At 63.2% G+C, this 57,671-nt stretch carries 46 protein-coding genes and 1 tRNA gene (1 of these 47 cut by a window edge); 26 read left to right on the top strand and 21 right to left on the bottom strand.

All coding sequences use genetic code 11. The features are described from left to right. Nucleotides 1-1,643, bottom strand: partial view of a putative bifunctional diguanylate cyclase/phosphodiesterase gene (locus tag ACODSZ_RS09190; RefSeq protein WP_488927436.1) — the 5' portion only. It extends 460 nt beyond the left edge of the window; the window shows 1,643 of its 2,103 coding nt (coding positions 1-1,643); its start codon is at nt 1,641-1,643; the stop codon falls past the left edge of the window. Between the two features lie 1,000 nt (nt 1,644-2,643). On the opposite strand from ACODSZ_RS09190, the gene ACODSZ_RS09185 reads away from it, so the two are divergent. After that, entirely contained in the window at nt 2,644-3,096 is a 453-nt protein-coding gene (locus ACODSZ_RS09185) for an XRE family transcriptional regulator (RefSeq protein ID WP_175342696.1), read from the top strand. A gap of 234 nt (nt 3,097-3,330) precedes the next feature. On the opposite strand, the gene ybiB is transcribed toward ACODSZ_RS09185, so the two are convergent. Then, on the bottom strand, nt 3,331-4,365 hold the full coding sequence (gene ybiB / locus ACODSZ_RS09180) for a DNA-binding protein YbiB (RefSeq protein ID WP_175342695.1): 1,035 nt from the start codon (nt 4,363-4,365) through the stop codon (nt 3,331-3,333). 128 nt (nt 4,366-4,493) lie between these two features. Here ybiB and tsaD point away from each other — a divergent pair, with 128 nt between their 5' ends. After that, nucleotides 4,494-5,549, top strand: coding sequence for a tRNA (adenosine(37)-N6)-threonylcarbamoyltransferase complex transferase subunit TsaD (tsaD, locus tag ACODSZ_RS09175; protein ID WP_008325771.1), 1,056 nt, complete (start codon nt 4,494-4,496; stop codon nt 5,547-5,549). A 112-nt stretch (nt 5,550-5,661) separates the two neighbouring features. Here tsaD and plsY read toward each other — a convergent pair whose 3' ends face one another. The 4 genes from plsY to ACODSZ_RS09155 form a co-directional block, all read right to left on the bottom strand. Further along, the gene (plsY, locus tag ACODSZ_RS09170) at nt 5,662-6,279 is read right to left on the bottom strand and encodes a glycerol-3-phosphate 1-O-acyltransferase PlsY (protein WP_008325770.1); all 618 of its coding nucleotides are present in this window, start codon (nt 6,277-6,279) and stop codon (nt 5,662-5,664) included. 57 nt (nt 6,280-6,336) lie between these two features. Then, a complete protein-coding gene (locus ACODSZ_RS09165) occupies nt 6,337-6,837 on the bottom strand; it encodes an aminoacyl-tRNA deacylase (protein ID WP_175342694.1) in 501 nt (166 codons plus the stop codon). Nucleotides 6,838-6,912: 75 nt separating this feature from the next. Next, a complete protein-coding gene (gene xerD / locus ACODSZ_RS09160) occupies nt 6,913-7,836 on the bottom strand; it encodes a site-specific tyrosine recombinase XerD (RefSeq protein ID WP_175342693.1) in 924 nt (307 codons plus the stop codon). A 9-nt stretch (nt 7,837-7,845) separates the two neighbouring features. After that, nucleotides 7,846-8,349, bottom strand: a complete 504-nt coding sequence (locus tag ACODSZ_RS09155) for a methylated-DNA--[protein]-cysteine S-methyltransferase (protein ID WP_488927435.1) — start codon at nt 8,347-8,349, stop codon at nt 7,846-7,848. 97 nt (nt 8,350-8,446) lie between these two features. On the opposite strand from ACODSZ_RS09155, the gene ACODSZ_RS09150 reads away from it, so the two are divergent. Next, a complete protein-coding gene (locus ACODSZ_RS09150) occupies nt 8,447-9,097 on the top strand; it encodes a VOC family protein (protein ID WP_488927434.1) in 651 nt (216 codons plus the stop codon). A 509-nt stretch (nt 9,098-9,606) separates the two neighbouring features. On the opposite strand, the gene ACODSZ_RS09145 is transcribed toward ACODSZ_RS09150, so the two are convergent. The 3 genes from ACODSZ_RS09145 to ACODSZ_RS09135 all read right to left on the bottom strand — a co-directional run bounded on the left by ACODSZ_RS09145 (nt 9,607) and on the right by ACODSZ_RS09135 (nt 12,591). Beyond that, nucleotides 9,607-10,887, bottom strand: coding sequence for a TRAP transporter large permease (locus tag ACODSZ_RS09145; RefSeq protein ID WP_175342690.1), 1,281 nt, complete (start codon nt 10,885-10,887; stop codon nt 9,607-9,609). Then, nucleotides 10,884-11,444 carry a TRAP transporter small permease gene (locus tag ACODSZ_RS09140; protein ID WP_008325756.1) on the bottom strand — a complete coding sequence of 187 codons (561 nt, stop codon included), beginning with the start codon at nt 11,442-11,444 and terminating at the stop codon, nt 10,884-10,886. The genes ACODSZ_RS09145 and ACODSZ_RS09140 overlap by 4 nt, the downstream gene beginning before the upstream one ends. Before the next feature lie 130 nt (nt 11,445-11,574). Next, nucleotides 11,575-12,591, bottom strand: a complete 1,017-nt coding sequence (locus ACODSZ_RS09135; protein ID WP_175342688.1) for a TRAP transporter substrate-binding protein — start codon at nt 12,589-12,591, stop codon at nt 11,575-11,577. Between the two features lie 203 nt (nt 12,592-12,794). On the opposite strand from ACODSZ_RS09135, the gene ACODSZ_RS09130 reads away from it, so the two are divergent. The 3 genes from ACODSZ_RS09130 to ACODSZ_RS09120 are packed head-to-tail and all read left to right on the top strand — an operon-like array spanning nt 12,795 to nt 16,350. Beyond that, nucleotides 12,795-14,822 carry a two-component system sensor histidine kinase NtrB gene (locus tag ACODSZ_RS09130; RefSeq protein ID WP_488927463.1) on the top strand — a complete coding sequence of 676 codons (2,028 nt, stop codon included), beginning with the start codon at nt 12,795-12,797 and terminating at the stop codon, nt 14,820-14,822. Between the two features lie 41 nt (nt 14,823-14,863). Further along, nucleotides 14,864-15,454, top strand: a complete 591-nt coding sequence (locus ACODSZ_RS09125; RefSeq protein ID WP_008325747.1) for a response regulator transcription factor — start codon at nt 14,864-14,866, stop codon at nt 15,452-15,454. Nucleotides 15,455-15,459: 5 nt separating this feature from the next. Beyond that, on the top strand, nt 15,460-16,350 hold the full coding sequence (locus ACODSZ_RS09120) for an AEC family transporter (protein ID WP_008325746.1): 891 nt from the start codon (nt 15,460-15,462) through the stop codon (nt 16,348-16,350). A 14-nt stretch (nt 16,351-16,364) separates the two neighbouring features. Here ACODSZ_RS09120 and queG read toward each other — a convergent pair whose 3' ends face one another. After that, complete coding sequence (gene queG, locus ACODSZ_RS09115) at nt 16,365-17,504, bottom strand: tRNA epoxyqueuosine(34) reductase QueG (protein ID WP_488927433.1); 1,140 nt, start codon at nt 17,502-17,504, stop codon at nt 16,365-16,367. Between the two features lie 67 nt (nt 17,505-17,571). On the opposite strand from queG, the gene tsaE reads away from it, so the two are divergent. Continuing rightward, nucleotides 17,572-18,057 (top strand): tRNA (adenosine(37)-N6)-threonylcarbamoyltransferase complex ATPase subunit type 1 TsaE, encoded by a 486-nt coding sequence (tsaE, locus tag ACODSZ_RS09110; protein WP_034349755.1) that lies wholly within the window; start codon nt 17,572-17,574, stop codon nt 18,055-18,057. Then, nucleotides 18,021-19,382 carry an N-acetylmuramoyl-L-alanine amidase gene (locus ACODSZ_RS09105; protein ID WP_175342686.1) on the top strand — a complete coding sequence of 454 codons (1,362 nt, stop codon included), beginning with the start codon at nt 18,021-18,023 and terminating at the stop codon, nt 19,380-19,382. Before tsaE ends, ACODSZ_RS09105 begins: the two co-directional genes overlap by 37 nt. A gap of 109 nt (nt 19,383-19,491) precedes the next feature. Here the strand turns inward: ACODSZ_RS09105 and ACODSZ_RS09100 are convergent, their stop codons facing one another. Next, a complete protein-coding gene (locus ACODSZ_RS09100; RefSeq protein WP_488927432.1) occupies nt 19,492-20,154 on the bottom strand; it encodes a VTT domain-containing protein in 663 nt (220 codons plus the stop codon). 525 nt (nt 20,155-20,679) lie between these two features. On the opposite strand from ACODSZ_RS09100, the gene ACODSZ_RS09095 reads away from it, so the two are divergent. From ACODSZ_RS09095 to ACODSZ_RS09070, 6 genes are all read left to right on the top strand, one after another. Next, nucleotides 20,680-23,703, top strand: a complete 3,024-nt coding sequence (locus ACODSZ_RS09095) for a sensor domain-containing protein (protein WP_175342684.1) — start codon at nt 20,680-20,682, stop codon at nt 23,701-23,703. A gap of 447 nt (nt 23,704-24,150) precedes the next feature. Then, nucleotides 24,151-26,124: a methyl-accepting chemotaxis protein gene (locus ACODSZ_RS09090; protein ID WP_488927431.1), complete on the top strand. Its 1,974-nt coding sequence runs from the start codon at nt 24,151-24,153 to the stop codon at nt 26,122-26,124. A 135-nt stretch (nt 26,125-26,259) separates the two neighbouring features. Beyond that, nucleotides 26,260-28,188 (top strand): DNA mismatch repair endonuclease MutL, encoded by a 1,929-nt coding sequence (gene mutL, locus ACODSZ_RS09085; RefSeq protein WP_488927430.1) that lies wholly within the window; start codon nt 26,260-26,262, stop codon nt 28,186-28,188. A 10-nt stretch (nt 28,189-28,198) separates the two neighbouring features. Next, complete coding sequence (miaA, locus tag ACODSZ_RS09080; protein ID WP_488927429.1) at nt 28,199-29,155, top strand: tRNA (adenosine(37)-N6)-dimethylallyltransferase MiaA; 957 nt, start codon at nt 28,199-28,201, stop codon at nt 29,153-29,155. Between the two features lie 92 nt (nt 29,156-29,247). Further along, nucleotides 29,248-29,324, top strand: a tRNA-Met gene (locus ACODSZ_RS09075). Between the two features lie 200 nt (nt 29,325-29,524). Then, complete coding sequence (locus ACODSZ_RS09070; protein WP_488927428.1) at nt 29,525-30,454, top strand: HNH endonuclease; 930 nt, start codon at nt 29,525-29,527, stop codon at nt 30,452-30,454. Nucleotides 30,455-30,489: 35 nt separating this feature from the next. On the opposite strand, the gene ACODSZ_RS09065 is transcribed toward ACODSZ_RS09070, so the two are convergent. The 6 genes from ACODSZ_RS09065 to ACODSZ_RS09040 form a co-directional block, all read right to left on the bottom strand. Further along, a complete protein-coding gene (locus ACODSZ_RS09065; RefSeq protein ID WP_488927427.1) occupies nt 30,490-31,680 on the bottom strand; it encodes an AGE family epimerase/isomerase in 1,191 nt (396 codons plus the stop codon). A 26-nt stretch (nt 31,681-31,706) separates the two neighbouring features. Continuing rightward, nucleotides 31,707-32,723 (bottom strand): ABC transporter permease subunit, encoded by a 1,017-nt coding sequence (locus tag ACODSZ_RS09060; RefSeq protein WP_034349684.1) that lies wholly within the window; start codon nt 32,721-32,723, stop codon nt 31,707-31,709. 2 nt (nt 32,724-32,725) lie between these two features. Beyond that, nucleotides 32,726-34,318: a sugar ABC transporter ATP-binding protein gene (locus ACODSZ_RS09055; RefSeq protein ID WP_488927426.1), complete on the bottom strand. Its 1,593-nt coding sequence runs from the start codon at nt 34,316-34,318 to the stop codon at nt 32,726-32,728. A 120-nt stretch (nt 34,319-34,438) separates the two neighbouring features. Next, on the bottom strand, nt 34,439-35,389 hold the full coding sequence (locus tag ACODSZ_RS09050; RefSeq protein ID WP_175342672.1) for an ABC transporter substrate-binding protein: 951 nt from the start codon (nt 35,387-35,389) through the stop codon (nt 34,439-34,441). A gap of 99 nt (nt 35,390-35,488) precedes the next feature. Further along, the gene (locus ACODSZ_RS09045; protein ID WP_488927425.1) at nt 35,489-36,118 is read right to left on the bottom strand and encodes a nucleoside/nucleotide kinase family protein; all 630 of its coding nucleotides are present in this window, start codon (nt 36,116-36,118) and stop codon (nt 35,489-35,491) included. A 414-nt stretch (nt 36,119-36,532) separates the two neighbouring features. Beyond that, nucleotides 36,533-37,141: a cysteine hydrolase family protein gene (locus tag ACODSZ_RS09040; RefSeq protein ID WP_488927424.1), complete on the bottom strand. Its 609-nt coding sequence runs from the start codon at nt 37,139-37,141 to the stop codon at nt 36,533-36,535. A 195-nt stretch (nt 37,142-37,336) separates the two neighbouring features. Between ACODSZ_RS09040 and ACODSZ_RS09035 the strand changes: the two genes are divergently transcribed. From ACODSZ_RS09035 to ACODSZ_RS08980, 12 genes are all read left to right on the top strand, one after another. Further along, a complete protein-coding gene (locus tag ACODSZ_RS09035; RefSeq protein WP_157174179.1) occupies nt 37,337-38,188 on the top strand; it encodes a LysR family transcriptional regulator in 852 nt (283 codons plus the stop codon). A 193-nt stretch (nt 38,189-38,381) separates the two neighbouring features. Further along, entirely contained in the window at nt 38,382-39,722 is a 1,341-nt protein-coding gene (gene miaB, locus ACODSZ_RS09030) for a tRNA (N6-isopentenyl adenosine(37)-C2)-methylthiotransferase MiaB (protein WP_488927423.1), read from the top strand. 30 nt (nt 39,723-39,752) lie between these two features. Then, nucleotides 39,753-40,880, top strand: a complete 1,128-nt coding sequence (locus ACODSZ_RS09025; protein ID WP_488927422.1) for a PhoH family protein — start codon at nt 39,753-39,755, stop codon at nt 40,878-40,880. After that, the gene (ybeY, locus tag ACODSZ_RS09020) at nt 40,867-41,322 is read left to right on the top strand and encodes an rRNA maturation RNase YbeY (protein WP_008325707.1); all 456 of its coding nucleotides are present in this window, start codon (nt 40,867-40,869) and stop codon (nt 41,320-41,322) included. The genes ACODSZ_RS09025 and ybeY overlap by 14 nt, the downstream gene beginning before the upstream one ends. A gap of 319 nt (nt 41,323-41,641) precedes the next feature. Further along, a complete protein-coding gene (locus ACODSZ_RS09015; RefSeq protein ID WP_488927421.1) occupies nt 41,642-43,285 on the top strand; it encodes a methyl-accepting chemotaxis protein in 1,644 nt (547 codons plus the stop codon). 210 nt (nt 43,286-43,495) lie between these two features. Beyond that, a complete protein-coding gene (locus tag ACODSZ_RS09010; RefSeq protein WP_488927420.1) occupies nt 43,496-44,374 on the top strand; it encodes a CorC family transporter in 879 nt (292 codons plus the stop codon). A 27-nt stretch (nt 44,375-44,401) separates the two neighbouring features. Continuing rightward, the gene (gene lnt / locus ACODSZ_RS09005) at nt 44,402-46,027 is read left to right on the top strand and encodes an apolipoprotein N-acyltransferase (RefSeq protein WP_175342666.1); all 1,626 of its coding nucleotides are present in this window, start codon (nt 44,402-44,404) and stop codon (nt 46,025-46,027) included. Between the two features lie 120 nt (nt 46,028-46,147). After that, nucleotides 46,148-47,065, top strand: coding sequence for a glycine--tRNA ligase subunit alpha (glyQ, locus tag ACODSZ_RS09000; protein ID WP_175342665.1), 918 nt, complete (start codon nt 46,148-46,150; stop codon nt 47,063-47,065). A gap of 81 nt (nt 47,066-47,146) precedes the next feature. Next, nucleotides 47,147-49,267, top strand: coding sequence for a glycine--tRNA ligase subunit beta (glyS, locus tag ACODSZ_RS08995; protein ID WP_488927419.1), 2,121 nt, complete (start codon nt 47,147-47,149; stop codon nt 49,265-49,267). 91 nt (nt 49,268-49,358) lie between these two features. Further along, on the top strand, nt 49,359-49,916 hold the full coding sequence (gene gmhB, locus ACODSZ_RS08990) for a D-glycero-beta-D-manno-heptose 1,7-bisphosphate 7-phosphatase (protein ID WP_175342663.1): 558 nt from the start codon (nt 49,359-49,361) through the stop codon (nt 49,914-49,916). Nucleotides 49,917-49,971: 55 nt separating this feature from the next. Continuing rightward, entirely contained in the window at nt 49,972-50,757 is a 786-nt protein-coding gene (locus ACODSZ_RS08985) for a lysophospholipid acyltransferase family protein (RefSeq protein ID WP_175342662.1), read from the top strand. Nucleotides 50,758-50,809: 52 nt separating this feature from the next. Then, a complete protein-coding gene (locus tag ACODSZ_RS08980; protein WP_175342661.1) occupies nt 50,810-51,793 on the top strand; it encodes a M48 family metallopeptidase in 984 nt (327 codons plus the stop codon). Nucleotides 51,794-51,818: 25 nt separating this feature from the next. On the opposite strand, the gene ACODSZ_RS08975 is transcribed toward ACODSZ_RS08980, so the two are convergent. From ACODSZ_RS08975 to ACODSZ_RS08960, 4 genes are all read right to left on the bottom strand, one after another. Next, nucleotides 51,819-53,942, bottom strand: coding sequence for a TonB-dependent receptor (locus ACODSZ_RS08975; RefSeq protein ID WP_488927418.1), 2,124 nt, complete (start codon nt 53,940-53,942; stop codon nt 51,819-51,821). Nucleotides 53,943-54,144: 202 nt separating this feature from the next. Beyond that, a complete protein-coding gene (locus tag ACODSZ_RS08970) occupies nt 54,145-55,428 on the bottom strand; it encodes a chloride channel protein (protein ID WP_175342659.1) in 1,284 nt (427 codons plus the stop codon). A 144-nt stretch (nt 55,429-55,572) separates the two neighbouring features. Beyond that, on the bottom strand, nt 55,573-55,977 hold the full coding sequence (gloA, locus tag ACODSZ_RS08965) for a lactoylglutathione lyase (RefSeq protein WP_034349675.1): 405 nt from the start codon (nt 55,975-55,977) through the stop codon (nt 55,573-55,575). 85 nt (nt 55,978-56,062) lie between these two features. Then, the gene (locus tag ACODSZ_RS08960) at nt 56,063-57,658 is read right to left on the bottom strand and encodes a sensor domain-containing phosphodiesterase (RefSeq protein ID WP_175342658.1); all 1,596 of its coding nucleotides are present in this window, start codon (nt 57,656-57,658) and stop codon (nt 56,063-56,065) included. Between the last annotated feature and the right edge of the window lie 13 nt (nt 57,659-57,671).

Raw genomic sequence — 57,671 nt, 5'->3', positions numbered from 1 at the left:
GCGCTGACCACCTCGACGATGCTGTCCACCAGATCGCTGCGCATCTGCAGCGGCGACAGGTTCATGGCCACCTTGACCGGCTTCATCCCGGCCGCATCCCAGCAGGCGATCTGCCTGCACACCGCCTGCAGCACCCAGTCACCGATGCTGAGGATCTGGCCCGAACGCTCGGCGATGGGAATGAATTCGGACGGCGCCATCTCGCCCAGTTCAGGATGATGCCAGCGCAGCAGGGCTTCCAGCCCGGTCAGTTCCTTGCCGGCGCCACGATATTTGGGCTGGAAATGCAGGCGGAACTGCTGGCCGTCGATGGCCTGCTGCAGTGCCTGCCGCACCTGCAGATGGCGCATGGCACTGGCGTGCATGGCTGGTTCGAAGAAGCGATAGGTATTGCGACCGCTCTGCTTGGCCTCGTACATGGCGGCGTCAGCGTTCTTCATCAGGGCATCGACCGACTCCCCACTGTTGGGATAGACGGCAATGCCGATGCTGGAGGTCACGCGCAGGGTCGCGTCCTCGATCTGGAAATCCTGGCGCAATACGGCCAGGATGTTTTCCGACAATTGCTCCACCACCTCGGGCGTGGAGAGATTGCTCATCACCACCACGAACTCGTCGCCACCAATGCGCGCCACCATGTCCTCGCCCCGGATGCAGGCGCGGATACGTTGCGCCACGGCCACCAGCAGGCCATCCCCGACGGCATGGCCGAGCGAATCGTTGATGGCCTTGAAGCCATCGAGATCCATGAACAGCACCGCGAACGGCCTGCCATTGCGGCGCGCCACCTCTACCGCATGCTGGATGCGGTCCGCCAGCAAAGCCCGGTTGGGCAGGCCGGTGAGTACATCATGGGTGGCAAAGTGCAGCAGCTTGTCATTGGTGCGACCGACGATCTTCTTCAAGACCTGGTTGCGCTGCACGCCGCTGACCACCAGCGCCAGCGCCATGGCCAGGAAGGCCAGGAACACCAGGCCATTGACCAGATGCTCACGCGTGATGCCTTCTCCGGCCAGGCCCTGCGTCTGCGGGTCGATGTGCAGAGCACGCAGCCCGGCCACCGCCGCCGACACCACTCCGGCACCCACCAGCAAGGCGGCCAGCACGCGACGAGCCTGCTGCGAGTTGAGCGAACCGGTCATGGGCTTGCGTCCGTTGCTGGCCGAAAAGAGCGTGACGATGAACACCGCCAGCACCTCCGATACCACCAGCGCCAGGATCAGCAGGTGCGTGTCGTACAGCACGGGCGGCACCAGCGTCATGGAGCGCAGCGCAATGTGGAAGGCGGCATTGAAGGCTGCGCCGATGGCCAACCCGCCGATCACCAGCCGGGTGGAATGGGGGCGCCGCATGCCCGTCAGGTGCATCAGGTAAAAGGCGCTGGCCAGGCACAGCAACAGGGCCAGCACCACCATGCGCGCATCGAAACCAATGCGCACGGGGGTGTCCAGCGAGGCCACGGTCAGCAGCATGGCGCCCCACACGCCCATGCCGAACACGACCGCCCCTACCGAGAGCCATAGCCGGCGACGCTGGGCTTCCTGCAGCACGATGCGCTCGGAGACCTCCAAGGCCGCATAGGACGACAGGCTGGCGACCAGCAAGGCGAAGGCCAACAGCAGGAAATGAAAGGAAGCTGACATCGTCGGACCTGGCTCGGGTGCGCACCTTCCACGCGGGCGATCGCTGGGAGCCCGCAGGACAGCACGCCTGCTCGGTATCGCGGCCGTTCCGTCCCGGTGCACCCACGCTGCCGACATGGCGTAGCGGGCTGCAGGACGTCAGTCGATCGCCGTGGCATCTCCACGGGTCGCCGCGTTCCATCCCGCAATGGAGCTGGCCGCATCGCGTGCGGCAGGAAACCATGCCACTGACGCGACGCCACAGGCGTCATTGCGGGAACATCAAAAAGTTACGTAACAAAAACGTACCACAAGGATGCTGCTGACTTCTTTGATTTGTTCGATTAGTTGCAACCAGCCTGCTGCTCGTGTGACTGTCCGGAAAGTTTTCGGACCTTGCTGCCCCCCAAAAGGGTGGACCGAATTATCTAACAAAATTCCATCCCCGTGGAATGGGAAAGATATCGGCTATTCATTCACCGGATGCCCGGTTCCCCTTTTCTCTGTCCCGCTATTCTAGCGCGCTTCGGGCGCGAAATGCCGCGCCGCGCCAGATCGTAAAGCCCGCATCGCGTACCACGGCGCGTGTCTCGCGACGGACACAAACCTTAAAAATTTGCGCCTGCCCGATGCACACGCAAGACATCTGGACCGACAATGCAGACATCACAAGACCGGCATCGTCCCTCCTGCGCCAAGCATGCGATGCACCCGGCCGGCCCTGCAACAAACTCTCCACGACGTACTTGCAGTGGCCTGATGACCTGACATCTGTGCACGGCGCACCGTGCCAAATGCGGCTGCACACTGCACCAAAGATCGCTGTGGAGACTTGCACATGGACGCTTTCCCATCGGCCGGAAATGCTTGCCGGAACTGCTTCGGCGGGGTGGCGTGCGACCCGTTGCCGGAGCGATGGCGCAGACGTTCAAGGCAGTGAGTATAAATCACGTTTGCGGCGTAACTCACCTCGGAAGCAAACGTACCCCGGAAAGCGCTACCTCAAAGTACCTTCGAAATCATGGAAACCGCCAATCAAAAATTCGCCAAGCGCCTGCGCGCAGCGATGGAAAAAGCTGGATACGAACCCAAGCCCGCCGTTCTGGAAAGGGAATTCAATCTGCGTTACTGGGGCAAGCCGATGACCCTGCATGGGGTACGCCGCTGGCTGCTGGGGGAGTCAATGCCCAAGCAGGACAAGCTGGAAACGCTGGCCGAGTGGCTCATTGTCACGCCACAGCATCTGCGCTTCGGCGAAGAACTCAGCAAGCGCATCGACAAGCGTCGCGCCCGCTGGGAAGAAGCCATCGGCTACCGCGAACGCGAAGCCTTCGAGGCGTTCATCAATCTGCCCGCGCCCCAGCGCAAGATCGTCAAGGAAGTGATCTTCGCCTTCTCCCAGCTTGCTATCCAGGCGGCCGAGAAGATCATTCCGGCCACCAAGACCACCCCGCGTCGTCGATCACGCACCTGAAGACGATCTCACGCTTTCACGCTCGTGCGTAGCGTCGGTCGCATGATTTCCTGACGTTTTCTCCCAGTTTCCCACCTCTCCGAATCACGATCCCGCCCCCCCTGGGATCCTGCTTCTTCGCGTTGTTTTCTTATCGCCGGCCTGTGCAGGATCGGTCGCAGGCCACTGTGCTTGCGCGCACACCCTGTCAACATGTCAGCTTCCCGCCTCACGGGATCCTCTGTGGCACATCGTTCACGTGGCAGGCAGGTTGCCTCCCACGCGCGCGGCCACGTCGACACAGTGATCGACCTGCTCGGCGATGGCCTGCGGGACCGGACGGCGGTCTTCCAGCACCTCCATGATCCAGGCTGCGGTCGCAGCGGCGTCCTGTCCATCGGGCAGATCCGGCAGATCCTCGGCCACGCTCTGTTTCTCCACCAGCACGGTGCGCATGCCGCGACTGAACCAGTCGATGCGCTGGGCCCGCCGCGCATTGGCCACGGTCTCGCCTTCGGTACCGCGCATCAGGAAGGCATCACCGCGATCATGCGGGGCGGCATGACTGAAGTAGTCGGTCAGCATCTCCAGATATTCCGGATGGGTGTACGACGTCAGACGCAATGCGGGCTGCGCGAACGGCTGCATGATCTTGACCAGTGTGTGGGTGGAATTGCGTACCCCCAGGATGCGACGCAGGTTCAGCAGGCGGGCCACTGCGGGTGCCAGGGCGGCGATCGGGATGAAGGCCGGCAGCCTGGCGGCCATGCGGGCTTCTACCTCGGCCGCCGACGCCGCATGAGGCACGCCCAGGGCGGTAAAGATCTCGGCGCTGGTCACGCGCTGCGGGTCCTGCGTGACGCCGTGCATCAGCACCGGCACGCCGCGACGCACCAGCAGCAGGCACAGCAACGGGGTCAGGTTGGCCATCTTGCGCGAGCCGTTGTAGCTGGGCAGCACCACCGGTGCATAGGGCCCTGCGGGCGCACGCAAGGGTGTGAACGAAGCCTCGGCGGCGGCCAGGAAGCCGGCGATCTCGTCGACAGACTCGCCCTTGATGCGCATGGACAAGAGGATGCCGCCGAGTTCGAGATCGCTGACGCGGCCCTCGAGCATGGCGGCGTACAGCAATTGCGCATCCTCGCGCGAAAGACTGCGGGCACCGTCCTTGCCGCGTCCGATTTCCTTGATGAAACGGGCGGCGGCGAAGGGGGCCGCTGACGGCAGCGCAGTGCCGGAGGCAGGCTCGACGGCCGCAGCCGGAGCAGGAATGTGGGCATCGTTTGACATGGGCGAAGGGTACACCAAAAGCGCCGGATGCCCCAGCTGCAGCGCTGGTGCGGCGGCTTTCCTTTACAATAGCGCCTTTGCCGCACGGTGCTCCTGCGCTGGTGCGGCGGCTTCATTGAGTGCATCCCATGTTAGTTCTCGGCGTCGAATCTTCCTGTGACGAAACCGGCCTCGCTCTGTACGACACCGAGCGCGGTCTGCTGGCGCATGCCCTGCATTCGCAGATTGCCATGCACCAGGAATACGGCGGTGTCGTCCCCGAGCTGGCCTCGCGCGACCACATCCGCCGCGCCATTCCGCTGCTCACGCAAACTCTGGCCGATGCCGGAGTGCCCGCCACTGACATCGATGCCATCGCCTACACCCAGGGGCCGGGTCTGGCCGGAGCGCTGCTGGTGGGTGCGTCGGTGGCCTGCGCGCTGGGTCTGGCGCTGGACAAGCCGGTGCTGGGCATCCATCACCTGGAGGGTCATCTGCTCTCGCCCCTGCTGGCGAGCAAGCCGCCGCGCTTTCCCTTCATCGCCTTGCTCGTCTCGGGCGGGCATACGCAGTTGATGCGCGTGGATGGCGTGGGGCGTTATGAACTTCTGGGCGAAACTCTGGATGACGCGGCTGGCGAAGCCTTCGACAAGTCGGCCAAGCTGCTGGGACTGGGCTATCCGGGCGGGCCGGCGATTTCGCGCCTGGCCGAGTTCGGCGATCCGAATGCTTATCAATTGCCGCGTCCGATGCTGCACTCCAAGAATCTCGATTTCAGTTTCTCGGGCTTGAAGACGGCGGTACTCACCGTGGTCAAGCAGCACAGCGCAAACATCTGCGAACAGGACAAGGCCAACATCGCGCGCGGTTTCGTCGATGCCATCGTGGACGTGCTGGTGGCCAAGTGCATGACGGCCCTGAAACAGACCAACCTGAAGCGTCTGGTCATCGCCGGCGGCGTGGGTGCCAATGCGCAGCTGCGCGCGGCCCTCGATGCGGCGGCGGCCAAGCGGCGTTATGAAGTCTTCTATCCGGAACTGCAATTCTGCACCGACAACGGTGCCATGATCGCCTTCGCCGGTGCCATGCGCCTGCGTGAGGAGCCGGGTGCGGCGCGCAAGGAATACGGTTTTGGCGTACGCCCGCGCTGGCCGCTGGATGAGTTGCGGCCGCCGCAGCGACAGGAAGACACCACTACTGCCTGAATCACGTAAATTATTTAAACGATATAAGCAAAAAGGGCCGCAATGCAAATTGCGGCCCTTCTTTCCAATCCAATCGGCAGGCTTGCCTGGCCTTAACTGGCCTTACCTGGCCTTACTTGGCAGCCTTCTTCTTGTCGCCAATGCGGCTTTCCTTGCCCGCCAGCAGGTTGCCGATGTTCTTGCGATGGCGATAGATCAGCAGGGCCGCCATGGCCACCACCGCCAGCAGAATGCCATCGGTAGTACCGAACAACAGGCCGTAGTAGAACGGCGCAAACAGCGCTGCCACCAGCGCCGCCAGCGACGAATAGCGGAAGGCGAAGGCCACCGCCAGCCAGGTCGCCAGCGTCGCCAGGCCCAGCCACGGATCCAGCGCCAGCAGGATGCCCAGCGCAGTGGCCACGCCCTTGCCGCCGACAAAGCGGAAGAACACCGGCCACAGATGGCCCAGGAAGACGGCCAGAGTCACCAGCGCAATGCCGGTATCGTCCACGCCAAACTGCGGGCCGAACTTCTGTGCCAGCCACACTGCCAGCCAACCCTTGAAACCGTCACCCAGCAGGGTCAGCGCAGCCGCCTTCTTGTTGCCGCTGCGCAGAACATTGGTCGCGCCCGGATTCTTCGAACCATAGGTGCGCGGGTCGGACAGGCCAAACAGCTTGGAGACCAGCACCGCAAAGGACAGCGAACCGATCAGGTAGGCCGCGAGGGCAAAGAGGATGTTGTACATGAGGAGGGGCTTTCTGTTGTCTCTGTCATTCGGGGGTGGCGGGCAGGTCGCACAGGCTCAGGCTGCGTCGGCCAGTGCACACTGCACCGCCTTGGCCGGCAGCACCTTCAGGATCACGGCCGGATCGATGCCGACCAGAAATCCCCGGCGTCCGCCGTTGATGTAGATCTTGTCGAGTTCGAGGATGGTCGACTCCACATAAACCGGCATGGTCTTGCGCGTGCCGAAGGGCGAGGTGCCGCCGATCAGGAAACCCGAGTGGCGGTTGGCCACTTCCGGCTTGCACGGCTCGACCGACTTGCAGCCAATCTGGCGCGCCAGGTTCTTGGTGGAGACCTTGCAGTCGCCGTGCATGAGCACCAGCAGCGGCTTGGCGGCCTCGTCCTGCATCACCAGGGTCTTGATGACCGCATGCTCGTCCACGCCCAGTTCGCGCGAAGACACCGAGGTGCCGCCGTGCTCCTCGTAATCGTAGGGATGCTCGGTGAAGACCACGCCCTGCTTGCGCAGGAATTGCGTGGCGGGGGTTTCGGAGATGTGTTCTTTCTTGGCGCTCATCGGTGTCTTCCTGACGGCAGGCTGACCGGCGCACAGGCCGGTCGGGCCGTCATGGGCGCACATTATGCCGCAAGATCAGCCGCGGGGGTGATGTGCGGCATGCAGTTGCTTCAAGCGTTCGCGCGCCACATGCGTGTAGATCTGGGTGGTCGAGATGTCGGCATGGCCCAGCAGCAGCTGCACCACGCGCAGGTCGGCGCCATGGTTGAGCAGGTGCGTGGCAAAGGCATGGCGCAAGGTGTGCGGCGACAGACGGACGGTGATGCCGGCCTGGAGCGCGTATTTCTTGATGAGCGTCCAGAACATCTGGCGCGTCATCGGCCCGCCGCGGGCGGTAACGAAGAGCGCATCATCGATCTGCCCCTGCAGGATCTGGCTGCGCGCCTCGGCCAGATAACGCGCCATCCACGCTCCCGCTTCCTCACCGAACGGCACCAGGCGCGTCTTGCTGCCCTTGCCGGTGACGCGCAAGACGCCCTCATTCATGCCGACCTCGATGCTCTTCAAGCTCACCAGTTCCGACACCCGCAAACCGCTGGCATACATCAGTTCGATCATGGCGCGATCGCGCAGACCCAGCGGCGTGGAGACATCGGGCGCTGCCAGCAGCGCCTCCACCTGAGCTTCCGACATGGTCTTGGGCAGGCGCTGCGGCTGGCGTGCCGAGCGCAGCTTCAGGCAAGGATCGGCGGCCACATGGTGCTGCCGCAAGGCCAGCTGGAAAAAGCGCTTCAGGACGGCGAGGCGGCGATTGGACGAGCTGGGCTTGGTGGCATCATGGCGCGCGGCGAAGTAGGCGTTGAGGTCTTCGGCCTGCGTGTCGTAGAGCGCCTTGGCGCGCTCCTGATAGAGCCAGTGGGCGTACAGGGTCATGTCGCGGCGGTAGGCTTCCAGCGTGTTCTTGGACAGGCCATCTTCCAGCCACAGGGTGTCGCAGAATTCGTCGATGGCCTCGCGGCTCACGGACGGGGCTTCGATCTTTGGTGTGGTGCGTCCCATGCCCGTGCGTCAGTATCCGGTCACGCCTTCGTGGCGCAGCAGCCAGCGCTTGACCTCGAGGTGGAAGCCATCTTCGTCGTCATGATGCGAGAAACCGCCCAGGCCACCTGCGGCCGTCACGCGATGACAGGGAATCACCAGCGGATACCAGTTGGCGCCACAGGCCTGCCCTACCGCGCGCGGCGCGGACTGGATACGCCTGGCAACCTGCCCATAGGTCAGCACCTGACCGCAGGGGATCTCGGCAATGGCTTGCCAGACACGCTGCTGGAACGCACTGCCGACGGTCTGTAGCGGCAATGCGAAACGATAGCCAGGATCGGCCAGATAATGCGTGATCTGCTGCACCGCCTGCGCGGCCACGGCATCGCTGGCGTCCTGCTCGGCGTAGTGCGGCGGCAGATACACCATCTCCACCAGCGCTCCCGCCCGGGTGCGGATGCCCATGCCGCCGAAGGGGGTGTGCACCACGGCAGAGAACAGAGCGGTCAACGGGGAGTCGGCAGGGGTCATGGGAAAACCGGGCAATCGCGGCAAGGGCCTGGGGCGCCTATTGTAAGCAATTCAGGCACGGGCTTGATACCATCGGGCAAAACTTCCTGGAGACCGCATGACCGCTACCCCCTTGTACACCGCCCCCGACCATCTGGTCGTGACCGCATCCACGCTGGAGGCCGGCATGGCCTGGGTGGAGCAGCGCCTGGGCGTTTCCATGGCGCCGCGCATCGGCGGACAGCATGTGCGGCTGGGTACGCACAATGCCCTGCTGTCGCTGGGCGAAGGGTTCTATCTGGAAGTGATCGCCATCGATCCGCAAGCGCAAACGCCGGACCGCCCACGCTGGTTCGGCATGGATGACTTGCCCGCCGATGCCGCACCGCGTCTGGCGCACTGGGTGGCGCGCACCAGCGATATCACCGCCGCGGTAGCTGCCAGCCCCATCGCACCCGGTGTCATCGAACCCATGCAGCGGGGCACACTGGACTGGCTCATCACCATTGCTGCCGATGGCGCCCCGGCCTGCGCGGGCGTGATGCCCTCCCTGATCCAGTGGCTCAGCGCAGCGCACCCGGCCAGCGCCCTGCCCGAGCGCGGATGCCGCTTGCAGCAACTGGTCCTGGAACATCCCGCCGCGCAGCAATTGCAGGTGGCCTGGCAGAGCATCGGACTGGCCGATGCACGTATCGTCTTGAAGCAAGCAAAGCACGCCAGCCTGCGTGCTGTGGTATCCACGCCACAGGGAGCGCGCATATTGGACTGATGTGCCGTCGCCCGATGCAAAAAATATAAACCGTATAAACGATTTATACGATCCATCACGACCGCGCCATACCAAGAAAAAAGGCGCATCCGCGGATGCGCCTTCAAAATACTCCTGATGCATTCCCGACCGTTTGAACGGTTTCAATCGAATGCACGTCTCCTCAGTTTCCCGGTATCGATACCGTTTGTTATGCACCACCCGCTTTGTATTCGGTGCTGCCTCGCTGCGCCCGTTCCAATGTGTCGGAGGGGTCACCGGTGAGGCAAGTACATCAACAACTCACTAGAAAAACTTGTTTGCAAAAACTCGATTGCCGGGACGGCAAACACCATCTGCCGATTCAGCAAAGCCCGCACTTTAGCAGCACTTCGTGCCGTTTCAAAGCACTTTTTCAGGGCAAAACCAACATACTTTTCAGCAACTTGACAGACATCTGACGAAATCGGCACCGACCTGGTGCGCACCCTCGCGGTGCCGATTTCATCGTCTCATGACGTCATCGCCGATCAGTTGTAGATCAGGTTGGGCAGCCACAGCGACAGGGCCGGCCAGTACGTCACCAGCGCCAGGAAACCGAGCATGGTCAGCAGCCACGGCATGACCGCGACGGTCAGTTCGGTGATGCCCATCTTGGTGATGCCCGAGGCCACGTACAGGTTCAGGCCCACCGGCGGATGGCACATGCCCACTTCCATGTTGACCACGATGAGGATGCCGAAGTGCACCGGGTCGATACCCAGCTTCATCGCCACCGGGAACAGGATCGGCGCCAGGATCAGCACGATGGACGAAGGCTCCATGACGTTACCGGCCAGCAGCAGCAGCACGTTGACCACCAGCAGGAAGGTGATCGGTCCCAGGCCGGAATCGGTGATCCAGGCTGCCATCGTCTGCGGGATGTTCTCGCTGGTCACCAGGAAGGAGAACAGCACCGCGTTGGTGATGATGTAGAGCAGCATGGCCGACATCGACGCCGAATCGAGCAGCACCTTGGGGACCTGCTTGAGGCTCATGTCCTTGTAGACGAACACGGCGATGAAGAAGGCGTACACCGCCGCCATGGCTGCCGCTTCGGTGGGCGTGAATACGCCGCTGTAGATGCCGCCCATGACGATGACCACCAGGAACAGGCCCCAGCCACTCTTGCGGAAGGCGGCGCCGCGCTCGGCCCAGGTCGCCTTCTTCAGGCGCGGGTAGTTGTTCTTGCGCGCCAGGAACCAGGTAGTCAGCCCCAGCAGGAAGGCCAGCAGCAGACCCGGTACCACGCCCGCCATGAACAGCTTGCCCACCGAGGTATTGGTGGAGACCGAATACATCACCATCACGATGGAAGGTGGGATCAGGATGCCCAGTGCGCCGGAGGTGGTGATGACACCCGCGCCGAAGCGTTTGGGGAAGCCCTGATTGACCATCGCCGGCAGGATGATGGAACCGATGGCCACCACGGTCGCCGGCGAGGAACCCGAGACCGCCGCGAACAGCGCGCAGGCCAGCACGCCGGCCAGGGCCAGGCCGCCATGCCAGTGGCCGACCATGGACGTGGCGAAGTTGATCATGCGCCGCGCCACCCCCCCATGGGTGAGGAAGTTGCCGGCCAGGATGAAGAACGGGATCGCCATGATCTCGAACTTCTCGATCCCGGTAAACAGCTTCAGAGCCACCGACTGGATAGGCACGTCGGTCATCGTGAAGAGGAAGGTCAGGACAGTCAGGCCCAGCGAGATCGAGATGGGCATCCCGGTCAGCATCAGGGCAAACAGCAAGACGAAAATGATCAGTGCATTCATGCTTTACCTCCGCTGCTTTCTTCGTCCAGACCTTCCACGTGGGCATGGTCATGCTTGGGCAAGTCGCCGGTGCGGTAGAAATTCCACGCGACCTGGAGGAAGCGGAAACACATCAGGTAGGAACCCAGCGGAACGGCCAGATAGACGATCCACATCGGCACCTCCATCACTTCGGAGGTGCTGTCGTGCTGGGCGATGTCGTAGACGAATTCGGCGCCGAAGGTGCCGACGATACCGGTGAAGAGCGCGCCGGCAAACAGGCCGAAGAGCACGAACTTGTTGCGCCACGGCGTGTTCATGCGGTTGATCAGCACGTCGACGCCGACGTGGATGCCGGTGCGCACGCCATAGGCGGCACCGAACTTGGCCATCCACACGAACATGAAGATGCACAGCTCCTGGGCCCAGCTCATGTTGATCTGGATGAGCCGGTCCTGCAGCCAGGGAATATCCAGGCCGGAGGCGTAGCGGTGTACCACCGCCACGAAAATGATGAAGGTGGCCGCGGCCATGAGGAACGCGATCAGCCACTCTTCCAGATGGTCGAGTAACTTCATTGAAGTCTCCTTGCGCCAGCAGGCCGATACCGTAGTGGTATCAGCCCATGACATTGCTTGTTCGGATTGGTCTTTACAGGGAGGCGCCCGCCTGGCTACGCAGGCGGGCGGCCAATGCAGCCGATGATGCTTACTTCTGACCCAGAGCTGCCGCTTCCTTGTTGACGGCGTCGATCAGGTCCTTGCCGATGCGACCGGCCATCTGCTGCTGTACCGGCAGCAGGGCCTTGCGCCATTCAGCCTTCTCGGCGTCGGTGAGACGATAGACGGTGGTCTTGCCGGACTTTTCGACGGCGGCCAGAGCCGCATCATTTTCCTGCTGGGCGATGGCGTTGGCGTACTTGGTGGCATCCTTCATGGCGCCTTCAAGCTCGGTGCGCACGTCCGAGGGCAGGCCGTCCCAGAACTTCTTGTTGACGATGACCGCATAGCCCAGGTAACCGTGGTTGGAGACGGTGACGTCCTTTTGCACTTCGTGCATCTTCTGGGTGTACAGGTTCGAGGGCGGGTTCTCGGTACCGTCGACCACGCCGGTCTGCAGGGCCTGGTAGACCTCGGAGAAGGCCAGCACCTGCGGGTTGGCGCCCAGTGCACGCATCTGTGCATCAAGTACCTTGGAGGACTGGATGCGCATCTTCAGGCCACGGAAATCGGACGGATGATGCAGCGGCTTGTTGGCCGACATCACCTTGAAACCATTGTCCCAGTAAGCCAGACCGGTGATGCCCTTGGGCTCCAGCTTCTTGAAGAGGGACTTGCCGATGGGGCCTTCGGTGACGCGATAGAGCACGTCCTTGCTGGGGAAGATGTAGGGCAGGTCGAAGACCTCGAACTCCTTGACGCCCAGCGGACCGAACTTGGCCAGCGACGGCGCCAGCATCTGTACCGCGCCCAGTTGCAGGGCTTCCAGTTCTTCCTTGTCCTTGTACAGGGTGCTGTTGGGATAGACCTCGACCTTCACGCGGCCATGGGTGGCCTTCTCGGCCAGTTCCTTGAAACGCTCGGCAGCCTTGCCCTTGGGCGTGTCGTTGGCCACCACGTGGCTGAACTTGATGATGATGGGCTGCTGCGCGAAGGCGCTGGCAGCCAGGCCGACATTGACGACGGTGGCCGCAGCCAGCGCAAAGACGATGGACTTCAGTTTCATGCTTGTCTCCCCAGTGAGGTTTGAATGATTGTTCGTTCTTCTCGGATATGGCCGGTCTTGATGAGAACCGGATTGTGCCCGCGAATTTTCGCGGCCTCACCAAAGCAGGGCAACTGTGGAAAACCACAATGTCCCGCTGCCTGACCTTCCCGCTGCGCAGGAGGCTGGCGCCGGGCCTGGGGGGCGGCTACACTGGCGGCGTCATGAAAACCGTCCCGCCACCGCCGATCGCTCACCAGCCCGATGCCGCCTCGCAGTTGCAGGCCTCAGGCCGCAAGACGACCATGCGCTGGCTGATCCCCTTCCTGCTGATGTGCCTGTTTCTGGTCACGCTGATCTGGCTGCCGCGCCAGGCCCAGCAGATGGAAGCCAGCGAACGGCTGGAACAGTTGATCGCCGATTCGCTGTGGGTGGAACAGGCGATCCGCTTCCAGTTGAGTCGCGATGACGAGAGCATGCGCATCATTGGCCGCGAGATCATCAATGGCCGCCTGCACCGGGATCATTTCCGCAGCCGCTTGAATGCCCTGCTGCGCAACAACCGCGAGTTCTATCGCGTCACCTGGTTCAATGCCGAGGGGAGAGCGGTGGCCTCCACCGACGATTTCCCTATCGGTCGCAACGATCTCTCGCCCCCTTCGCTGATGACGTCCGACCGCGCGCAGCAGATGCACCGCCCGCTCTACAGCCCGCCGGCCGTGCCGCCCGGCATCGCCGAGCCGATGCTCATGGATTATCATGTGCCGCTGTTTCGCGACAACCATTACATCGGCAGCCTCGTGGCCAGCTACGCAGTGGCGCGCATCCTCAACGAGATGGTGCCGTGGTGGTTCGCGCAGGACAATGAAATCTCGCTCACCGATACCGACGACAATGTCGTGGCCCGCCGCACCTCGGGCGGACCGGGCCTGAACGTCTATACCCACCGACGTGAATTGGAGCTGCCGGGCCTTACCCTGGTGCTGCATACCAACAGCACCAAGAGCGCCCCCAAGCTCCTGCCCAATCTGCTGGTGGGCTCGGTGATGGTGCTTTCGCTGGGCCTGCTGTGGAGCCTGTGGGCCTTGTGGCGCGACATCAACCGGCGCACCAAGGCCGAGAAGGCCCTGCTCAATGAAGCCGTATTTCGCGCGGCGATGGAAAATTCACTGGTCACCGGCATGCGCGCACGCGACCTGGAGGGCCGCATCACCTACGTCAATCCGGCCTTCTGCAAGATGGTCGGCTTCGCTCCCGAGGAGCTGGTAGGCAAGATCCCGCCCATGCCCTACTGGGCTCCGGAGGCCATGGATGAATACCAGGAGCGCTTCTCCAACGTGCTGGCCGGGCGCGCCACGCCGCAGTTCGAGACCATCTTCCAGCGTCGCGACGGCGAGCGCTTTCCGGTGCTGATCTTCGAGTCGCCGCTGGTGGACCAGGATGGCCGGCAGACCGGCTGGATGGGCTCCATCCTCGACATCTCCGAACGCAAGCGCGCCGAAGACCTCAACCGCACCCAGGAAGAAAAGCTGCAGGCCAGCGCCCGCCTGGCCAGCATGGGCGAGATCGCCTCGACCCTGGCCCACGAGCTGAACCAGCCGCTGGCGGCCATCTCCAGCTATACCACCGGGGCGCTGAACATGATGCAGCAGGGCCAGGCCGATCCCAAGGCGCTGCAGCCCGCGCTGGAGAAGATCCATGCCCAGGCCCAGCGGGCCGGCCATGTGATCCGCAGCGTGCACCAGTTCGTCAAGAAGCGCGAACCGGCGCGCCAGCGACTGCAGATCCGGCAACTGGTGGAGAACGTGGCGCCGCTGGTCGAACTGCAGGCGCAACAGTTCTTCGTGGTGCTGCAGTGGCAGGTCCCCAAATCGTTGCCGCCCGTGCTGGGCGACCAGGTGCTGCTGGAACAGGTGCTCCTGAACCTGACCCGCAACGGCATCCAGGCCATGGCCGCCGTGCCGTCGGCGCGCCGCATCCTGCGCGTGAGCGCCGAGCTGACTCGCAATGACGATGGTGCAGAATCGGTCACGGTGTCGGTGATCGACCAGGGGCACGGGATTGCCGAGGACGTAGCGGCGCGCCTGTTCTCGCCCTTCTTCTCGACCAAGGCCGAGGGCATGGGCATGGGTCTGAACATCTGCCGCACCACCATCGAATTCCACGGCGGCACGCTCACTTACACCGATAACCCGGCAGGCGGTACAATCTTCCGGTTTTCGCTGCCTGCCCAGCACACGCAGCCACAATAACGAAACGCCTTGCCCACTCTGGAATCCCCGCCCGCATACCGATGCTGCACATAGTCGACGACGAAGAAATCATCCGCGATTCGCTGACCTGGCTGGCGCGCTCGCGCAACATCGCTGCCGTCGGCTACGAGAGCGGCACTGCCGTATTGGCCGCGCTGACCCATGCCACCGGGATCGATGCCGAGGGCGAATGCCTGCTGCTGGACGTGCGCATGCCCGGCACCAGCGGCGTGGCGCTGTTCAACGAACTCAAGACCAAGGGGCTGCTGCACCGGCGCCCGGTGATCTTCCTGACCGGTCATGGCGATGTGCCCATGGCGGTCGATATGCTCAAGAACGGCGCCTTCGATTTCTTCGAGAAGCCCTTCAATGACAACCAGCTGATGGATCGCGTGCTGGAAGCCCTGGAAAGCTCGCGCGCCGGTGGTGCCGAAGATGCCGTGCAGAGCCGCCTGGCGGCGCTTTCGGCGCGTGAACGCGAAGTGCTGGACCTGATCCTGGCCGGCAAGATGAACAAGGTCATTGCCGATGAACTGGGCATCAGCATGCGTACCGTGGAAGTCCATCGCGCCCACATCTTCGACAAGATGAACGTCAAGACCGCCGTCGAACTGGCGCGGCTGCTGAAGTAAGCGCTGTGGAAATCCTCAACCTCCTGCTGCCCGACTTCAGCCTCATCGTGCTGGGCGTACTGGTCTATCGTCTCTCCAACTGGGGCGACGAATTCTGGGCAGGCATGGAAAAGCTGGTCTACTTCATCCTCTTCCCTGCCCTGCTGTTCTATTCCACGGCGCGCCTGAAGGTCGACCTCTCGGTCACCGGCGGCATGGTGCAGACCGGCGTGAGCTCGCTGCTGGTGGGCATCGCGCTGACCTGGCTGGGCAAACCCCTGTTGCGTGCCACGCCCATGACCTACGAGTCGGGCATGCAGTGCGCCTATCGCTTCAACTCCTATATCGCCCTGGCACTGGCCACCCGCATGGCCGGCGAGGAAGGTGCGGGCCTGATGGCCATCCTGCTGGGCTTTGGCGTGCCCCTGTGCAATATCGCCGCAGTGCATGCGCTGGCCGCGAAAAACAGCAACCTGCTGCGCGAGCTGGCCCGCAATCCCTTGCTGGTGGCGACCGCTGGCGGCCTGACGTTTTCTGCACTGGGCCTGCATCTGCCGGAAGCGGCCAGCGTGGTGCTCTCGCGCCTGGGTGCCGCCTCCATCGCCCTGGGTCTGCTGATGGTCGGAGCCGGGCTGCGCCTGTCGGGATTGAAGGAGAGCAAACCGGTGGTGGCCTGGTTCATCGTGATCAAGCTCTTCGCCGTGCCGTTGACCGCCTATGTGGTCGGCATGCTGTTGCACCTGCCGCCGTTGCAGTGGCGCATCGTGGTGCTGTTCTGCAGCCTGCCCACCGCCTCCAGCGCCTACATCCTGGCTGCGCGCATGGGCGGCAACGGTCCCTTCACGGCCTTCCTCATTTCACTCGGAACCATGCTCTCGGCGCTGACCATCCCGATCTGGCTGGCGCTGGTGCACTGATCGGCCGACGCGCGCTAGGTGATACCGTGGCGTGCCAACGCCCAGGCCACATGCTCGGCCACCAGCGCCGAGGGATGCCCCTGGCGGGCACGCAAGGCCGCCACGATGGCGGCATCCCCCCGATGCGAAGCGACCGCGGCGGCATTGCCCAGGCCCACGGCCAGGTTGCGCAGCCAGCGTTCGTGACCAATGCGGCGAATGGCGCTGCCTTCGGTATTTTTCAGGAATTCTGCTTCGCTCCAGCCGAACAGGTCGATCAGGCTGGCGCTATCGAGTCCGTGGCGCGGGTCGAAGTCTGGCAGGCTGGCGCGCTGGGCGAACTTGTTCCAGGGACAGTAGAGCTGGCAGTCGTCGCAGCCGTAGATGCGATTGCCGATCAGCGGGCGCAGCGCTTCCGGGATGCTGCCCTTGAGTTCGATGGTGAGGTAGGAAATGCAGCGTCGCGCATCCAGTTCGTAAGGGGCGACGATGGCGCCCGTCGGACAGGCCGTGATGCAGGCGCTGCATTGGCCGCAATGTGACGTGACCGGATCATCCACCGGCAGCGGCAGGTCGGTCAGCATCTCGCCCAGGAAGAACATCGAACCAGCCTCCCGGTGCAGCAAGAGCGTGTGCTTGCCGCGCCAGCCCAGCCCGGCCTTCTCGGCCAGGGCCACTTCCATGACCGGGGCCGAATCGGTGAAGACACGATACCCGAAGGCACCGATGCGCCCCTCGATGCGGGTCGCCAACTGCTGCAGGCGCGCGCGCAGGACCTTGTGGTAGTCGCGTCCGCGCGCATAGATCGAGACCTGGGCCGCCGCAGGATCGGCACTGCGCGCCTCTTCGCGGGCGCGCCAGTCGGGCTGTTCGGACCGGGCGGGGTCGACGGCGGGCGGCAGATAGGGCATGCGCACGCTGACCACGCGCACCGTACCGGGCACCAGTTCGGCCGGCCGCGCGCGTTTCATGCCGTGGCTTGCCATATAATCCATCTCGCCGTGATACCCCTTGTCCAGCCAGGCTTGGAAGCCCGCTTCGCGGTGTGACAGATCGACGTCGGCAATGCGCACGTCGGCAAACCCCAGCTCGCGGCCCCAGCGCTTGATGGTCGCGGCCAGCGCCGCCAGGAAGGCGGGATCAGCAAGATCGACGGGTGTAGAGTCGGACGACATGCGGCATTGAACCTTGAAACCAGTATCTTGTAACGAACCATCCCGGATGACCCAGAACAGCATGACGATGCAGCGACTCCATCTCCACCTGCCCGACGAAACCGCCACCGCACGGCTGGGCGCCGACCTGGCGCAGGTGCTGGTGCCGGGCCTGGCCATCTACCTGCACGGCGACCTGGGGGCGGGCAAGACCGCGCTCACGCGGGCCCTGCTGCATGCAGCAGGCTATCAGGGACGCGTCAAGAGCCCGACCTACACGCTGGCGGAGCCCTATGAAGTTTCCTTCGCAGGCCGCATGGTAACAGTCATCCACTTCGATCTGTACCGCATGGCCAGCCCGGAGGAATTTCTCGATGCCGGTTTTCGTGAACATTTCAGCGAAAACTCCGTCTGTATCGTCGAATGGCCTGAAAAGGGCGATCCGGTGTTGCCGCCACCGGACATACACGTCAACCTGTCGCTTGCAGGGGACGGTCGTGATGTAGAATTGCGTGCGTTGTCCGACAAGGGTCATCAATGCCTCGCTCGACTGAAATTCGCTCCCAACCTGTGAAGTCCAAAACCCGCCGCACCATCATCAAAGCCGGCGGCGCCCTGTTCGTCTCCGTCGTCACTCCCCTGCCCGCCCTGGCCTCGCAGATTCTGGCCGTGCGCGTCTGGCCGTCCGAGGATTACACCCGGGTCACGCTGGAAAACGACAGCAATCTCAAGGTCACCCACTTCGTGGTCAAGAACCCGGAACGCCTGGTGGTGGACATCGAGGGCATCGACTTGAACAGCACCCTGAAGGACCTGGTTGCCAAGATCCAGCCCAACGATCCTTACATCAGGCAGGTACGCGTCGGCCAGAACCGCCCCAGCGTGGTACGGCTGGTGTTCGACCTGAAGGACGAGATCAAGCCGCAGGTCTTCACCCTGGCCCCGGTGGGCGAGTACAAATATCGTTTCGTCATCGACCTGTATCCGGCCAACCCGCCCGACCCGATTGCCGCCCTGATCCAGAAGGGCGACTGGAACAAGGAAACCCCGGCCACTCCGCCCCTGGCACAAGGCCCGGCGACGCCGGCCAAACCCGATCCGGCCCCGCTGGCCGAGCTCAAGCCGCCGCCGGAAGACAAGAACGAGCGCAACCCCAAGGTGGTGCAGGACGAGCCGCGCATGCAGCTTACCCGCATGATCACCATCGCACTGGACCCCGGCCACGGCGGCGAAGACCCCGGCGCCACTGGCGCGCGCGGCAACCGCGAGAAGGATGTGGTGCTCTCCATCGCCAAGCGCTTGAAGCGCAAGATCGAGCAATATCCCAACATGCGCGTCATGCTCACCCGCGACGCCGACTTCTTCGTGCCGCTGGGTCAGCGCGTGGTCAAGGCCCGCAAGGTACAGGCCGACCTGTTCGTCTCCATCCATGCGGATGCCTTCGTGCAACCGACCGCGCGCGGCTCCTCGGTGTTCGCCCTGTCGGAAAAGGGCGCCAGCTCCACGGCGGCGCGCTGGCTGGCCAACAAGGAAAACTCCGCCGACCTCATTGGCGGCGTCAACATCAAGACCCACGACCGCCAGCTGGCCAGCGTGCTGCTGGACCTGTCGACCACCGCCCAGATCAACGACAGCCTGCGTGTGGGCAATGCGGTGTTGAAGGAAATCGGCGGCATCAACAAGCTGCACAAGGGAATGGTGGAACAGGCCGGCTTTGCCGTGCTCAAGGCACCGGACATCCCCAGCATCCTGATCGAGACCGCCTTCATCTCCAATCCGGAAGAAGAAGCCAAGCTCACCGACGAGCACTACCAGGACAAGATGGCCGACGCCATCCTGACCGGTATCCGCAACTACTTCGCCAGGAACCCGCCGCTGGCCAAGAACCGGATGACCTGAGTCTTGGCCCTTGCCGGCAGACCATGAAAAAACCCGGCGCTGCCAGCAGGCCGGGTTTTTCTTTGGGTGTCGCAGGCTCTGCGGACTAGCGTAACAGTCCCTCGGGACATCAGGCGTTGCTGACCTTGCGCTTGCCGCGCAGCTTGCGCCAGAGCTGCCACAACGCCCCCAGCACGATGGGGAAAATCGCAGCGACCATGCCGATGAGGACCAGCGTATTGAGGTTCTCCTGCACCAGCGGGATATTGCCGAACAGGTAGCCCAGCACCACCAGACTGACCACCCAGAGGAAGGCGCCAAGTACGTTGAAGAGCTGGAAGCGGCCAAAGTGCATGGCCGACACGCCGGCGATGAAGGGCGCGAAAGTACGCACGATGGGGGTGAACCGGGCGATCACGATGGTCTTGCCACCGTGCTTTTCGTAGAAGGCGTGGGTCTTGCGCAGGGCGTCGGGATTGAGCCAGCGGTAGTTGTGGGTATAGACGCGTTGTCCGACCCAGCCGCCGATCCAGTAATTGAGCGTATTGCCGGACACCGCCGCGACCACCAGCAGCCCCATGAGCAGCCAGATATCCATGGCCCCCAGGGCACAGAAGGTGCCGGCGATGAACAGCAGCGAATCACCCGGCAGGAAAGGCAGCACCACCAAACCGGTCTCACAGAACACGATCAGGAACAACACGGCATAAATGAGCGGGCCGTACTGCTCGATCAGGACGCCCAGATATTTGTCCACGTGCAACAGCACGTCCAGCCACTGCAGATAATCCATAAAGCCCAATCGTTGGTGATTCATCAAGGCCGGGACTCCCCATCGCCACGCGGCCGGATATTCCCCGCAAGCAGTGTCCGCCGGGGCTCTATCGCGCAGGCGAAGCGATCATCCACGCCTGCGCAGGCATCATACAGCACTCGCCCCGGCCAGACTCAAGAAGCTGGCCGCGCTGTCGATAAAATCCTTGAAGGAAACTTCTCCCGCACCAATCCTCACGCAAGATCGCAGGCCTGTTGCACTGCGCCGGCGGTGGATGCACGAGAACGCACAAGGGGAAGGATTTGGCATATGATCAAGTCAGATTCCTTCAGATTTCATATGCACTATATGCACCAGGAAACATAACTTGCCTGTTCCGGAGCCGGGGTTCCCGGCTGCGCGGCAGACAGGACGGGGCTGACGGACGAGGTCCATCGCGCCCGCCGGGGGCAGGCGAAAAGCCGGAGGAACCGGGACAATGCAACTCCGCACTGCATGAGGCAAGACGCACCAGGCGTCATTACCGGCCAGAGGGGGCGCTGTATGGGGAGCCAGAGGTCATTGGTGGGCCAGTTCGAGCAGCCGTCGCAGTCGCTGGGAGACCACCAGCGCCTGCGCGAGGATGAACGCGAAGCGCTGCTGGGCGCCTTGTGGCGTTGCATGGCCATTCTCGAATTTGCGGCTGATGGCACCATCCTGGATGCCAACGACAATTTTCTGTCCATGCTGGGCTACCAGCGTCATGAAGTCATCGGCCAGCCGCACCGCATGCTGTGCGATCCCGCCTATGCCGACAGCGACGGATACCAGCATTTCTGGCAGCACCTGCGCCAGGGTGAAGTGATTGCCGGCACCCTGCAACGCCGCCGCATCGACGGTACCCTGGTCTGGCTGGAAGCCTTGTGCAGTCCCATCCTGGACGGCAGCGGCCAGTTGCTGAAGGTGATCTCGGCGGCCTCCGACATCAGTTCCCACATCGATGACTCGCACCACAGCAACAACGTCCTCAGCGCCCTGAACCGCTCGCTGGGCGTCATCGAGCTCTCCCCCGAAGGCAGGATCCTGGCGGCCAATCGCAACTATCTCAAGACCATGGAATACCTGGCCGAGGATCTCATCGGCCAGCCGCACAGCCTGCTCTGCCCGTCCGATTACGCCGCCGGCGAGCAATATACCGCCTTCTGGCACGATGTCAGCAACGGCCGCTTCTTCTCGGGCCGCTTCCCGCGCCGAACCCGCAGCGGACGCACGATCTGGTGGGAAGCCACCTATTCACCCCTGCTCGATCCGCAAGGGCAGCTCGAACGGGTGATCTGCATCGGCAACGACGTGACCTATCGCGTCACCCGCGAAAAGAGCGACCGCGAACACCTGCACCTGCTCTCGCTGGGCATCAACGAGACCGACAACGCGGTGCTCATCACCGACGAGCAGAACCGCATCGTCTTCCACAACACCGGCTTTACCCGCATGCTGGGCTTCCAGAGCCAGCAGACCATCGGCAAGCTGCCGCGCGAGCTGTTTGCCGACCATCCGACCTTCGTCAAGTCGATCGAACGCTGTCACGGCGAACTGCTGCAGGGACACAGCTTCCACACCGAGGAACTGATCCACGATTTCCACGAACAGCCGGTATGGATCTCGGCCGTGGTCAATCCCATCCTGGATGGAGAGGGCAAGCTCATCAATGCCGTCTGCGTGATGACCGACATCACCAATACCAAGGTCCACGAAGTCCTGCAGTACCGGGTGCTCAACGCCATGGCGCGGGATTGCTCCTTGCCCGAGCAGATGAACCTGCTGTGCGAGGAAGTGGAGCGGGTCGCGCCCGAGGTGATCGCCTCGGTGCTGCGCGTGGACGAACAGGGCCGCCTGCACACCCTGGCCGCCCCCAGCCTGCCGGAGGGCTACACGCGCGCCATCGAAGGCATCCAGATCGGTCCGCTGGTGGGGTCCTGCGGCAGCGCCGCCTATACCGGTGAGAGCGTGGTCTCGGAAGACATCGCCACCGATGCGCACTGGGCCGACTACAAGGAGCTGGCACTGGGCCATGGCCTGCATGCCTGCTGGTCGACCCCGATCAAGTCGGCCGATGGCAAGGTCATCGGCACCTTCGGCTTCTACTATCGTCAGCCACGCCAGCCCACGGCCTTCCATCACCTGCTGGTCGATGCCGGCCTGCACCTGTGCGCGCTGGCCATCGAGCGCGAAGCCTCGCGCGCGCGCATTCATCAACTGGCTTTCTACGATTCGCTGACCAGTCTGCCCAATCGCAGTCTGCTGCTGGTGCAAGCCGGCCAGGCAATTGCGGCAGCCGAACGCAACCGCAGCACGGTGGCGGTGATGTTCATCGATCTGGACCGCTTCAAGCAGGTCAATGATTCACTGGGCCACCAGGCCGGCGACGAACTGCTGCGCACGGTAGCGACCCGCCTGCAGTCGCAGGCACGGCGCTCGGACATCGTGGGCCGGCTCTCGGGCGACGAGTTCGTGGTGGTACTGACCCAATACGACACCGACCACCTCACCGAAGTGGTCAAGCGCATCCAGGAACGCCTGGCCATGCCCTGCCATATCAACGGCACCCCCTTGAATCCTTCGGCCAGCATCGGCGTGGCGATCTACCCCGACAACGGCCACGACATCGAGACCCTGCTGCATCGCGCCGACATCGCCATGTACCAGGCCAAGGCCGTCAACCGGGGGCGCTTCAGTTTCTTCAGCGAGGAGATGAACAGCCTCGCCCAGGAACGCCTGGCCCTGGAAAGCGCACTGCGGGACGCCTTGCGCGGCGGTCGCTTCGAACTGCACTTCCAGCCCCAGATCAAGCTGCACGACCTGAGCCTGCATGGCGTGGAAGCCCTGGCGCGCTGGCACGATCCGCAACTGGGGCAGATTTCCCCGGGGCGTTTCATCCCGATTGCCGAGGAATGCGGGCTCATCGGCGAACTGGGCAAGTGGGCGCTCGAAGAAGCCTGCTTCCAGCTCTCCGACTGGCGGCGGCGCGGCATCCAGGTGCCGTCGGTCTCGGTAAACCTCTCGGCCACCAATTTCCACGACCTCGACCTGCCGCAATTTCTCACCGGCCTGCTGCGCCGCTACAGCCTGGCGCCTACCGACCTGACCCTGGAAATCACCGAAACCGTGCTCATGGATACCAACCCCAGCACCAACCAGACCATCGCCGCCGTGCATGCGCTGGGTATTCCGCTGGCCATGGATGACTTCGGCACCGGCTATTCCAGCCTGGGCTACCTGCGCAAGCTGCCGGTCTGCGAACTCAAGCTGGACCAGAGCTTCGTGCGCGACATGGCCAAGGACGAAGCGGTCAGTGCCCTGACCAATGCCGTCATCCGCATCGGCGAAAGCCTCAAGCTCATCGTGGTGGCCGAAGGTGTGGAAGACGCCGAGCAGTACCGCCTGCTGGTCAGCCAGGGATGCGACGTGGCGCAGGGCTATTATTTTTCGCGGCCGATGTCGGCCGATCAACTGGAGCACTGGGTGCGCGACTACCGCAGCAGCCCGGTGCCGACGGAACATGGAAGCACACCTGTGAAGGGAATCTGAGCGCCAGGGAAAGCGGCAAGGGCAAGGGAGACCGGAAATCTCATGCCAAAAAATCACTTTCCCGCTGGAAAAACAACAGCACAGTTACATGTGGGCGCAAACATTCGAAGTATTTTGATCTGCCGCAAAAAGCTGACGATATACTGACGGCCTCCCCCGCAAGTACCGTGATTTCAGCATGAACGTTGGACCTCCACCAAGGTGGCTCATGACGTTTTCGACCCAGTGGCATTGCCGTTTCGGCAATCCGATACAGCAAGTCAGCCCGTTGGCCTGACTCTCATCGGTTCGCAGGCACAGTGCTGCAGGACGTTCCGTACGACGGAAACAAGGAGGGCTGACGCTGGCGAGATGAACACGCAGGCAGTCGTCGTCATCGCTCCCCGGATGGTTTCTGGTTCGGTATTTGTTTTTCCATATTCTTTGACTTCAAGAACAACAACACCCATGGCCAATGCAATGTCTGGTGCGCGCGGCGCATCCCTTTTCCACCGTTCGGTCGGTGCAAAACTGACTGCCATGACGGTGGCCCTGGTGGGCATCGTCTTCGTGATCGCCCTGATACTGATCACCTATTCCGCCTCGCGCATGGTGGAAAGTCGCTCCATCGAACAGATGGGCAACGATGCGCGTGGCGTGGCCAACATGGTCGGCATCTTCGACCGCTCCGTGAACAGCCAGGTGGACCGCTTCTCCACCATGTTCGACAAGGAATTCGGCAAGCTGACGCTGGACGAAAGTCGCACCGTACAGATTGGCGACCGTGCCACGCCGGTGCTGTCCAACGATGGTCGTGATCTGAACCTGGACTTCTCCATCCCCGACCGCTTCACCGCCAACACCGGCGTCACCGCCACCATCTTCGCCAAGACCGGTGACGACTTCGTGCGCATCTCCACCTCGGTGAAGAAGGAAAACGGCGACCGCGCCGTCGGCACCCTGCTCGACCGCGCCCATCCCGGCTATGCGGCGCTGAAGGCCGACAAGACCTACAGCGGTCTGGCCACGTTGTTCGGCAAGCAGTACATCACCAAGTACGTGCCCATCAAGAACGAGGCCGGCCAGATCATCGGCGTGCTCTACGTGGGCATCGACATCTCGGCCGACGTGAAGGCTCTGAAGGATCAGATCAAGTCCCTCAAGATCGGCGCGACCGGCAACTTCTACGCCCTCAATGGCCACCAGGGCAAGGATCAGGGCGTGATGATTGCCGGTGCCCCGCGCGAGGGCAAGGAAGAAGGCGGCAACCTGATCGAGGCCAAGGATGCCGGCGGCGATACCTACATCAAGACCATGGTGCAGCAGAAGGAAGGGCAGCTGCGCTATACCGGCAGCGATGGCCGCAAGAAGATCGCCGTCTTCACCCACTATGCGCCGTGGAACTGGGTCATCGTCGGTGAAGCGGCGGTCGATGAGATCACCCACGAAGTCAACTCCATGCGCAATCTCTATATCGGCCTGGGTCTGCTGTTCCTGGCGGTGCTGGGAGCGATCCTGACGGTGGTGATCAACCGCATGATCACGCGCCCGCTGGATGCGGTGTGCGATGCCGCTGATCGCATCGCCGGTGGCGACCTGACCACCCGCCTGCACGTGCACAGCAGCGACGAGATCGGTCGACTGATGGGCGCCTTCAACGGCATCAGCATGGGCCTGTCGGAAGTGGTTTCCAGCGTGCGCGCCGGTACCGAAGAGATCAATACCGCCGCCAGCGAGATCGCCGCCGGCAATCTCAATCTGTCCTCGCGCACCGAGCAGCAGGCCGGCGCCCTGGAAGAAACCGCCTCGGCCATGGAAGAACTGACCTCGACCGTGAAGCAGAATGCGGCCAACGCGGTTCAGGCTGATGAGCTGGCCGGTTCCGCCTCGGACGTGGCCAGCCACGGTGGCGAAGTGGTCGGCCAGGTGGTGCAGACCATGGATGCCATCAACAGCTCTTCGCAACGCATCGTCGACATCATCAGCGTGATCGATGGCATCGCCTTCCAGACCAATATCCTGGCCTTGAATGCCGCCGTGGAAGCGGCGCGCGCCGGTGAACAGGGCCGCGGCTTCGCCGTCGTGGCCACCGAAGTGCGTACGCTGGCCCAACGCAGCGCATCGGCCGCCAAGGAAATCAAGGAACTGATCGACGCCTCGGTACAGACCGTGGCCGGTGGCGGACAGCTGGTGGCCCAGGCCGGCAACACCATGAACGACGTGGTGGCCAGCGTGCAACGCGTCTCCACCGTCATCAGCGAGATCACCACGGCCAGCCGCGAGCAGAGCGAAGGCATTGACCAGATCAACCGCGCCATCGCCCAGATGGATGAGAGCACCCAGCAGAACGCGGCCCTGGTGGAACAGGCTGCGGCCGCAGCCCAATCGCTGCAGCAGCAGGCTGAACGCCTGGCCGCAGCGGTGAGCACCTTCCGCGTGTAAATCATTTATATCGTTTTCAGCATGGTGACTGACTGATTGCCGCGCAGAAAAAACGCATGGCACAACCACCCTCGAAGCCGCCTCCGGGCGGCTTCGTCACATCCGGCCTGCGGCGTCGGCAGGTATAATCGCGCCATGAACGTACCGCACTCCTCCCCTGCCTCCGAACCGGCTGCCGCCCCGTCCCATCGCCCCATCCAGGCGCTGCCCGATCAGCTGATCTCGCAGATTGCCGCCGGCGAGGTGATCGAACGTCCCTCTGCGGTCGTCAAGGAATTGCTGGAGAACGCGCTCGATGCCGGCTCCACGCAGATTACCGTGCGCCTGGAGCAAGGCGGTGTCAAACGCATCGCCATCACCGACAACGGACGCGGCATACCACCGGAGCAATTACCGCTGGCACTGGCGCGCCACGCAACCTCCAAGATCGCTTCACTGACTGATCTGGAGAACGTCTCCACGCTCGGCTTCCGTGGCGAGGCGCTGGCCTCGATCGCCTCGGTCGCCCAACTGACCGTGACCAGCCGCACTGCCGATGCCCCCCATGCGTGGGAAATCACCGGCTCCCAGTTTGGTACCGTGGCCCCGGCGTCAGGCGCACAGGGCACCACCATCGATGTGCAGGATCTGTATTTCAACACCCCGGCGCGACGCAAATTCCTCAAGTCCGAGCAGACCGAATACGGCCATTGCGCCGAGGTCGTGCGGCGCATTGCGCTGGCGCGTCCGGATGTGAGTTTTTCACTGTCGCACAACGGCAAGACAGTCGATCACTGGAACGTCGGTGAATTCGCCAAACGTAGTGCCCACATCCTTGGCGACGAATTCGCCAATGCCCGCCTGCCGCTCGACGAAAGCGCCGGCCCCTTGCGCCTGCATGGTTTCGTCGGTCTGCCGACGGCCTCGAAGGCGCGCGCCGATGGTCAATATTTCTACGTCAATGGCCGCTTCGTGCGTGACAAGCTGCTCACCCACGCCGTGCGCGCGGCTTATCAGGATGTGCTGCATGGCGACCGTTATCCGGCCTATGCACTCTCGCTCACGCTGGACCCGGCGCTGGTGGATGTGAACGTGCACCCCTCCAAGATCGAAGTGCGCTTTCGCGACAGCCGCGCGGTGCACCAGTTCGTCTTTCATGCGGTCGCGCGCGCGTTGGCGCAGACCTCGGCAGTCTCCTTCGGCAATCTGCCGCAACAGCAGCCGGACAGTAGCGACGGCAGCGCCGCGCCCGCGAGCGGACCGAATGCCCCGCTGCCCTGGATGCGCGAACAGAAACAGCAGAGCTTCTCCGCCCAGTTCGCCGAACAGCCGCGCCCCTTCTCCTTTGCCGGCAACGGTGCGCAGGGGAGCGGCGGCTTTGGCGTGCGCCAGGATCGCGCCGCTTACGGCAACATGTTCCGCAGCGAGCCTGCTGCCCAGGGCGGCGACGGCAGCGCTTTCCAGACCGCTGCAGAGCCCGCTGCACCGCTGCCCGAGGGCGACTTCCCGCTCGGTTTCGCGCTGGCGCAACTGCATGGCATCTACGTGCTGGCGCAGAACCGGGCCGGTCTGGTGGTGGTCGACATGCACGCGGCGCATGAACGCATCCTCTACGAACAACTGAAGACGGCGCTGGATGGCAACGAGATGTTCGTGCAGCCCTTGCTGATCCCTGTCACCTTTTATGCGGACCCGGTGGAAGTCGGCACGGTGGAAGAACACCATGAGACGCTGTCGGCCCTGGGCTTCGACATCGCAGTGATGTCACCGACGACACTGGCCGTGCGTGCCGTCCCGGCGCTGCTGAAGAATGCCGATGCCCAGACCCTGGCGCGCGATGTGCTGCGCGATGTCCGTGAATATGGCGGCTCGCGTGTCCTGCTGGAACGTCGCAACGAACTGCTCGGCACCTTGGCCTGCCACACGGCGGTGCGCGCCAATCGCAGCCTGACGTTGCCGGAGATGAATGCGCTGCTGCGCCAGATGGAGGCCACCGAGCGTTCCGACCAGTGCAACCATGGCCGTCCCACCTGGACGCAGATGGGCCTGTCGGATCTGGACAAGCTCTTCCTGCGTGGCCAGTAAGGACGGTGCGATGACCCAGCGCCTCCCACTGGCCGTGGCCATCATGGGCCCCACCGCGTCCGGCAAGACGGCGGCCGCGCTGGAGATTGCCCGGCACCTGCCCTGCGAAATCATTTCCGTCGATTCGGCCCTGGTCTATCGCGAGATGGACATCGGCACCGCCAAGCCCAGCCCGGAAGAACTGGCTGCCGTGCCGCACCACCTCATCGACATCCTCGACCCCACCGAGGCTTACTCGGCCATGCAGTTCCGCCAGGATGCGCTGCGCCTGACGCAGGAGATTGCCGGGCGCGGCAAGCTGCCCTTGCTGGTGGGTGGCACGATGCTGTATTTCAAGGTATTGCGGGATGGTCTGGATGAGCTGCCGCAGGCTGATCCTGTGCTGCGTGCGCAACTGGATGAAGAAGCGGCGCGCATCGGCATGCCGGCCATGCACGCGCGCCTGGCCACGCTGGACCCGGTGACGGCCGCGCGTCTGAAGCCCACCGACAGCCAGCGCATTCAGCGCGCGCTGGAGATCAGCTTGCTGACGGGGCAGCCGATGTCGTCGTTGCTGTCGCAGAAGCCACCTGAGCCCTTGCCTTTCGCGCTATTGCCGCTGGCGTTGGAGCCTGCTGATCGTGCGGTGCTGCATGAGCGGATTGCACTGCGCTTTGACCTGATGCTGCGCGGTGGCGCATTGGAGCGCGAAGTCGCCGCCCTGCGCGCGCGCGGCGACCTGCGCCTGGGCCTGCCCTCGATGCGTTGCGTGGGATACCGGCAGATGTGGGAATACCTGGATGGCAGCATCGATGCGGCCGAGCTGCGCGAGAAGGGCATTGCGGCCACGCGCCAACTGGCCAAGCGTCAGTTGACCTGGCTGCGTTCCATGCCAGAGCGCATCAGCATCGACTGCAACCGGCCACACGCCACGGCCGAGGTACTGGCGCGAGTGCAACAGGCGGTGGCGGAACATCACGGCGGATGAACTGCTGCGGCTGTGGATAAAAATAATCAGGAAATACGGAAAAAGTATTGACAGACAGCGACGAGACCTCTATAGTCTCGGGCTTGCCTCCTGGTGATATAGCTCAGCTGGTTAGAGCACAGCACTCATAATGCTGGGGTCGGTGGTTCAAGTCCACCTATCACCACCAGATACCCGTCGCTGCATGTGCAATCATGCGTATGCGGCGCCGTCCGAAAAACCCGCCTCTTCGAAAGAAGGGCGGGTTTTTTGTTTTGTCTTCAACACCCATTTCTTCACCTACCGTTCTATTCAAAAATAGGAATCTCTCCCCCTAAAGCCCTAAAACTCGAATATTCTCGAGAAAAACGGGAAAACACGAGGGAAGAATTGAATTTTTTCTGGGTCAATATCGGTAAATCGCACAAAGAGGCGATTGAAGGGCATTTTCTCTGGGCGCCGCTGCATAGCGAGAAACCTAAGGCCAGCGGTGGAGTACGCACGACTTACTTTAGCCACTGGAATTCGGTCGCTACCGTGCGCGCTGGGGACATCATCTTTTGCAATGTAGATCGCAAGATTGCGTATATCGCTGTCGCAAAATTAAACGCCTACGAGGCCGCTCCACCGACCACCCGGATCTTCAATGAATGGGATCCGAATGGGCGACGCGTCGATGTTGATTTTTTCGAGCTCGAACCACCCGTCAGTATCGAAGGCTACATTCTCGATTCGTTTAAAGAGCGGTATAACGAACGTTGCACGCCGCGTGTTGTGACAAAGACTGGAAGCATATTCCAGGGATACATGGCATCGCTCCCAATGGATGCAGGGATCGATTTGTTACGCTTAGCAGGAGATCAGGAAGAAGCCATCGCCACAACCTCGCTCAACCTAAGTGCACCGATGGTCACGCCCAAAAGAGTCTCTTCCTCAACCACCAAACAAGCTTTGCGAGAAGCCCGTATCGGCCAAGGCCGCTTCCGGAGAGACTTACTCAATTTTTGGCAGCGCTGCCCGATCACCGGCATTACAAATCCTGATCTGCTGATCGCGAGCCATGCCAAACCATGGGCTATTTCTTCGGATGAAGAAAAGCTCGATCCTTATAACGGCTTCCTCTTTGCCGTTCATATCGATCGACTTTTCGATAAGGGTTTAATCAGTTTTAATCAAGACGGGAAAATTCTGATCAGCAAACACCTCTCCGAGCGCGATGCGCGTGTATTGAATATTCATCGCGAAATCGCTCTTCCAATCCAGCAAAATCATAAGAAGTATCTTGAAGCCCATAGGAACATTTTTGGTCTAAGCGAATGACGTAAGAGAATTAAGGCCGCCCCTGAGCACCATCCTCACTCACCCAACCCACCCGCCTCCATCACATCCCAACAAGCCCCCATGGTGTGATAGTCCACCTTCCCAGCCGGCGACTTGGTGTCTTCCAGCTTGCTGCCATCGGCCGCCAGGATGCGGAACCAGGCACCATGATGATGATCGACTAGGTGCGCCCAGCTCCACGCCCAGATGGCCTGATACTGCTGGAGGAAACGTGCTTCACCGGTCACGCGCCATAGCCGCCACGCGCTGGCGAAGGACTCGGCCTGGACCCAGAAATATTTATCCGTGTCATAGGGACGCAGGTCCGGATCGAAGCCGTAGATCAAGCCACCGTGGAGCGCATCCCAGCCGTGCTGCCACGCTGCATCCTGCAATTGCACGGCACGCGTCACATAGGCCGGACGCGGCTGCTGTGCATGGGCGATCAGCAGCAGCTTGGCCCACTCGGTCTGGTGCCCGGTCTGGAAACCCCAGGGCTTGAAAATGTTCTCGCGGTTACCCCGGTTGTAGTCATGATCCAGGGACCAATCCTGCCGGTAATGCTCCCACACCAGATCCTGCGATTGCCGCGCCAGACCGAAAACGAAGCGTTCGATCAGCAATTGCGCGCGCTCCAGATAGAGAGCTCGTCCGGTGGCGACGTGGGCAGCCAGGCAGGCTTCGCACATGTGCATGTTGGCATTCTGACCGCGATAGGCGATCAGTTCACCGGCGGCTGTGATTTCATCTGCATACGCCTGATGCGCCGGCTCGAAGAAGGCACTCTCCATGCGCTCATACGCCAGCGCTACCTGCTGCGCATCGCATAAACCAATGCGATGCGCATGCGCCATCGCCAGCAGCACGAAAGCCTGACCATAAGCCATCACGGTGCCGTCTTCGATCTGCCCGTCACGCAAGGTCCACGCATACAGACCGGCCAGCGGCCCCGCTACATGACGGAAGCGCTCCAGGTGCGCCAGTGCATGGCGCGCCTGCTCCAGGTAGCGCGGCTGCGCCGTATGCAGGTAGGCCATCGATTGCGTGAAGACCAGGCGCGTCGCACTGACCAGATGACGATGACTGCGCTCATAGACGCTGCCATCGTCCTTCAGGTAATGAAAAAATCCACCCTCGGGATCGATGGCATGACGATCATAGAAGGCCAGCGTATCGGCCACGTGCGCCTGCAGAAAGGCGCGGCTTTCGACATCGGGAAGAGGCATGGGGACTCCGGGGTGAGAAGAGCGTGTCATTGGGTCGCATCCTTCTGGCGCCATTTGTCGAGGATCACGGCCAGTACGATCACCGCCCCCTTGGCCACGTATTGCCAGAACGAGGACAGACCGAGAATGGTAAGGCCGTTGTTCATCACGCCGATGATGAGCGCCCCCACCACCGTGCCCCAGATCGTGCCCACGCCACCCATGAGGCTGGTGCCGCCCAGCACCACGGCGGCAATCGCATCGAGTTCATAGCCGCTGCCCCAGTTACCGTTGGCGCCATACAGGCGGCTGGCCGACATGGCCCCCGCCAGGCCGGAGAACAGGCCGCTGATCGAGTACACGAACAGCAGCACCAGCCCCACGCGGATACCTGTCAGGCGCGCCGCCTGCAGGTTGCCGCCGATGGCGTAGATGTGCATGCCCAGCACCGTCTTGCGCAGGATCACCCAAGACAGCAGCACCACTGCCACGGCCATCCAGATCAGCCAGGGCACGTGCAGGAAGTCGCCATTGCCGATCCATTCAAAACTGGGAATGTCATTGTTCAGGACCGTGGTGCCATCGGCCAGCAGGTAGGCCGCACCGCGAAAGGCCGTCATCGTGCCCAGCGTCACCACGAAGGCATTGATGTTGAGGAAGGCCACCATGCCACCATTGATCATCCCCATCAGCAGACCCGAGACGATGAACATGGGAATCGACCAGCCCGGTGCCGCGCTCAGCGATACCTGCATGCCCAGTACCGCCGACACTGCCAGGACCGAGCCGACCGACAGATCAATGCCGGCCGTGAGGATGACGAAGGTCATGCCGGCCGCCAGCACCAGATTGATGGCGACCTGGCGCAGGATGTTCATGGTGTTTTCCGCGCTGGCGAAGTTGGAGCTGCCGTCGCCGCTCAGATAAACCGTCAGGGCATAGAACAACAGGTATAGCACCACCAGCACCGGCAGCATGCCCAGCCGATGCAGCAGCCATTGCGAAACAGTGGAAGAGACGCGCGTGGGAGCGCCGTTGTTATGTACAGGAGCAGAATGAGCCATGACTAGGAGGAATGAGAAGAGGAAGAAGACGGCAAGCCCGCACGCGGCATGCCGGACGCCGGTTCGCCTTGGCCATGCGCAGCAGGCATGCCACCGGCATCCGTGGCCAGGTGCATGATGGCTTCCTGGGTGATGGCCGCACCGGCCAGTTCGCCGCTGAGGCGGCCCTCACGCATGACCAGCACGCGATCACAGATGCCGATGACTTCCGGCAGCTCGCTGGAGATGACCACCACCGCCACGCCCTGTTCGGCCAGCTTGTGGACCAGTTGATAGATCTCGCTCTTGGCATAGATATCCACCCCCCGCGTGGGTTCGTCCAGGATCAGGACCTTGGGCGCAATCTCCAGCCAGCGCGCCAGCAAGACCTTCTGCTGGTTGCCCCCGGAAAGCTTGCCCACGGTCACCTCGGGATGCGCGACCTTGACATTGAGGCGAGCGATGGCATCGCGCGCCACGCCCGCCAGCGCACGGCTGCGCAGCAGTCCCATCGTGCTGTGACGCGCGGCCACGTTCATGGTGGCGTTGGCGCCTACAGCCATCTGCAGAAACAGGCCCTGGCCCTTGCGGTCTTCCGGCACATAGGCGATACCGGCCCGCATCGCCGCACGCGGCCCGTCGATCCGCAGCCCCCGTCCTTCCAGCAGGACATGACCGCCACTGCGGGCATCGGCACCGAAGAGCAGGCGCGCCAGCTCGGTACGTCCGGCACCGACCAGTCCGGCAAAGCCCAGCACCTCGCCGGCCCGCACCGAGAAGCTGGCGGGCCTGACCTTGCCACCGGCCAGGTCCTGCACCTGCAAGACCACCGGCAGCGCCGCCGCGCGTTCCGGGGGCATGCGCCGGTGCTGATAGAACTCGCCCAGCGAGCGGCCCACCATCATCTGCACGATGCGCTCGGAATCGATCTGCTCGCGCGCCAGTTCGCCTACGAAACTGCCGTCGCGCAGCACCGTCACACGGTCGGCCAGGGCGTAGACCTCGGCCATGCGATGGCTGATGTAGATGATGGCCAGGCCTTCGTCACGCAGCCGCCGTACCACGCCGAAGAGATGTTCGGTCTCGCGTTCGGAGAGCGCAGCCGTCGGCTCATCCATGATGACGATGCGGCTGCGATGCACCAGGGCGCGGGCGATCTCGACCTGCTGCTGTTCGGCGATGGAGAGTCGTCCGGCCTGGTCGGAGGCACGGAAGGCCGCGCCCAGTTGCCTGAGGACGGTATCGGTGCGCTGGCGCATGGCGGCGTGGTCGATCAGGCCCCAGCGGCTGCGCAGCTCGCTGCCCATGAAGACATTGGCGGCCACGCTGATGTTGGGCGCCACCGCCAGTTCCTGGTAGATCAGGTTGATGCCGGCGGCGCGGCTGGCACCGGGGTCGCGCAGCGACACCGGTTTGCCGTCCAGCAGGATCTGTCCGCCGTCCGGTGCATGCACGCCTGAGAGCACTTTCATGAGGGTGCTCTTGCCGGCGCCGTTCTCGCCCATGAGCGCATGGATCTCGCCGGGGCGAATGGTGAGCTGCATATCCGACAGCGCGCGCGTGGCCCCGAAGGACTTGCTGATGCCGGTCATCTGCAAAATGGGAGTGGAAGTCATGGCATTCGAAGAAAGCTGCCGCCTGGTGGCAGGAACGTCCCGAAACAGGGGCGTGTCCCGGCCGCAGGGACGGCGGATCCGGCTCGCCTGCCTGCGCGGCAAGCCGGTGCAGCGGCGGCCTCAGTTGGCCGGGACCCAGCCCTTGTAGTCGGCCACGTTGTCACGCGTGATCAGCTTGACGGGCAGCAGCTTGACGGCCTTCTCCGGGGTGTGGCCATTCATGACCTGATAGCCGATGGCCACGCTCTCGGCGGCCATGCCATAGGGGTCCTGCGCTGGCGATGCAGCAAAGAGCGACTTGCTGTCCTTGAGCGCGCGCTCGGCATCGGGCGCACCATCCACGCCGGTGATGAGCTTGATGTCGCTGCGCTTGGCCTGGCGGATGGCCAGTTCGGCACCGATGGCGGTGGGATCGTTGATGGCGAAGACACCATCGATCTTGCCGTGGGCTGCCAGCAGGTTGGACATGGTGGTCATGCCGCCATCGCGACTGCCGCCGGCATTCTGGTTGTCGGAGAGGATCTTGATGCCGGGCGACTTCTTGAACTCGGCCTTGCAGCCGGTGACGCGATCCATCACCGCCGATACCGGCGGCCCATTGACGATGACCACGTTGCCCTTGCCCTGCAGCTTGTCGACGATGAACTTGCAGGACTCGGCACCGGCCATGGTGTTGTCCGACATGACGGTCACGTCCGCGCCCTCTGCGGCCACGTCCACCGCCACCACGACGATGCCGGCTTTCTTCGCCTTCTTCACGGCCGGGCCGATGCCCTTGGAATCGGCCGCGTTGAGCACGATCATGTCGACCTTGTTGGCGATGAAGTTCTCGATCTGCCCCACCTGGGTGTTGAGGTCGTACTTGGAGGAGACCACGGTGACCTTGGCGGCCGGATTGATCTTGTGCGCGCCGCTCTCGGCCCCCTTGGCAATGGCCACGAAGAAGGGATTGGCGAGGTCGCCGAGGGTGACGCCAACGGATTTCAGGGGCTTGTCCGCTGCCTGCGACGGTATTGTGACGGCAGCCAGCCAGACAGTGGCGCAGGCAATGGCGAGGGTTTTCTTGATCATGCTTGTCTCCGTTCTTGTTGGAAGTGCGAGGGGGATGGCCGGGCCCGTTGCGGCCCCATTTCTTCTTGCTGCTTGCTGCTTGCATGTGCGCCGGGCAGCTCAGTCCCGGCGGAAAATCTGGTCTGCGCGAGTCCGCGTGGTCTCGATCAGCGCTGCATTGACTTCGTCGCTGTTCATGACCCAGGCCGCGGCTTGGTCGGCAGTGCGACCGAATTGCACGTGGCGGGCGATCAGGCGCTGCCGGCGCAGTGCCGGGTCAATATCGACGTACCACACCTCATCGAGCAAAGGCCGCACGTGCGCCCAGTGACCGCGGTCGAGCAGCAGATAATTGCCTTCGGTGATGATGAGCCGTGTCCCGGGGGCAATGGCGATGCTGCCGGCGATGGCTTCCTCGATCTCGCGCAAGAATTGCGGGGCGTAGATGACTTCATCGGCACCCTGCTGCCGCAAACGTGACAGCAGCCAGACATAGCCCGCACTGTCGAAGGTATCTTCCGCGCCCTTGCGTGAGGCGCGGCCCAGCCGTGCCAGCTCGGCATTGGCCAGGTGGTAGCCATCCATGGGCAAGATCACGGCCTGCCTCAGGCCCTGGTTATGAACATGCGCCAGCAGCGCCTGGGCCAGGGTGGACTTGCCGCTGCCGGGTGGGCCGGCAATGCCGAGTATGGTGCGCTGGCCACGGGCCAGCAGCGCCGCAAGCCGGTCGCTGAAGACTGCCGGAATCATGGTCGACTCATTCCTTTTTCTAAAGACCGCACCGAAGGCAGTCCGTACGCGCCAGGCGTATTACTTATTGAAATACAGCACAACAGCAAGGCCTTCTGCCGTGCTTGCCTCTCCCGTTGTCCAGGCTGCTGGCGGCTGTCGTGCCAGCCGGATGGCAGCATCAGAAAATTTCGGAAAGCCGATAAACTAAGCGATTCTTTCTCTCAAATCTCAGCGCTCCTGAATATTCATACGTAATTTCTAATTATTGCTAGTTCCGCGTCGTCAAGGCGATGAAATTTTCCTCGAATATTTTCAATATCGATCTGCTTATGAGTAAGTCAGAGACATGAAAAAAGGACGCTACCGGAGGGGGAGCGTCCTTGCTTGTTTCCTTAATGCGCCGGGCGGCGCAAGGAAGATTGCCGAACCCTTTCAGGCCATGGCCAGCGCTGCCGCGTCGGCCACGACGGTAGCATAGCGGTCGGCCAGCTCGGTCAGCGCCACGCGCTGCACCTCGGCTGCTTGCACCGGTGCACCGCCCAGCGGATCCGGCAGGTCGCGGGTGGCGCAGGCGGCAGCCACCACGGTCGAGGCATAGCCGTGGTCCAGCGCCGAACGTACGGTGGCGCTTACGCACATGTGGGTAGCGAATCCGGCCACGATCAGGGACTTGCGCCCGGTCTTGCCAAGGGCCGCATCCAGGGTGGTCCCGGCGAAGGCATTGGGCAGGCCCTTGGGCAGGACCAGCTCGTCACCCTGCGGCCCCACGCCATCGATGATGGCCACATGCGGCCCTTGCGGATCGAACATGGCTCCGCCCGGCTTGCCATGGTGGACGACGTGGATCACCGGTGCACCGGCGGCACGAGCCTGGCGCAACAGCTCGGCGATCTGGCCGACGGCAGCATCGATGCCGGCCAGGGGCGCACGCCCGGTGGTGTATTCGGTCTGATGGTCAATGATGAGCAGGACGGCCTCTTGCCAGGTGGCGGCACGCGCGCTGCCACCGGCAATCTGGATCAGGGTCTGAGGTGTGGACATGGCAGTTCCTTGTGAAAAAAAGTTCGAGAAAATTGAAAAAAACGCAGCAGCTGTTCGGAAATGCACAGGGACGGATCATCTTAGTCCGATAAAATTCGCACTGCCATTCACCGAAATCGCCACCCACCTGTGAAAAAATTAACAGCCTCCTCGAAGAACGTGCGCGTACCTGCGCACCAGACCGTGCATGCAGCCCTGGATGCCGACTGGGAGAGCCTGCGCAGTTTCGCCGCCTTCATCGAGGCCGGCAGCCTCTCCGGTGCGGCGCGTGTGCTGGGCGTCACGCATGCCACCATCGGCCGTCGTCTGCAGCAACTGGAAGACGCCCTGCAAGCCCCGCTGTTCCTGCGTCGCGCCGAGGATGTGGAACTGACGCGCCTGGGCGAGAGTGTCCTCACTGCCGCGCGCGCCATGCAGGAACAGACGCGCCAGCTGGCGCGCACTCTGGCAGGCGAGGACCTGCGCCTGGAAGGCAAGCTGCGCCTGGCCTGCACCGATGCCATCGGCACGATGTTCCTGGCCCCGCGCCTGCCGCAGCTGTTGCAGCAATGGCCGGCGCTGGATGTGGAACTGGCCATGGGGCACCAGACCCTGAGCCTGGCCCGGCGTGAGGCCGACCTGGCATTGCGCTTCGGCAAGCCGCAGGATGGCGAGCTGATCGCCAGGCCACTGGGTGCGGTGCGCTTCTACCTCTGTGGCACGGCCGAGAAGATTGCGCACTGGCGGCGCGCCCCCAGGTCGACGCCCTTCGTGGCCTATGACGATGGCGTGCCCGACATTCCGGAGACGCACTGGATCGCCGCCCATGCGGCCGGCAACCCGGTACGTTTTCGCAGCACCAGCCTGGTGGCGCAGTGCATGGCGGCGCGCGCCGGGGTCGGGATGGCCCTGCTGCCGAGCTATCTGCTGGCCCCGGAGCTGCAGACTGTGGAGTCCACGCCACAGCTGCAGCGCGAGCTGTGGGCGGTGTTCCATCGCGATCTGAAAGCCCTGCCGCGACTACGGGCGGTGCTGGCCTGGCTGCAAGACTGCTGCGCGCAACTGTGATATCTGCCTTGCAGACAAGCCCGGCGCGCCCTCGCGGGCGCTGGCCGCGACGCTCGGTGCTATAATCGCGAACCTCCGGGGATGGGCTCCTCCACCGCTGCAGCAACCGATTCCAGCGGCCCGCCGCCCTCCTCCTCGCCGGCGCGCGCATGTTCCATGCGTCCTTCCTGCGCTCTTGCCCTGATAACGATTTATGCAGAAAAAAGTATTCATCAAAACCTTCGGCTGCCAGATGAACGAGTACGACTCGGACAAGATGGCCGACGTGCTCCATGTCGCCGAAGGCCTCGTCAAGACCGACCGTCCGGAAGAGGCCGACGTGATCCTGCTCAACACCTGCTCCATTCGCGAGAAGGCGCAGGAGAAGGTGTTCTCCGACCTGGGCCGCCTGCGCGCGCTGAAGAAGGACAATCCTGATCTGTTGATCGGCGTGGGCGGCTGCGTGGCCTCGCAGGAGGGCGACGCCATCATCAAGCGCGCGCCCTTCGTGGACATGGTGTTCGGCCCGCAGACCCTGCATCGCCTGCCGCAGATGATTTCCGAGCGGCGCTACAGCGGCCGCCCGCAGGTGGACATCAGCTTCCCCGAGATCGAGAAGTTCGACCACCTGCCGCCGGCGCGGGTGGAAGGTGCCACCGCTTACGTCTCCATCATGGAAGGCTGCAGCAAGTATTGCAGCTACTGCGTAGTGCCCTATACGCGCGGCGAGGAAGTCTCGCGCCGCTTCGAGGATGTGCTGACAGAAGTGGCCGGACTGGCCGACCAGGGCGTCAAGGAAATCATGCTGCTGGGCCAGAACGTCAACGCCTATCGCGGCGTGATGGAAGATGGCGAGATCGCCGACTTCGCTCTGCTCATCGAATACATCGCCGAGCTGCCGGGCATCGAGCGCATCCGCTTCGTGACCAGTCATCCCAAGGAATTCTCGCAACGCCTGATCGACACCTACGCCAAGGTGCCCAAGCTGTGCAATCACCTCTACCTGCCGGCGCAGCATGGCTCGGACCGCACGCTGGCCGCGATGAAGCGCGGCTATACGGCGCTGGAGTACAAGTCGGTGATCCGCCGCATGCGCAAGGTGCGCCCGGATATCACGGTGCAGTCGGACTTCATCGTCGGTTTCCCCGGCGAGACCGAGGAAGATTTTGAAGCGCTCATGAAACTGGTGGCCGATGTGGGCTTCGACAACAGCTTCTCCTTCATCTTCAGCCCGCGTCCCGGTACACCTGCGGCCAACCTGGCCGACGACACCCCGCAGGAGGTCAAGCTGGCGCGCCTGCAACGCCTGCAGGCCGCGCTCAATGACAACGCGGCAAAGATCAGTACGGCGCAGGTCGGCACGGTGCAAAAGGTGCTGGTGGAAGGCGTTTCCAAGCGCCGCGAGCATGAACTGCAAGGCCGTACCGAGAGCAATCGCGTGGTCAACTTCGACGGTGGCCCGAACGGTCAGCGCCTGATCGGCGAGATCATCGAGGTCCGCGTTACCGAAGCCTTCCCTTTCTCGCTGCGTGGCGAGATCGTGCCCCGTCATTGATGATTCAATCCCCCTAACCGGAATCGTGCGTTGAAAAAAATCCCCAACCAGCCCCATCACTTCACGCCCCAGCCGTTGGACAACAGGCGCCTGGCCAACCTGTGCGGTGCGCTCGATGAAAACCTGCGCCAGATTTCGGCCGCGCTGGACGTGACCATCTTCCGCCGTGGTGACCGCTTCGTGGTCACCGGCACCAATGCCGAGCGTGCGGTGGAAGTACTGGAACACTTCTACGAGAAAGCCGACCGCCCCGTGGCGGTGGACGATATCCAGCTGGCCCTGGTCGAGCAGCGCGCCAACGCCGCCGCCGATGAAGAAGCGGGCCTGCCGCCGCTGCCCGCGCGGCGCGGCAGGGCAGCCGCTGCTGCCGCCGCTGCCGCCACCGAAGACAAGGACAGCCAGGACCCGCTGCCCGAGAGCCCCATCCTGAAGACCCGCAAGCATGACCTGCGCGGACGCACGCCGCACCAGAGCCAGTATCTGAACGCCATCCTGGAACACGACATTACCTTCGGCGTCGGCCCGGCCGGCACCGGCAAGACCTACCTGGCCGTGGCCTGCGCGGTCGATGCGCTGGAGCGCGACGCCGTGCAGCGCATCGTGCTCACCCGTCCGGCGGTGGAAGCCGGCGAGCGCCTGGGCTTCCTGCCGGGCGACCTGGCTCAGAAAGTCGATCCCTATCTGCGCCCGCTGTATGACGCGCTGTATGACCTGCTCGGTTTTGATCGTACGCAGAAGCTCTTCGAAAAGCAGGCCATCGAGATCGCACCACTGGCCTACATGCGCGGCCGCACGCTGAACCACGCCTTCATCATTCTCGACGAGGCGCAGAACACCACGCCGGAACAGATGAAGATGTTCCTGACCCGCATCGGCTTCGGCAGCAAGGCCGTCATCACCGGTGACGTGACACAGGTCGACCTGCATCACGGCCAGAAGAGCGGCCTGGTCGATGCACTGTCGGTGCTGCACGATGTGCGCGGCATCGCCTTCTCGCGCTTCACCAGTGCCGACGTGGTACGCCATCCGCTGGTGGCGCGCATCGTCGATGCCTATGATGCTGCCGGCAACGCCAAACCCGATACCGCGCGCGCCACTGCCCGCACTGCCACCAATCTCCTGACCAAATCCGCCAAGCCGCGCCATGCCAAAACATAAACTCACGCTGTCGGTGCAATATGCCGACGACCGCCTCAAGGACAGCATCACCCGCCCTCTCCTGCGCCGCTGGGTGCAGGCGGCCCTGTTTGCGCCGGCCGAACTGACGCTGCGCTTCGTCGGTTCGGAAGAAGGCCGCGACCTCAACCGCGACTATCGCGGCAAGGACTACGCCACCAACGTGCTGACCTTCGCCTATACCGAGGATGAGGACAGCGAAGTCACCGAAGCCGACATCATCTTCTGCACCGATGTGCTGGAGAAGGAAGCGGCCGAGCAGAAGAAGACCGTGGAAGAACATACCGCCCATCTGGTCGTGCATGGCGTGCTGCATGCGCAAGGGTATGACCACGAGGACGACGAGGAAGCCAACGAAATGGAAGCCCTGGAAACCGAGATCCTGGCGACCCTGGGTTATGACAATCCCTACAAGTCACGCTGAATGCGGCAGCGCTCTTGCCGTTGAGGCAAGAGCCGGCTGGTTGCTCCGGACGGTCTGCTGATGCAGGCCGTTTTTTTTTCGGAGGCCTTTCCGCCGACTTTCATTTTTGTTGCTTTGCCTCACGTTATTGCTGATTTATCCATCAAAAAAGTGATCGGTTTTCCCGATGCGATCATCGAATTTTTCGTTTGATATCAGAGCAACAATCGAACCGTGATTTCCCTTGATGTTTAACTCCACATTTCAGGAAAATCCCGATGGGAAGCGCGTTCTGGCTGAACGAGAATGCTTGCATACCAATTCCTATCGGGGGGATGTCATGAAGAACTTGAAGATCGGCCAACGACTTGGCCTTGGTTTTGCCGCCGTACTGGTCCTGCTGGTGGCGGTGGCCGCCTTCGGCCTGCAGCAGGTATCGCGTCTGAATGATCGCATCGTCTTCCTGACCTCCGTCGATGAGGGCAAGCTGGAAGCCCTTTCCAAGGTGCAATTCGCCATCGGCCTGCGCGCCATTGCCGCACGCAATCTTGCGCTGGTGCAAGGGACGGCCGAACAGAAGGGGGACCTGAACCTGGTTGGCAGCTCGCAGAAGGATATCGATGCCGGCATGAGCCAGTTGTCCCAGCTGATGCAGCATCCGGTCACCACACCGCAAGAGCGCGAGATGCTGGAGCAGTTGCGCAAGCTGGAAGCGCAATACCTGCCGATCGCCGTCAACATCGTCAATCTGGCGACCTCGCAGCAACAGGAGGCGGCACGCGCTTCTCTGGTCAAGGACTGCATGCCCATTCTCAACCGCGTGATTGCACACGTGGAACAGTTCAAGAAGGAGCTGCGCAAGAATTCCGAACACAACGTGCAACAGGCCGAAGCCGCCTACAACATGGCCAAGTGGACCATGATCGTGGCCTGCCTGGCAGCCCTGATGCTGGGGGGCCTGGTCGCCTGGCTGCTGACCCGCTCGATCTCCCGTCCGCTGGCCCAGGCCGTGAGCGTGGCGCAGAGCGTGCAGTCGGGTGATCTGGGCAGCCACATCGAAGTCACCAGCAAGGATGAGATGGGTCAGTTGATGGCAGCATTGAAGGGCATGAATGACAGCCTGGTACAGATCGTCGGTGAAGTGCGCCAGGGCACCGACACCATCGCCGTGGCCTCCGATGAAATCAAGCGCGGCAACATGGACCTGTCCCACCGTACCGAGCAGCAAGCCGGTTCCCTGCAGGAAACCGCCTCGGCGATGGAACAGCTGACGGCCACCGTCAAGCAGACTTCCGACAATGCCCGCCAAGCCAAGCTCCTGGCCGACAAGGCATCCGATGTGGCGACCCGGGGCGGGGCTGCGGTGGGCCGTGTGGTCGAGACCATGCACGCCATCAGCACCTCGTCGCACAAGATCGTCGACATCATCAGCGTGATTGACGGCATCGCCTTCCAGACCAACATCCTGGCTCTGAACGCGGCCGTGGAAGCCGCCCGTGCCGGCGAGCAGGGTCGCGGTTTCGCGGTGGTCGCCTCCGAAGTACGCTCCCTGGCCCAGCGCTCGGCCGTGGCCGCCAAGGAAATCGAGGCTCTCATCAATGAATCGGTCGCCAAGGTCGTCGCGGGTGAAAAGCAGGTCAGCGAAGCAGGCTCGACCATGGATGAGGTCGTCATGAGCATCCAGAGCGTGACCCACATCGTGCAGGACATCAGCGCCGCCAGCGCCGAGCAGACCGCCGGCCTGGAACAGATCAACAATGCCGTGGCCCAGATCGACGAAACCACCCAGCAGAACGCCGCCCTGGTGGAAGAGGCCGCCGCTGCCGCTGCCTCGATGCAGCAGCAGAGCGTGTCCCTGACCGAACTGGTGAGCGTGTTCAAGCTGGCACCGGCCCAGGCCACGGCCATTCCGGTCCGGCACCTGGAACAGGCACCGGCGCAGGCGCTGAGCGGCCGCGGGCTGCAAGAACTGGGCTACGCCTGAAGACCACACTGACGATTTTTCCCTGAGGACGTATTTGCCGGCATTGCGGATGCCGGTTTTTTTTTGCAGCCTGCAGCGAGATGAAGACGTCACCATTGCCAAGATGCAAGCAGGGCCGCAGCCCGCTGTGGCGGGGCCTTTAGTGGACTTGTCACATAATTGTTGTATCCTATGGCTCTTTGAAACTACGTCGGGCTCGCGCCTAACGCCATGCAAGATCACCCTAGTAGCGTCAAATCTGACGCTAAACCTCATCGTTCCCTGTTTGAACGACTCACCGCACTGATTTCCCCCGAGCCCGAGAACCGGGCAGAACTGCTCGAAGTGTTGCACGACGCCCACGAGCGCAATCTCATCGATGCCGACGCGCTGTCGATGATCGAAGGCGTGTTCCAGGTCTCCGACCTGGCCGTGCGCGACATCATGGTGCCGCGCTCGCAGATGGACACCATCGACATTTCCAAGCCGATCGAAACCTGGATGCCCGAAGTGCTGGCCACGTCCCACTCGCGCTTCCCCGCCGTGGATGGCGAGCGCGACAAGGTGATCGGCATCCTGCTGGCCAAGGACCTGCTGCGCTACTACGCCGAGGACTCCTTCGACGTGCGCGACATGCTGCGCCCGGCCATCTTCATTCCCGAATCCAAGCGTCTCAATGTGCTGCTGCGCGACTTCCGCGCCAACCGCAACCACATGGCCGTGGTGGTGGACGAATACGGTGGCGTAGCCGGCTTGATCACCATCGAGGACGTGCTGGAACAGATCGTCGGCGACATCGAGGATGAATACGATTTCGACGAAGCCGAAGACAATGTGCTGGCCCTCAAAGATGGCCCGCACGGCCCGCGCTGGCGCGTCAAGGCGCTGACCGAGATCGAACAGTTCAATGAAGAAGTGGGCAGCCGCTTCTCCGATGACGATGCCGACACCATCGGTGGCCTGGTGGCCAACCATGTGGGCCGCGTGCCGCGCAAGGGTGATGAATTCGACATCGATGGCCTGCACTTCGAAGTGCTGCGCGCCGATGCGCGCCAGGTGCATGTGCTGCTGGTGTCCAGGCTGCCAGCGGCGCCGCTGGACCTAGAATGATCGCCTGACCTGCCTGCCGTAGCCAACGTGACTTCCCCCTCTTCCCACAACCTGCCGCTGCCACGCGGCGCCACTGCTGCGCGCGGTCGCCTCGGTACGGCGCTGGCGCTGTTGCTGCCGGTACTGGCAGGTGCCGTCAACGTCTTCGCCTTTGCCCCCTTCAAGCTGTGGCCCCTGCAGATCCTGGCCCTGGCCTGGCTGTTCCATGGCGTGCTGGCGCAGCCGCAGGCGTCCACCGGCCGGCAATTCCTGCGCGGCTGGTTGTACGGATTCGGCTGGGCAGCAGCGGGCGTGCACTGGCTCTACATCAGCATGCACGACTACGGTGGCATGCCGGGCTGGATGGCGGCGCTGGCGGTGGGTCTGCTGGCACTCTACCTGGGCTTGTATGCCGGTGCGGCCACGGCACTGGCGGGCTGGCTGCGCCATCGCTGGTCGTCTTCTCCGCTGCTGCTGGCGCTGTTCATGCTGCCGGCACTATGGGCCTTGTCGGAATGGATGCGCGGCTGGGTGTTGACAGGCTTTCCCTGGCTGGTCTCGGGCTATGCCCACACGGTGGGTCCGCTGGCCGGTTTCGCGCCGCTGGGCGGGGTTTATTTCATCGGCTGGATCGCGGCGCTGATCGCGGGCAGCCTGGCACTGCTGTGGATGGGCCTGTCGCGCAAGGGCGTGGCCGGTACCGGCCAGCGCATCATCCTGCCATTGTGTGTCGCCGCCCTGCTGTGCGCCGGCGGCGTGGCGCTGCGACTGGTGCAGTGGACCACGCCGCAAGGCCAGCCGATCACGGTGCGCCTGTTGCAGGGAAATATTGCGCAGGAAATGAAATTCTCCAGCGATGCCCTGGTCGCTACCCTGGGCATGTATGAACAGATGATCAGCGCCGCCCCGGCCGACCTGATCGCCACCCCCGAAACCGCCATCCCGCTGCTGCCACAACAGTTGCCGCCGGATTACCTGGAGCGACTGGCCCGTTTCGCGCAGAACAGCGGCAGTCACCTGGCGCTGGGCATCCCCTTGTCCGACGGCCCGCAGCTCTACGCCAATTCGGTGCTGGGTTTCGGTCCGGGCGTGGGTTCTGCCTTGATGCCGTATCGCTACGACAAGCATCACCTGGTGCCCTTTGGTGAATTCATTCCGACGGGCTTTCGCTGGTTCGTCGACCTGATGCACATCCCGCTGGGCGACATGACGCGCGGAGCGCCGGTGCAGTCGCCCTTCGGCGTAAAGGACCAATGGGTGCTGCCCAACATCTGCTACGAAGACTTGTTCGGCGAAGAAATCGCCCAACAGCTGCGCGCTGCCTATCGCGCCGGGCAGCCGCAGGCCAGCCTGTTGCTGAACCTGTCCAACATCGCCTGGTTCGGCAATTCGATTGCCCTGCCCCAGCACCTGCAGATCTCGCAGATGCGCACCCTGGAAACGGGCCGTCCGATGCTGCGCGCTACCAACACGGGCGCCACTGCCGTGATCCTGCCGGGTGGTGCCACCAGCGAACTGGCTCCCTACACGCGCGGGGTGCTCTCCGGGCGGGTACAGGGCTATGCCGGCCAGACGCCCTACATTCTGCTGGGCAACAAGCTCGTCGTCGGACTGGCCCTGCTGATGCTGCTGCTGGCCTGGGGCCGCAACAAGGCCGCGCGCATCCGTCACTGAAATCCTCCCCGAGGGCCGGCCGGCGCCGCGCCCCGGCAAAACCGGGTCAAACGCCCCAAAAGGCGCTAAAATTCAAGGTTTTCGCAATTCCTCCGCCGGTTCGCCAGGCCACCACACACGATGCTGACATTTCAACAAATCATCCTCAAGTTGCAAGAATATTGGGACGCCCAGGGCTGCGCACTGCTGCAACCCTACGACATGGAAGTCGGCGCGGGGACCTCGCACACCGCGACCTTCCTGCGCGCCATCGGCCCGGAACCCTGGCGTGCCGCCTACGTCCAGCCCTCGCGCCGTCCCAAGGATGGCCGCTATGGCGAGAACCCCAACCGCATGCAGCATTATTACCAGTACCAGGTGGTCCTCAAGCCGGCCCCGGAAAACATCCTGGACCTGTACCTGGGCTCGCTGGAGGCGCTGGGACTGGATCTGAAGAAAAATGACGTGCGTTTCGTCGAGGATGACTGGGAAAACCCCACCCTGGGCGCCTGGGGCCTGGGTTGGGAAGTCTGGCTCAATGGCATGGAAGTGACGCAATTTACCTATTTCCAGCAGGTCGGCGGGCTCGACTGCAAGCCGGTGCTGGGCGAAATCACCTACGGCATCGAGCGTCTGGCGATGTACCTGCAGGGCGTGGAAAACGTCTATGACCTGGTCTGGACCGAATGGACCGAGAACGGCGTCAAGAAGCACCTGACCTATGGCGACGTGTTCCACCAGAATGAAGTGGAACAATCCACCTTCAACTTCGAGTATTCCAACACCGAGTTCCTGTTCTCGCTGTTTTCCAACTACGAAGCCGAAGCCAAGCGCCTCATGGAAGTGCCGCTGGCGCTGCCGGCCTACGAGCAGGTCCTCAAAGCCGCCCACACCTTCAACATGCTCGATGCCCGTGGCGCCATTTCGGTCACCGAGCGCGCGGCCTACATCGGCCGCATCCGCAATCTCTCGCGGGCGGTGGCGCAGGCCTATTTCGAATCGCGCGAGCGCCTGGGCTTCCCCATGCTGGGCGCAGGTCCGGCCAAGGCTGCGGCCTGAAGCGCAACGCCATGACATGATGCGGCGCCGGTCCGGTTTTCGCCGGACCGGCGTCCCGAGCAAGACAGCAAGACAGACAACATGAACCAGACACTCCTCGTAGAACTCGTCACCGAAGAACTCCCGCCCAAGGCGCTGGCCAAGCTGGGCGATGCCTTCGCCAACGGCATCTTCAATGGCCTGCAAAGCCGCGGCTATCTCGATGCCGGCGCCGCTGCCACCGCTTACGCGACGCCGCGTCGCCTGGCCGTCTCCATCACGCAAGTGCGCGCCGCCTCACCGGACAAATCGATCCGCGAAAAAGTGCTGCCGGTAGCCGTCGCACTGGACGCCGAAGGCCGCCCGTCGGCACCGCTGGTCAAGAAGCTGGCCGCACTGGCCGCCTCCACCGGTGCCACCGTCATCACCCCGGACCAGCTGGAACGCGCCCAGGATGGCAAGGCCGAGAGCTTCTTCTACACCTATACCGCCAAGGGCTCGGCCCTGGCCATCGGCCTGCAGGCGGCGCTCGACGAGAGCCTGTCCAAGCTGCCCATCCCCAAGGTCATGAGCTACCAGCGCCAGTTCGGCCGCGCCGCCGGTGAGACCGTGCACTTCGTGCGTCCGGCCCACTACCTGGTGGCACTGCTGGGCAACGACGTGGTGCCGATCAATACGCTGGGCCTGGATGCCGGCCGTACCACGCTGGGCCATCGTTTCCTGTCCTCGGGCGCGCTGCAGATCGCCTCGCCGGACGCCTATGTCGAGGCACTGGCCACCCAAGGCAAGGTCATCGCCAGCTTCACCGAGCGCCGCGAAAAGATCCGCACTGCGCTGCTGGCCAAGGCCGGTGGCGATCAAGTGCTGATGCCGGAATCGCTGCTGGACGAAGTCACTGCGCTGGTGGAATGGCCGGTGGTCTATGAATGCAGGTTCGAGGATGAATTCCTGGCCGTGCCGCAGGAATGCCTGATCCTGACCATGCAGACCAACCAGAAATATTTTGCGCTGACCGACGCCAATGGCCGTCTGCGTTCGCGCTTCCTGATCGTCTCCAACCTGGAGACCGATCGCCCCGAACACATCATCGGCGGCAACGAGCGCGTGGTGCGCCCGCGTCTGTCGGATGCCAAGTTCTTCTTCGAGCAGGACAAGAAAAAATCCCTGGCCGATCGCGTGCCGCAACTGGCCAACGTGGTCTACCACAACAAGCTGGGCAACCAGCTGCAACGCACCGAGCGCGTGCAGGCACTGGCCGGCAAGATCGCCAGCCTGCTGGGCGGCGACGTCAAGCTGGCCGAGCGCGGCGCACTGCTGGCCAAGGCCGACCTGCTCACCGACATGGTCGGTGAATTCCCCGAACTGCAAGGCATCATGGGGACCTACTACGCCCGTCACGATGGCGAAGCCGACGAAGTGGCACTGGCCGCCTCCGAGCACTACCAGCCACGCTTTGCCGGCGATGCGTTGCCGACCACCGCCACCGGTACCGCCGTGGCCCTGGCCGACAAGCTGGAAACCCTGGTCGGCATCTGGGGCATCGGCCTGCAGCCCACCGGCGACAAGGACCCGTTCGCCCTGCGCCGCCATGCCCTGGGCGTGCTGCGCATGCTGGTCGAGAAGCGTCTGCCGCTGTCGCTGAGTGCCTTGCTGGATGCGGCGGTGGGGCTGTTTGCCGGCAACGCCAACTTCAAGGATCCGCGTGCCGATGTGCAGGCCTTCATCTACGACCGCCTGCGCGGCCTGCTGCGCGAGCGCGGCTTTGCGCAGAACGAAGTCGAAGCCGTGGTAGCCCAGCAGCCCGACGTACTGGACAACGTGGTCGAACGCCTGCAGGCCGTGCAAGCCTTCGCCGCCCTGCCCGAAGCCGAAGCGCTGGCTGCGGCCAACAAGCGCATCACCAACATCTTGAAGAAGATCGAAGGCGTAGCCATCGACGCCCATGGCGCCGTGCAGGAAAACCTGCTCAAGGAAGCTGCCGAGCAAGGGCTGTTCGCTGCCATGCAGACCACCCGTCCGCAGGTGCAGGCGGCCTATGCAGCGGGTGACTTCGCCGGTGCGCTCAAGGCCCTGGCCCAGCTGCGTCAGAATGTCGATGCCTTCTTCAACGACGTGATGGTCAACGCCGAGGATGAGCAGCTGCGCAAGAACCGCCAGGCTCTGCTGGCCTCGCTGCATGGCATGCTCAACCAGGTGGCTGACATTTCCAAGCTGGCGGCATAATCCATCTCGCTACCGGCTGTCGCACCAGCAACACCGAACCGCCGCGCACGGGCTTGTCCTGGCGCGGCGGTGTTCATGAAGGAAAGCAGGAATGAAACTGATCATTCTCGACCGCGATGGCGTCATCAATCATGATTCCGACGCCTTCATCAAGTCGCCCGACGAGTGGATCCCCATCAAGGGTTCGCTGGAAGCAATCGCGCGCCTGAACCAGGCCGGCTATCGCGTGGTGGTGGCCACCAACCAGTCCGGCGTGGCGCGCGGCCTGTTCGACATCCAGACCCTCAACGCCATCCACCAGAAGATGCACAATGCGGCCCAGCAGGCCGGTGCCGATATCGACGCAGTGTTCTTCTGCCCGCACTCGGCCGATGACAATTGCGATTGCCGCAAACCCAAGCCGGGCATGTTCCACGAGATCGCCAGGCGCTTCAACATCAGCCTGCGCGGTGGCGTGGCCACCGTCGGCGATTCGCTGCGTGACCTGCAGGCTGGCTATGTGGCCGGTTGCGCGCCCTATCTGGTACTGACCGGCAAGGGCGAGAAGACCCAGGCCAAGGGCGGCTTGCCGCCGGGTACGCTGGTTTTCCCGGATTTATCGGCGGTGGTTGATTTCATTCTGAAGTCGCCCGTCGGGGTCTCGGTATAGTGCCGTCACTGCGACCGCGCAGCCAACCCCATTCATTACAACAACATGCTTCGGCATGGGAGAAACGATTTTGCGCCTTGTCCTGATTCTGCGTTCGGTGGTCTTCATGGTCCTGATGGCCGTGGCCACCATCATCTGGTCCTTCGCCTGCCTGCTGTCGGCCCCCTTCCCTTACGCCCAGCGCTACTGGTGGACGTCACGCTGGAACGTCTTCGTGATCTGGACCGCGCGCGTCATCTGCGGCATCCGCTACGAAATGCGCGGCACCGAGAACCTGCCTGATGCGCCGGTGATCCTGCTCTCCAAGCACCAGTCGGCCTGGGAAACCATCTTCTACGTCATCAACATGCCGCGGCCGCTGGTGTTCGTGTTCAAGAAGGAGCTGACCTACATCCCCTTCTTCGGCTGGGGCATCGGGCTCTTGCGCATGATTCCGATCGATCGCAAGAAAGGCCGCGACGCCTTTGCGCAGGTGCTGGAACATGGCCGCCGCCGTCTGCGCGATGGCCAGTGGATCATGATGTTCCCGGAAGGCACGCGCACTGCCGTGGGCTCGCAGGGCAAGTACAAGGCCGGTGGTTCGCGCCTGGCCGTGGAAACCAATACGCTGGTGGTGCCGGTGGCGGTGAACTCGGGCGAGTGCTGGCCCAAGGGCAGCTTCGTCAAGAAGCCGGGTGTCATCACGGTCTCGATCGGCAAGCCGATTTCGCCGGAAGGATTGAATCCCCAGGAGTTGAACGAGCGCGTCGAAAATTGGATAGAATCCGAGATGCGCGTGATTTCGCCGGACGTCTACAAAAACAGCGCGCCCCGGCCGGCCGCCTCGACTGCATCGCAGTAATGCCGCGCGGCCAACTCCTTAGCCAACAGCAACACAGGACGCCGCGACTGCCTTGATACTGCTCCGCAAACCCAAACCCAATCCCGACCAGCTCTCGCTGCAACTGGATTTGTTTGGCGCGCCCGCCGCTGCCCCGGCAGCGGCGCCCGTCGATCCGGGCCCGGCGCTGCCCTCGCCGACGGTGCAACCCCCGCTCATCGTGACACCGCATCCGGTGGTCCATGCGGCACCGCTGCCACCACCGCTCATTGCCGAACCGCCTGCGCCCCCCGGCCCGCTGCTGGCGCCGCCGACCACGGCCCGTCCGGCCGATGGCAAGCGCCGCATCCAGCTGGGTGAACACACCATCGATTTTGCGCTGTTGCGCTCCAAGCGCCGTACCATCGGCTTCCTGGTCAGTGACGAAGGCCTGCGCGTGACCGCGCCCAAGTGGGTCACGTTAGCCGAGATCGACAACGCCATCCGCGAAAAGCAGCGCTGGATACTGAGCAAACTCAACGAGCGCCGCGAGCGTTCGGCGCGCCGCCTGCAACCGCAGATGCAGTGGCGCGATGGCGCCACCCTGCCCTACCTGGGCGCGGACATCACGCTGCGCATCCGTACCGGCCAGCGCCAGGCGGTGTTGCTCGACGAGCTCACGCGCGAACTCAACATCAGCCTGCCGGCCGATGCCGGTGAGCAGCAGTTGAAGGATCGCGTGCAAGGGTGGATGCAGGCACGGGCTGAAGAGCTGTTCGGCAAGCGCCTGATGATCTATGCAGAAAAACTGGGTGTACGCTATCGCTCCTATGCTCTGTCCTCGGCCACGACGCAATGGGGTTCCTGCACCTCGGACGCGCGCATCCGCCTGAACTGGCGGCTCATACACTTCGCCCTGCCACTGATCGATTACGTGATCGCCCACGAACTGGCACACCTGCGCGAGATGAACCACAGCCCGCGTTTCTGGGCGACGGTGCAATCGATCTTCCCCGAATTCGAATCGGCCAAGAAAGCCCTGCGCGACAGCGCACCGGAGACCCTGCCGATCTTCTGACCGGCCCGGTCCCGGCCATTGCGGCTCAGAACCGCACGTTGACGCCCACATCCAGCGAACGCCCGTAGCCCGGCAAAGCTTGCAGGCTACCGCTTCTGGACTTGGCCAATCCCGACAGATAAACCCCGCCCAACGCATCCGCATAGTTGCGGTTGAACAGGTTGCTGATGCCTGCGCTCACGCTGATGGCCGCATTGAACTGATAGCTGCTGCGCAGATTGAACACCGTGTAGCTGGCCGTGACCGGTTCCAGACGATTGCTGTCCACCAGCGTCTTGCGGGCGACGTAACTGACTTCGGCACGATGGGTCCAGGCCCCCTGCTGCTGTTCCAGCGCGGCCAGTACGTTCAAGGGCATCATGTGATACAGGTTGCCGCCATCGACACGCTTGCCACGCGTGAGGCCGGCCTTGCCGGTGAAGGCGATGTCCCCCAGACCGGCCGAGCGCCACAGTGGCCACTTCCACGACGCATTGATGCCAAACAGGCGCGCATCGTGGTTGGCAAATTGCAGCAGTGCGCCGGAGGCCGTGCTGACGCTGTAAGGCTTGAAGGTGCCGATGACATCGGCATCGATATAGTTCTCCACATAGCTGAAATACGGTGTCAGCTTGAAGAACCAGCGCGGCTCGCTGCCCTGCTTGTCTGCCGCATGCCAGTCGGCGGTGGCCGAGAGCGTATGCGCCACTTCGGGCTTGAGGTCGATGTTGCCGACGTAACCGTTGCCATCACCGAACCAGTTCGTCATGGTCATGGCCATGGTGCCTCGTCCCCAGGTATAACGCTCGTACAGATTGGGGGAGCGCGTCTTGCGAGCGTATCCGAATTCCCAGCTCTGCCCGTCATCGGGCGTGAAGCGCGCCAGCGCGGTGAGGTCGATGTTGTTGTCGGTCTTCGCATGGCCGCGTGCGTTGAAGGCGTTGGCGGCCGTCAGATCAGCCATGTTCATCATGTTGGTGCCGTAGGACTGCACGTTGCCGGCGTCGGTCCTGACCAGCTCATCGCGCAGTCCCACGATTGTGCGCCAACGTTCACTCAACTTGCCCTCCCATTCGGCGAAAAGAGCGTAACGATCGCGTTTTCCGTCGTTGATGTTCACATAGGTGCGCGGGCCCATCATCATCGAACCCGGCACGGCGGGCCAGTCGTCATCCAGATGGAAGCTGTGGTACTCGTTGCCCAGGCGCAGCACGCTGCTGCCATCAGGCGCCAGGTCGATGTCGGCCCGCAAGCTGTAGCCCAGGTCGCGACCTCGCGTCTGCATGGGCATGGTGCCGGTGCGCTCGGCACTGAAGAAGCCCATCTCGTGCTCGGTACGCTGCCAGTAGAGACGCCCCATCAGCTTGCCCCAGTCGAAGCGGCGCTCATAGCCCAGGTTGGCGAAGGTGGAGCGGTTGCCGGTCATGTCCATGTACTGATTGGGGAAGCCCTGGTAGGGGATGTATTGCTGCCCGGCCTTGAACACCAGCTGCTGCCCGTCGCCGCGCGCGGCCACCGTCACTGCGTGGTTGTTGCTCTGGAACTGGCTGCCCAGCACCTTGTCGCCGCGGCCGTTGACGTAGCTCTCGGCACGCGACTGGCTGGCCACGTAATGGACCGAGAGACGGTCGCTGGCCACCGTGGCATCGACCGAGGCCGATACTTCCGAGTTGACGCTGCGTGCAGCCACCGAGAAGCCGCCCTTGGTCAAGAGTTCACCGGCTTGCGCGGCGAACTGCGGGGCCGGGGACGCCAGTTCGATGGTGCCGCCGATACTGTCGCCGCCCACGCTGACCGGCGTGAGACCGGCCATCACCCGCACCATCCCGACCTGCGCCGGCGGCATATAGGACATGGGGGCGTTCATCTGGTTGCCGCAGGCGGCCGTGACCTCCATGCCATCCAGGCGGATCTTGAGGCGGTCGGCGGCAAAGCCGTTCAAGACCGGCAGTGCCGAGACACCACCGGCCGCCGCACGGGAATAAGCCGCTTCATCGGCGAGCAGCGCATTGCTGTCGGCCTTGAGCGGCGTCGTCACGGCAGGCTTGTCGCCGCGCACGGTCACGGTGGGCAAGGATGCACTGTCGGATTCTGAAGTGGTTTCGGCCAGGACGTGGCCGCAAGCGCTGAAGGCCAGCGCGATGGCGCAGGCGCAAGGAGTAAGCTGCATGGAAATCCCCAGGTTGTCGTTATCGAACTGCCCGTCTGCGCGGGCAGGTAGAGCGCGCGATTATGGGCGAGCAAAACGACGAGGGACTGCGACATATTGTCGCGTGCAGCACGACAATATGACGAAGGGGGCGGGCAGGTGCGTGGAGAGCGGGTATTGGCGGCTGCGTCAAATTGACGCAGCCTGTGAAGCAACGCCGGGGTCAGTGCTTGATGTAGCGTTCCGCGAGGGTTTCGTAGAGCGGCGGGGCGAACACCTTGGACACGGCCGAGGCAATGAGCGCCGTGGCCATCAGGGAAATCACCAGCGCATGGCCGTCAACCATTTCCATCACGATCACGAAGGCGGTGATGGGCGATTGCGTCACGGCCGCCAGGTAACCCACCATGGCCAGCGCCACCAGCATCGGCAGCGAGGTGCCGCCGAAGAGCAGGTGCAGCAGGTTGCCAAAGCCGGCACCGATGGACAGCGAAGGCGCGAAGATGCCGCCCGGCAGGCCCGGCAGGTAGGAACCGACCATGGAGGCGAACTTGAGGAAGGGATAGAACACCGACAGTTCCTGGCCATCATTGAGCAAGCCATGCGCCTGCTCGTAGCCGCTGCCGAAGGTGGCGCCGCCGGCCGCCACACCGATGACCGCGACGATGAAACCGCACAGCGCAGCGAAGGCGACGGGGCGTTCGGCACGCAGGGTCACGATCGTGGCGGGAATCCAGCGCGTCGGATTGAGAATGCACCAGCAGAACAATCCACCGGCCACGCCCATGAGCACCGCCGTGACGATCACGGCCAGGATCAGGCGGCCGCTGGTTTCTCCAGGGAAGGAGATGGAGCCGAAATAGGTATAGTTGCCATTGAGTGACAGGGCCACCAGGCCGGCGAAGATGATGGTGGTGATGACCACGCCACTGGCCTTCTGCTCGAAGCTGCGCGAGAGTTCCTCGATGGCGAACACGATACCCGCCAGCGGCGTGTTGAAGGCGGCCGCCAGGCCGGCAGCGGCACCGGCCAGGATCAGACGGCGCTCCATGTGCTCGTATCCGGCCGGATACAGTCGGCGCAGGTTGTACATGATGGCCGCGCCGATCTGCACCGTCGGACCTTCACGACCGATGGTCATGCCACCGGCGATGGCCACGATCGACAGCACGATCTTGCCGACCATCACGCGCAGGGACAGCAGCACGCTGCCGCGTTCGGCGGTGTCGCCATGCAGGGTGGCGATGGCCTGCGGAATGCCGCTGCCTTCGGAGCCCTCGAAGTAGCGGCGCGTGAGCCAGACGCAGGCGGCGCAGACTGCTGGCGTGAGCAGCAGCGGCAGCCAGGGGGATTTGTGCTCGATGCTGCGGAAGACACCGAAACCGATTTCGATGGCCTGGGCATACAGCACCGCGACCAGGCCAACGATGATGGCGCCGCTCCAGAGGATGCCGTATTCGACCCACAGGCGGCGCAGATGACTTTTGGAGAGTTGGTAGAGGCTCAATTGGCGTTCCTGTTGTTGTTCTGTTGATGCACGGATGCACGTGCATCCTCGATGGACCGGACACGTGTCGCATCCATCCCGCGGCGCGTCCATGCCATGAAAAAAGCCCGCATGAGCGGGCTGGCAGGCTGACAGCAAGGCGCCTCAATCGGCGGCACTGTACTGTTCCTTCTTCTGGATGAACTCGATCTTGTAGCCATCCGGATCGGCGACGAAGGCGATCACGGTCTTGCCGTGTTTCATCGGACCGGCTTCGCGGGTCACCGTCCCGCCCTTGGCCTTGACTGCGTCACAGGCGGCATAGGCGTCATCGACCTCGATGGCGATGTGACCGTAGCCGGTGCCCAGATCATACGATTCGGTATCCCAGTTGTGGGTCAGTTCGAGCACGGTGTGATCGCGTTCTTCGCCGTAACCGACGAAGGCCAGCGTGAACTTGCCCTCGGGATAGTCATGCTTGCGCAGCAGTTTCATGCCCAGCACCTGGGTATAGAACTCGATGGAACGATCCAGATTTCCGACGCGCAGCATCGTATGCAGCATTCTCACTTGGCGACTCCTTTTCATGGCTAACGTGAAGCAAGCCGCTATTATCCCCGATTTGGCGAGCTCCCGCCGAGCCCGCTCCCCGGACTCAGTCCCGGTCGCTGCCGCGCAGGCGCCGGATCTGCTCTTCCAGGGCGCTGATGCGGTATTGCAGGCGGCGCTCCGTACTGATGTCGACGATCAGTCCATACCAGCGCTGGATGCGTCCCTCGCTATCGCTGTGGGGCGAGGCGCGGCTGCGCATCCAGCGCCACTGGCCATCGGGCCAGAGCACACGGAACTCGGTACGGAAGGGTCGTCCGCTGGGCAGGTTGGACAGCCATTCCTGACGTACCCGTACACGGTCTTCCTCCGGCATGCGCGCCAGCCACTGCTGGTGGCGCTGCGCCGTGGTCAGCTCGGGGAGCCATTCGAAGGTCGGCCCGATGTAGTCGATCACGCCCTGTGCATCGGCGGCCCAGGGGATATTGGGACTCAGGTCGATGGCCCGATGGAAATGTTCTTCACTGTCACGCACCGTCCGTTCGGCAGACACCCGGGCGGTGATATCCACGGCCGATCCCGAGATGCCCAACAGTTCACCCAGGTCGCTGCGCACTACCTGGAAGGCCAGCAACGAGGTGCGACCGGTACGTGAATTGAAGAATTCGATGGGAGCAGGCAAGACGCCATCGACCACCTCGGCCACCCTCTGCAGCAAGGGGCGGTGTTCGCTGCGGTCCAGCAGGTCGATCACGGGGCAGCCCTCCAGCTCGCTGCCGGCGTTGCCACCGAGCAGGTCGATCATCATGGCATTGGCGCTGACCACGCGCAGCAAGGGATCGAGGAAGCACAGCCCCACCGGGGCGCTGCGATAGAGCGAATCGAGCTGGTGCCAGCGTTGGAAGGGTGAGGTGTCGATGCCCGCACTGTGACGCTGCCACACGCCGCGCTCGTCGATCAGGCGAGCCGCGTCGGTCAGCGGCAGCGGTCGGCCCAGATGGTAACCCTGACCGAATTCACAGCCCATGCGCCTCAACAGATGGGCATGATGCTCGGTCTCGATGCCTTCCGCGACCACGTGCATCTTCAGGCTCTGCCCCAGCCCGGCCACTGCCAGCACGATGCGGAAATTGTCCGGATCCTGGTCCATGGTGCGCACGAAACTGGCGTCGATCTTGATTTCGTCAAAGGGGTAGGACTGCAGCCGGGTCAGGCTGGAATAACCGGTGCCGAAATCATCCAGCGACAGGCTGGCACCGGCCTGGCGCGCGGCCAGAATGGTCTGCAGGGTGCGTTCGTGATCCTGTACCAGCACGGTCTCGGTGATCTCCAGCTGCAGGCGCGACAGCGACAGCCCGTGCGCAGACATGACTGCCGCCAGGCGCTCCAGCAGGCTGGTGTCGAGGAACTGGCCGGGCGACAGATTGATCGCCAGCCGCAGCTCGGGCGGCCAGTGGCGCAGGCTGGCGGCCACGGTATCGAGCAGTTTGAGCAGCAGGCCATCCAGCACCCCGCCGCGTTCGGCGACGTCGATGAAATCGATCGGCGCCACCACCCCGCGCTGCGGGCAGCTCCAGCGCGCCAGCATCTCGAAGCCCGCAATGCGCCCGGTACGCAGATGCACCAAGGGCTGCAGCGCCGGCCAGAGATGGCCAGCGTCAAGGGCAGTCCTGATGTCATCGGCGGCGATGGGAGCCATCATCGAGGATACGTCT

The organism is Herbaspirillum sp. FG34, from assembly GCF_057809315.1.
This window is presented reverse-complemented; position numbering and strand designations above follow the sequence as displayed.

What these genes read in the sequence shown, in the direction of transcription:
- ACODSZ_RS09155 (WP_488927435.1), bottom strand. Translation starts at nt 8,349, where the DNA reads ATGACCCCTGCCGACTCCCCGTTGACCGCTCTGTTCTCTGCCGTGGTG.
- ACODSZ_RS09140 (WP_008325756.1), bottom strand. Translation starts at nt 11,444, where the DNA reads ATGAAGTTACTCGACCATCTGGAAGAGTGGCTGATCGCGTTCCTCATG.
- xerD (WP_175342693.1), bottom strand. Translation starts at nt 7,836, where the DNA reads ATGGGACGCACCACACCAAAGATCGAAGCCCCGTCCGTGAGCCGCGAG.
- ACODSZ_RS09055 (WP_488927426.1), bottom strand. Translation starts at nt 34,318, where the DNA reads ATGACTTCCACTCCCATTTTGCAGATGACCGGCATCAGCAAGTCCTTC.
- tsaD (WP_008325771.1), top strand. Translation starts at nt 4,494, where the DNA reads ATGTTAGTTCTCGGCGTCGAATCTTCCTGTGACGAAACCGGCCTCGCT.
- miaB (WP_488927423.1), top strand. Translation starts at nt 38,382, where the DNA reads ATGCAGAAAAAAGTATTCATCAAAACCTTCGGCTGCCAGATGAACGAG.
- ACODSZ_RS09145 (WP_175342690.1), bottom strand. Translation starts at nt 10,887, where the DNA reads ATGAATGCACTGATCATTTTCGTCTTGCTGTTTGCCCTGATGCTGACC.
- ybiB (WP_175342695.1), bottom strand. Translation starts at nt 4,365, where the DNA reads ATGTCAAACGATGCCCACATTCCTGCTCCGGCTGCGGCCGTCGAGCCT.
- ACODSZ_RS09150 (WP_488927434.1), top strand. Translation starts at nt 8,447, where the DNA reads ATGACCGCTACCCCCTTGTACACCGCCCCCGACCATCTGGTCGTGACC.
- plsY (WP_008325770.1), bottom strand. Translation starts at nt 6,279, where the DNA reads ATGTACAACATCCTCTTTGCCCTCGCGGCCTACCTGATCGGTTCGCTG.
- ACODSZ_RS09010 (WP_488927420.1), top strand. Translation starts at nt 43,496, where the DNA reads ATGCAAGATCACCCTAGTAGCGTCAAATCTGACGCTAAACCTCATCGT.
- ACODSZ_RS09090 (WP_488927431.1), top strand. Translation starts at nt 24,151, where the DNA reads ATGGCCAATGCAATGTCTGGTGCGCGCGGCGCATCCCTTTTCCACCGT.
- ACODSZ_RS09065 (WP_488927427.1), bottom strand. Translation starts at nt 31,680, where the DNA reads ATGCCTCTTCCCGATGTCGAAAGCCGCGCCTTTCTGCAGGCGCACGTG.
- ybeY (WP_008325707.1), top strand. Translation starts at nt 40,867, where the DNA reads ATGCCAAAACATAAACTCACGCTGTCGGTGCAATATGCCGACGACCGC.
- glyS (WP_488927419.1), top strand. Translation starts at nt 47,147, where the DNA reads ATGAACCAGACACTCCTCGTAGAACTCGTCACCGAAGAACTCCCGCCC.
- ACODSZ_RS09125 (WP_008325747.1), top strand. Translation starts at nt 14,864, where the DNA reads ATGCTGCACATAGTCGACGACGAAGAAATCATCCGCGATTCGCTGACC.
- mutL (WP_488927430.1), top strand. Translation starts at nt 26,260, where the DNA reads ATGAACGTACCGCACTCCTCCCCTGCCTCCGAACCGGCTGCCGCCCCG.
- queG (WP_488927433.1), bottom strand. Translation starts at nt 17,504, where the DNA reads ATGTCGTCCGACTCTACACCCGTCGATCTTGCTGATCCCGCCTTCCTG.
- tsaE (WP_034349755.1), top strand. Translation starts at nt 17,572, where the DNA reads ATGCAGCGACTCCATCTCCACCTGCCCGACGAAACCGCCACCGCACGG.
- miaA (WP_488927429.1), top strand. Translation starts at nt 28,199, where the DNA reads ATGACCCAGCGCCTCCCACTGGCCGTGGCCATCATGGGCCCCACCGCG.
- ACODSZ_RS09105 (WP_175342686.1), top strand. Translation starts at nt 18,021, where the DNA reads ATGCCTCGCTCGACTGAAATTCGCTCCCAACCTGTGAAGTCCAAAACC.
- ACODSZ_RS09045 (WP_488927425.1), bottom strand. Translation starts at nt 36,118, where the DNA reads ATGATTCCGGCAGTCTTCAGCGACCGGCTTGCGGCGCTGCTGGCCCGT.
- ACODSZ_RS09095 (WP_175342684.1), top strand. Translation starts at nt 20,680, where the DNA reads ATGGGGAGCCAGAGGTCATTGGTGGGCCAGTTCGAGCAGCCGTCGCAG.
- ACODSZ_RS09135 (WP_175342688.1), bottom strand. Translation starts at nt 12,591, where the DNA reads ATGAAACTGAAGTCCATCGTCTTTGCGCTGGCTGCGGCCACCGTCGTC.
- ACODSZ_RS08960 (WP_175342658.1), bottom strand. Translation starts at nt 57,658, where the DNA reads ATGATGGCTCCCATCGCCGCCGATGACATCAGGACTGCCCTTGACGCT.
- ACODSZ_RS09100 (WP_488927432.1), bottom strand. Translation starts at nt 20,154, where the DNA reads ATGGATTATCTGCAGTGGCTGGACGTGCTGTTGCACGTGGACAAATAT.
- ACODSZ_RS09130 (WP_488927463.1), top strand. Translation starts at nt 12,795, where the DNA reads ATGAAAACCGTCCCGCCACCGCCGATCGCTCACCAGCCCGATGCCGCC.
- gmhB (WP_175342663.1), top strand. Translation starts at nt 49,359, where the DNA reads ATGAAACTGATCATTCTCGACCGCGATGGCGTCATCAATCATGATTCC.
- ACODSZ_RS09040 (WP_488927424.1), bottom strand. Translation starts at nt 37,141, where the DNA reads ATGTCCACACCTCAGACCCTGATCCAGATTGCCGGTGGCAGCGCGCGT.
- ACODSZ_RS09165 (WP_175342694.1), bottom strand. Translation starts at nt 6,837, where the DNA reads ATGAGCGCCAAGAAAGAACACATCTCCGAAACCCCCGCCACGCAATTC.
- ACODSZ_RS08985 (WP_175342662.1), top strand. Translation starts at nt 49,972, where the DNA reads ATGGGAGAAACGATTTTGCGCCTTGTCCTGATTCTGCGTTCGGTGGTC.
- ACODSZ_RS09185 (WP_175342696.1), top strand. Translation starts at nt 2,644, where the DNA reads ATGGAAACCGCCAATCAAAAATTCGCCAAGCGCCTGCGCGCAGCGATG.
- ACODSZ_RS09050 (WP_175342672.1), bottom strand. Translation starts at nt 35,389, where the DNA reads ATGATCAAGAAAACCCTCGCCATTGCCTGCGCCACTGTCTGGCTGGCT.
- ACODSZ_RS08975 (WP_488927418.1), bottom strand. Translation starts at nt 53,942, where the DNA reads ATGCAGCTTACTCCTTGCGCCTGCGCCATCGCGCTGGCCTTCAGCGCT.
- glyQ (WP_175342665.1), top strand. Translation starts at nt 46,148, where the DNA reads ATGCTGACATTTCAACAAATCATCCTCAAGTTGCAAGAATATTGGGAC.
- ACODSZ_RS09015 (WP_488927421.1), top strand. Translation starts at nt 41,642, where the DNA reads ATGAAGAACTTGAAGATCGGCCAACGACTTGGCCTTGGTTTTGCCGCC.
- ACODSZ_RS09060 (WP_034349684.1), bottom strand. Translation starts at nt 32,723, where the DNA reads ATGGCTCATTCTGCTCCTGTACATAACAACGGCGCTCCCACGCGCGTC.